A 56891-nucleotide genomic window follows, 5' to 3' on the forward strand; every position below is an offset into this window, starting at 1 on the left:
TCTGCCTCCCCTTCCCCCCCCCCCCCCCGTCCCCCCCCCCCCCCCCCCCCCCCTCCCCCCCCCCCCCCTCCCCCCCCCCCCCCCCCCTCCCCGCCCCCCCCCCCCCCCCCCCCCCCCCCGCCGTCGCGTCACGGACGGAACCGCAGCACCTGCGGGTCGTGGTCGCTGATCTGGTCGTGGAACTCCGAGTTGATGTGCACGCTGTCGTACGCGACGTCACAGCCGCGGCGGATCGCCGGGCTCACCAGGATCTGGTCCAGGACCTGCTGGTTGCCCTGGTAGTCGTAGGTGTAGCGCTCGTTCTTCGGCAGCGACTTGATCGCCGACCACAGCTCGCCGTCGCCCTCCAGGATCTTCGTGGTCCCGGAGAACTCGAAGTCGTTCATGTCGCCGAGCGCGACGACCTCCGCGTTCTTCTGCACGGACAGGATGTCCTTGACGAACGCGTTCACCGCGGTCGCCTGGGCGTGCCGCTGGATCTCCGAGCTGCGTACCGGCGGCTGGTACTGCGAGGTCAGACCCTGGTCGCCGCCCTTGGAGTTGAGGTGGTTGGCGATCACGAACACGGTCTTGCCGCGGAAGACGAACTCGCCCGCGAGCGGCTTGCGGCTCTTGCTCCAGGCCGCGTTCGCCGGGTCGATGCGGCCGGGGGAGACCGTCAGGCGGGCCTTGCCCTGCACCTTGGCGACACCGACCGCGGTGGTCGAGTCGCCGCCCGCGCGGTCCGTGAAGGACACCCGCTCGGGGTTGAACAGGAACACCTGGCGGATGTTGCCGCCGGGCTCGCCGCCGTCCTGGTCGTTGACCGGGTTGATCGAGCGCCAGTCGTACGTCGGGCCGCCCGCCGCGGCGATCGCGTCGATCAGCTTGGTCACGGTCTGGTCCGCGTCGACCGTGCCGTCGTCCTTGGCGCCGTTGTTGTCCTGGATCTCCTCCAGGGACACGATGTCCGGCGACTGGAGGTTGTGCACGATCGCGGAGGCGTGCTTGTCGAAGGTGGCGTCCGACGGGTCGAGGTTCTCGACGTTGTACGTCGCCACCGCCAGCTCGCGGCCCGACTGCTTCTGCGTCGTCTCGCGCTCCAGGCCGCCGCTGTCCAGGGTGCCGAGCTTGCTCGCGACGAGGGTGTAGCCGCCGTACTGGTTGAAGTCCAGCGGGCCGGTGGTGGTGCCCTCCAGGGTGTCGCCGACGTCCGCCTTCGGGAAGTCGGCGGTCGCGCCCAGCGACTGGATCTGGAGCCGGCCGGTGTTCTGCGCGTCGTAGGAGCCGTAGACCGTGCCGCCGCGGCTGCTGCGGTGCTCCCACGGCTTCACGGTGACCCACAGCTCGCTGTACGGGTCGGTCGCGGTGACCACGCGGGCGTCGGCGACCTGGACGTTCATGCCCTCCAGGGACTCGTAGTAGTCCAGGGCGTACGCCGACGGGTCCAGCGCGAGACCGTTGATCGAGCCCGCCGCGGCGCTGTCGCCCGCCGGGGCGTACGCGTCCGGCACCGCGTCCTCGTCCACGACGACCGGCGCCGGGACCGCGTTGCCGGTGGAGACCGTGGTGACCGTCGGCTTGGTGATCTCCGTCACCGACTGGTTGCCGGACGAGGTGCCGCCCGGGACGTACTCGGAGACCGTGCCGGTCACCGTCACCGCGTCACCGGCCGCGACCTTCGGCGTCGAGCTGGTGAAGACGAACACGCCCTCGCTGGTGGCCGGGTCGGCGTCCGGCGTCGGGTCCTGGAGCCAGAAGCCCTTGGAGGAGCCGTACGTGCGCGTGGCCGTGACGATGCCGGGCACGTCCGTCACCTTCTGCCCCGCGAACGGGGATATCCGGGTCGTGCCCTGGATGTCGTGGACGCGCACCGAGTCGGCGTGCGCGGGCGAGGTGAGGACGACGGTGGACGCCGCGCTGCAGACGGCGGCGACGGTGAGCGCGGCGAGGCGCGCGGAAGACCTGCTCGGCAAGGGATCCCTCCGGGGACGTGACGATGCGCCGGGACGAGGGTGGAACGGGAGCGTGTGGGGCTCGTGGCCCTCAGTGACACGCATAGAGCCGAGTGAACAGTTGTCCCCCCAACTTCTACGCGCGTCAATCTCCTGCCTGGCCCGGGGAGTTGTCAAGGTTTCGGCCATGTACGGCTGCTTACGGGGAGATGAACCGGGCGGCATGGGTGGAAATCCGTCTAGGCTGAGCGGCTGAGCCCGTTCACGGTCCGAGGAGAACCAGCCGATGTCAGACAGCTCCCCCCTGCCGCCCGTACGGCTGCACCCCGAAGCGGAGCTGGCGCGCGCCGCGCTGTCCACGCCGGTGCTCTCCCGGGCCGCCCGCCTCGCCCGCTGGGCCGGGCCCGACACCCGCGTGGACGCTGGTGGCGGACTGGCCGAGGAACAGCTGCCGGCCGCCGCCGAGCTGCTCGGACTCACCGGTGACGACGCCGCCGCGTACGCCGGCGAGGCCTGGCGGGTCGCCGTGGACACCGGCCTGGTGGAGATCGTGGACGAGGAGACCGGGACCGTCCGGGCCGGCGAGGAGCTGAAGCTGCTCACCGGCGGCTCCCCGCGCGACGTGCTCACCGTGTGGCTCGCCGCCCTGGAGACCGTCATCGCCGACGCGGCCGTACCCGACCTGGACGACCTGGTCGACGCGCTGGACGACGGCGGCGAGGTCGATTTCTCGTCACTCGACTGGGACCCCGAGGCCGAGGCTGATTTCCTCGACGGCGTCCTCGGCAACCTCTACCTGCTGACCGTCAGTGAGGACGGCCCCGGCGACGCCCCCGTCCCGCTGCCCGCCCTCGCCGCCTCCATGATCGTCCCCGACGGCATGGGCGAGCCCACCAACGACGTCCTGGAGCAGGTCTCCGACGCCATGATGCGGCTGGACGACCAGTTCCGGGCGCTGGAGCCGGTCGGGCTCGTCGCCTACCAGCCGGTGGACGAGGCGCTGATGGCCGACGCCGACGAGGAACCCGCCGCGCTGGACGACACCGACGTCACCCGCTACGGCATGGTCCGGCTCACCCCGCTCGGCCTGTACGGGCTGCGCGCCCGGCTGCTGGAGGCCGGGTTCGCGGCCCCGGTCGTCGGGGAGCTGGCCGACAAGGGCGCGGACGCGCTGCTCGACGGCACCGCCCGGTTCGGCCGGTCCGCCGCCCGCGCCGAGACCGAGCAGTGGCTCGCCCGCCGTGAACCGCTCGGCGCGGCCCGGGAGTTGCTCGCCGCGGCCCGTGGCGCGGACGCCGGCGCCCCGCTGCGCAGGCTGCGCTGCCAGCAGGCGCTGTCGCTGCTGGGCATGGAGGCCGAACCCGCGCTGCGCGAGGTGCTGGACGACCCCGAGCTGGGCGGACTCGCCCGGGTGTGGCTCAGCGAGCGGGGCGCCGCCGGGGTGCCGGCGCCGCCCGAGGACATGGTGTTCTGGCTGACCGTCGACACGCTGGCCGCACAGCTGGCGGCCGAGGGCAACTCGGAGGAGCTGCGGGCACTGGTGGAGGGGCTCGCCGCGCAGCACAGCGGGTTCTTCGCGGCGGCCTGGCGGGTGGAGCACCCCGCCACCGCCGAGGTGCTGGACGCGATGGGCCGGCTCCATCCCGACAAGAAGGTGGCCAAGGAGGCCCGCAAGGCCGCGTTCAAGGCGCGCTCCCAGCAAGGAAGCTGACGTCACGGCCGGTGGCGGATCCGGCCGGGTGCTTTTCCCGGCGATGGTCCGGGTGCTTTTCCCGCGATGGTCCGGGTGCTCTTCCCGGCGACGGTGCGGGTGCTCTTCCCGGCGACGGTGCGGTGCGGACGGATTCACGGAACGGGCGCCCTGGTGGTAGCCCGGCGTTCAACTCCCGTTCACAGGTGGGCGGGAGCGTGTGCGCCGAGCCGAGGCCCCCCACCCTCCACGGCACTACCACCGTCGTCACAGGAGACACCATGTCGCTCACCCGCAGGGACTTCGCCAGAAAATCCGCGATCACCGGTGCCGGGGTCGCCCTGGCGGGCAGCGTCGGCGCCCTCGCCACCGCGCCGAACGCCCTCGCCGCCACGGACAACGAGAGCGCCGAGACCGAGTCCGCGCACGGGGGCCACCACCACGGCGTCGGCTACGGCCCGCTGATCGCCGACCCGAACGGCATCCTCGCCCTGCCCGCCGGCTTCACGTACCGGGTCATCACCTACAGCGGCAGGACCAAGCTGGAGTCCGGCGAGTTCACCCCGTCCAACCACGACGGCACGGCCACCTTCGAGGGCCCCCGGGGCACCACCCTGCTCGTCAACAACCACGAGCTGGCCGGTGCCCGCGCCAACTGGCCGCACCCGGTGCCGCTGACCGAGGGCCTGGTCTACGACCCGGCGGCGGCCGGCGGCTGCACCGTCGTCGAGGTCCGGCGCGGCGGGGAGGTCGCCGAGTGGGTGGGCATCGCCGGCACCGCCACCAACTGCGCGGGCGGCAGCACCCCGTGGGGCACCTGGCTGACCTGCGAGGAGACCGAGGACAAGGCCGGCAAGAACGGCTTCACCAAGGACCACGGCTACGTCTTCGAGGTCGACCCCGAGGACCGCCGCGCCAACCGCGACCCGAAGCCCGTCAAGGCCCTGGGCCGCTACGCCCACGAGGCCGTCGTGGTCGACCCCCGGCGCGGCCACCTCTACCTCACCGAGGACGCCTCCGGCCCCAACGGCCTGTTCTACCGCTGGACCCCGCCGGAGGGCTTCCGCCACGGCCGCGGCAAGCTGCGCACCCTCGCCGACGACGCGGGCGTGCTCCAGGCCTTCAAGTGCTTCGACTCCGGCGGCAAGTTCGTGGACGACCTGTCCCGCGCCACGAAGACCGGCACCGTGTACGGCGTCGACTGGGTGGACGTCCCCGACCGTGACGCCAAGACCGTCTCGGTGCGCAAGCAGTTCACCGACGGCCAGGTCACCCGCGCCCGCAAGCTGGAGGGCATGTGGTGGGGCGACGGCGGCGTCTACGTCGTCTCCTCCTACGCCCGCCAGGAGAGCCCGGTCCAGCACGACGGCCAGGTCTGGTTCTACGACCCCAAGCGCCGCACGCTGACACTGAAGGTGCTGCTCGGCGTGAACCCGGACCCGGCCGAGGACGGCGCCTTCGACGGCCCCGACAACATCACCGTCTCCCCGTACGGCGGCCTGGTCATCGCCGAGGACGGTGAGGGCGTCCAGCACCTGTTCGGCGCCACCGAGAGCGGCCGGACCTACCCGATCGCCCGCAACGAGCTGAACATCGGCACCGCGGAGGCGCCGGAGTACAGCGAGTTCACCGGGGTCACCTTCTCGCCCGACGGCAGGACCCTGTTCGCCAACATCCAGACGCCCGGCATCATGCTCGCCATCACCGGCCCCTGGAAGCGGCAGAAGCGGTAACGGCGCGTGTGGCGGCGCAAAGCGCTAGCGGGTGGAAGCGCTCGTTAATTCGCTCGCACGCCCGATGCTGCGCCTCCTACAGTGAGATCACGACGTCACGCACCTCCCGGTGCGAGGGCAGCGGTTACTTCCCTTTCCTGGAACGACGCAACCGCAGCCGACATGATCTCGGGAGGCGCAGCTCATGGTGGGTGTCCGGTGCGCAGGCAGCGGTTACTTCATTGGATCGGACGGTTGCGGGTTCGAGTCCCGTCATCGACTTCGGGTCGGTGTAGCTCAATCGGCAGAGCATCTGGCTAAAGTCCGTCGCCGACTTCCGACCTCGGACACCCTCCATTTGTTGCGCCTCCCTCCGGAACGGAAACGAATTCGGGGGAATTCACCATGGCGCGATTCAACACGCGTGCCACGAAGGCGCGGCCGACGTCGGCCGTGACGTCCACGGGCCGCACCCTGCGCACCCACGAGGGCGGCCGGGGCCACGAGCGCGATCCGCGCTCGGAGCTGTTCCTGCTGGCCGTGTCCCACTTCCTCGCGGACACCTTCTACGAGAGCGCCCAGGACCGCGACGCCCGCTTCACCCGCCTCGTCCGCGACCTCGCCGTCAGCGACCCGGAGTGGACGGCCGGCCTGCTCGGCTGGCTGCGCGGCGACGGCAACATGCGCACCGCGTCCCTCGTCGGCGCCGCCGAGTACGTGCACGCACGGCTCGCGGCCGGGGCGACCGACGGCCCGTCGAACCGGCAGGTCGTCGCGTCCGTGCTGCAGCGTCCCGACGAGCCCGGCGAACTGCTCGCGTACTGGACGTCGACGTACGGCCGTGCCGTCCCCAAGCCCGTCAAGCGCGGCATCGCCGACGCTGTACGACGGCTCTACCACGCCAGGTCGCTGCTCAAGTACGACACCGCGTCCAAGGGCTACCGCTTCGGCGACGTCCTCAACCTGGTGCACGCCGCGCCGGACCCCGACAAGCCGTGGCAGGGCGACCTGTTCCGGTACGCACTCGACCGGCGCCACCACCCGGACACCGCCGTGCCGCCCGCGTCGCTTCCGGCGCTCACCCTGCACCGCGAGCTGATGGCGCTGCCCGTCGAGCGGCGGCGTGAGGTCGTCACCTCGCCCGACGGCGCCGAGCGGCTGGCGGCGGCCGGCCTCACCTGGGAGGCGCTGGCCGGCTGGCTCCAGGGGCCGATGGACCAGGCGGCCTGGGAGGCCGTGATCCCGTCCATGGGCGCGATGGCCCTCGTCCGCAACCTGCGCAACTTCGACGAGGCCGGGGTCTCGGACGAGGTCGCCGCCCGGGTCGCCGCGCGGATCAGCGATCCGCAGGAGGTGCGCCGCTCGCGGCAGTTCCCCTTCCGCTACCTGGCCGCGTACCAGCACGCCCCCTCGCTGCGCTGGTCCTACCCGCTGGAGCAGGCGCTCGGCCACTCGCTGGCCAACGTGCCCGCGCTGCCGGGCCGCACGCTCGTCCTGGTCGACCGCTCCGGCTCGATGTTCTGGTCGCGGGTCTCCGAGCGCTCCCAGCTCAGCCGGGCCGACGCGGCGGCGGTCTTCGGCACCGCCCTCGCCCTGCGGGCGGCGGACGCCGACCTCGTGCAGTTCGGCTCGACCAGCGGGAAGGTGCCGTTCCGCACGGGCGAGTCGGTGCTGAAGGTCCTGGAGCGCTTCGGCGACCTCGGCGGCACCGACACCACCGAGGCGGTACGCCGGCACTACCGGGGCCACGACCGGGTGCTGATCGTCACCGACGAGCAGTACGCCCCGCACCGGCACGGCGACCCCGCCTCCCAGATCCCGGACCACGTCCCGGTCTACACCTGGAACCTGGAGGGATACCGCGCCGGCCACGGCCCCTCGGGCACGGGCAACCGGCACACCTTCGGCGGGCTCTCCGACGCCGCGTTCCGCATCGTCCCGCTGCTGGAGAGCGGACGGGACGGACGCTGGCCGTGGCAGGCCTGAGCGGCCGTCTTCGCCGGGGAGCCTCTCCGCATACCTGCTCGGTAAGATACGGAGAGGGTCCCCGGTCTGCAAGGAGTGAGTCGATGACGCAGGGCAGGACCATGCGCGCGGACGCTCGGCGCAACTACGAGCGGTTGCTGAAGGTGGCGGCGGAGGCCTTCGCCGAGCACGGGGAGAACGCGTCACTCGACGACATCGCCAAGCGGGCGGGCGTCGGCTCGGGCACGCTCTACCGGCACTTCCCGACCCGCCGGACGCTGCTGGAGGCGGCGTACGTCGACCGGATCGAGGCGCTCGGCGCGCGCGCCGACGAACTGGCGAGGGAACTGCCGCCGGGCGAGGCACTCATGGAGTGGCTGTACGAGCTGGCGATCGCCACCCTTCAGGTGCGGGGGATGAAAGCCCTGCTCAGCTCGGCGGTGACGGACGAGACCGGCACGGCGGCGCCGCCGGCCTGCGGCACCGTCGTGAAGGGCGCGGCGGCCCGGCTGGTGGAGGCCGCGCAGACGGAGGGCACGCTGCGGGCCGATGTGCAGCCGATCGAGGTCCTGCGCCTGGCGCACGGCGTGGCCATGGCGGCGGAGCTGGCGCAGGGGGAGTCGGAGGAGATCCGCCGGTATCTGCGCCTGCTGACGGAGGGGCTGCGGGTCGGCTGAGGGCTGGTCGGCCGGGGGCTGCCCGCGCCCGAAGGGGCGCGGGCGGTCCTGGCACGTCGTGACACCTCGGGCTACAGAGCGCGAGCCCCCGGCTCCACCATGTTCCGCACGGTGCGGGCCTTCACGAAGTCGCCCATCGCCGTCATGTCCCACTCCCCGGAGAACTGGCGGATCAGCTTGGCCATCATCACGCCCGTCTGCGGCTCCGCACCGGTGAGGTCGAAGCGGACCAGCTCCTCGCCCGTGGCCGCGTCGACCAGACGGCAGTAGGCCTTGGCGACCTCCGTGAACTTCTGCCCGGAGAAGGAGTTGACCGTGAACACCAGCCCGGTGACCTCCTGGGGCAGCCGGCCGAGATCCACGGTGATGACCTCGTCGTCGCCCCCGCCCTCACCGGTCAGGTTGTCCCCGGAGTGCCGGACCGCGCCGTTCAGGATCGTCAGCTTGCCGAAGTAGCAGCTCTCGAGGTGGTTGCGCTGCGGGCCGTAGGCGATGACCGAGGCGTCCAGGTCGATGTCCTTGCCCCGGAACGCCGGCTCCCAGCCGAGACCCATCCGCACCTGCGAGAGCAGCGGCCGGCCGCCCTTGACGAGCGACACGGTCTGGTTCTTCTGCAGACTGACCCGGCCCTTGTCCAGGTTGATCTTCCCGGCACCCGGCGCGGGCGCGGCCGGGGCCGCGGGCATCGGCGGCGCGGGCGGGGCGACCGGCGGCTGCATGGCGGCCGGGGGCGGGGCGACCGGCTGCGGAGGGGCGGCGGGGGCGGCGGCCGGCTGCGGCGGTGCGGCGGCCGGCTCCTCCACCGTCACGCCGAAGTCGGTCGCGATGCCCGCGAGCCCGTTGGCGTACCCCTGTCCGACGGCCCGCGCCTTCCACTGGCCGCCCCGGCGGTAGATCTCCACGACCACCAGCGCGGTCTCGGTGCCGAGCTGCGGCGGCGTGAACGTCGCCAGCACGGCACCCCCGTCCGCGTCCCGGATCGTGGCCGTCGGCTCGATGCCCTGGAACGTCTGCCCGGCCGCGTCGGGACTGGCCGTGACGACGATCTTCTCGATCTCCGGCGGCACGGCGGCGGTGTCGACCGTCACCGCGTCAGGCGCCGTGCCACCACCCGACCGGTACGTCACGCCCGGCCCCGTGGGCTGGTTGTAGAAGATGAAATCGTCGTCGGAACGCACCTTGCCGTCGCCGGTGAGCAGCAGGCCCGACACGTCGAGCCGCACCGGAGCGGAGACGTCCACCGTCACGCGCCCGGCCGAGAGAGGGATGTTCGAGCCAGGGGTCATAGCTGTCATGCCCGGTGAACGAACGACACCGCTTTACCGTTCCCTTACCGGCCGGAACCCGCCGAACGGCCTACGGCACCACCACGATCTTCCGCCCCACCCCCGCCGCGAACTGCTCCAGGGCCTGCGGGTACCGCTCCAGCGGGATCCGGTCGCTGATGAAGACGGCCGGGTCCAGCACCCCGTTCGCGAACAGCTCGGCCGCCCGCTCGAAGCTGTGCAGCACCGCCATGGAACCGGTGATGGTGATCTCCTGGTTGTAGATCCGGTACGGGTCGATCGTCACCCGCGTCGCGTAGTCCGCCACCCCGAACTGCAGGAACGTACCCGCCTTCGCCACCCGGTCCAGGCCGTCCTGGATGGCCGCCGCGTTGCCGGTGGCGTCGACCACCACGTCCCAGCCCTGGGGCCGGTCCAGTTCGTCGGCGTTCGCCGCGGCGGCCGAGACGCCGAGCAGGCGGGCCGTCTCCAGGCGGGCCGGGTTGACGTCGACCACGTCCACGCTCGCCGCGCCGGTCCGCTTGGCCAGCTCCAGCATCATCAGGCCCATCGTGCCGGAGCCGTAGACCAGCACGTGGGCGCCGAGGCGGGAGCGGAGGACGTCGTAGCCGCGGACCGCGCAGGACAGGGGCTCCACCAGGGCCGCGTCCTCGGTGCGCACGTGCTCGGGCAGCTTCACGCAGTTGGCGACCGGAGCCCGCGCGTACTGTGCCGCGCCGCCCGCCGTCGTCACGCCGATCGCGGCCCACCGCTCGCACAGGTTGTTGTGGCCGGTACGGCAGTACCGGCACTCGGAGCAGTACAGGGACGGGTCCACCGCGACCCGGTCGCCCACGGACACCTCCGTGACCTGGGTGCCGACGCCGACGACCTCGCCCGCGAACTCGTGTCCGGGGACGATCGGCAGCTCGGGCGCGAACTCGCCCTGGAGGATGTGCAGGTCCGTGCCGCACAGGCCGCAGGCCGCGACCTCGACGACCACCTCGCGGGGGCCGGGCGTCGGGTCGGGTACCTCGGTGACCACGGCGCGGCCCACGGACTCGATGACGGCGGCCTTCATTTCACGGCTCCCAACGACAGGCCCTGGACCAGCTTGTCCTGGGCGGCGAACCCCGCGGCGAGCACCGGCAGGGAGATGACGAGCGACGCGGCGCACACCTTGGCCAGGAACAGGCCCTGGCTGGTGATGAAGCCGGTCAGGAAGACGGGGGCGGTCTCGGCGACCACGCCCGTGAGGACTCGGGCGAAGAGCAGCTCGTTCCAGCTGAAGATGAAGCAGATCAGGGCGGTGGCGGCGATGCCGGGCAGGGCGATGGGGGCCACCACGCGCGTGAGGACCGTCGGCAGCCGGGCGCCGTCCACCCGCGCCGCCTCGATGACCGCGACCGGCACCTCGGCGAGGAAGGACTGCATCATCCACACCGCGATCGGCAGGTTCATGGAGGTGTAGAGGACGACCAGGAGCCAGATGTTGTCGAGCATCCCGGCGTTCCTGGCGAACAGGTAGACGGGGAGGAGGCCCGCCACCGCCGGCAGCATCTTCGTGGAGAGGAAGAAGAACAGGACGTCCGTCCACTTCTTCACCGGCCGGATCGACAGCGCGTAGGCCGCCGGGAGGGCCAGCAGGAGGACGAGCAGCGTGGAGGCGACCGAGGCCACCGTGGAGTTGACCAGCGCGGGCCACGGGCTGGCCCCGCCGCCGCTGCCGAAGAACTCGCGGTAGCCGTCGAGGGTCAGGGAGGCGGCGAAGGACGGCGGGTTCGTCGCCGCGTCCGCCTCGGAGTGGAAGGACGTCAGGGCCATCCACGCGATCGGCAGGAAGAACACGATCCCCACGAGCCAGGCCAGCAGGCCCAGGCCGTGACGGCGCAGTACGGCGTTCATGCGCGGGACACCTCCTCGCGGAACAGGGACGACACCACGCGCAGGGCGAAGGTCGCGATGACGATCGAGCCGATGACCACCAGGACGCCGGCGGCCGAGGCCAGGCCGTTCTCGTGGGCCTGGTAGAAGCTCTGGTAGACGGTGTAGGGCAGGTTGGCGGTGCCGAGGCCGCCGGACGTGATCGTGAAGACCGCGTCGAAGTTCTGGACGATGTAGATCGAGCCCAGCAGGGCGCCGAGTTCGAGGTAGCGGCGCAGGTGCGGGAGGGTCAGGTGGCGGAAGATCTGCCAGTCGCTCGCGCCGTCGACCCGGGCGGCCTCGATCTGCTGCTGGTCCCGGCTCTGCAGCCCGGCCAGCAGGATCAGCATCATGAACGGCGTCCACTGCCACACCAGGGATGCCTCGACCGCGAGCAGCGGGGTACGGGATACCCAGTCCGGCTGTGGGCCGCCCACATAGTGCAGCAAGCCATTGAACAAGCCGTATTCGGGGTTGTACAGCACGTGTTTCCAGAGGAGGGCCGCGGCCACCGGCACCACCAGGAAGGGCGCGATGAGCAGGGTGCGGACGACGCCCCGGCCGCGGAACCGCCGGTCCAGCAGCAGGGCCAGCGCCAGCCCGAGGACCAGGCTGGCCAGCACCACCGCCGCGGTGAGCAGCACCGTCGTCCACACCGAGTGGCGCAGGCCGGCGTCGGTCAGCACCTCGCGGTAGTTGTCCAGGCCGGTGAAGTGGCGGGCTTTGGGGTAGAGGGCGTTCCAGTCGAAGAAGGAGATCACCAGTGTGGCCACGAACGGCAGCTGGGTGACCGCGATCATGAAGACGAGGGCGGGCAGCAGCGGGGCGCGGGTCGCCCAGGCGCGCAGCCGGGCCGAGGGCTGCCTGACCGTTCTCCCGGGTGCGGCCGCGAGGGGGGCCGTGGTTGTCGCTGTCATCGTCCCTCGTACTCCTTCGAGATCTTCTCGGCGAGCGCCTGCGATTTCTTCAAGGCGGCGTCCACGGACTGGCGTCCGGCGATGGCCGCGCTGATCTCCTGGGAGACCTTGGTGCCGAGGTCGGTGAACTCGGGGATGCCGACGAACTGGATGCCGGGCGCGGGCCGCGGCTGCACGCCGGGGTCGTTCGGGCGGGCGCTCTCGATGGCCTCCCTGGTCATCTCCTGGAACGCGGCCGCCGACTTCCGGTACTCGGCGTTGGTGTAGGTCGAGGCCCGTTTGCCCGCGGGGACGTCGGACCAGCCGCTGGTCTCGCCGACCAGCTGCTCGTAGCCCTTGCTCGACGCCCAGGAGACGAACTTCCAGGCCTTGTCGGGGTTGCGGGAGGCCCGCTGGATGCCCCAGGCCCAGGTGTAGAGCCAGCCGGAGGACCCGGTCCGTTCGACGGGGGCGGGCGCGTAGCCGAGCTTGCCCTTGACCGGGGAGCCGGACGCCTCCAGCAGTCCGGCCGCGGAGGTGGCGTCGTACCACATGGCGACCTTGCCCTGGGTCATGTTGTTCAGGCACTCGGCGAAGCCGGACTGGGCGGCGCCGGACTCGCCGTGCGCGCGGACGAGGTCGACATAGAACGTCGTCGCCTTCTCGAAGGCCGGGGAGTCGAGCCGGGCCTTCCAGTCCTTGTCGAACCAGGTGCCGCCGAAGGTGTTCACGACCGTGGTGAGCGGTGCCATCACCTCGCCCCAGCCGGGCAGTCCGCGCAGGCAGATGCCCCGCATGCCGGGCCGGGCGCCGTCCGCCTTCGCGGCCAGGTCGGCGACCTGCTGCCAGGTGGGGTGGGCGGGCATCGTCAGGCCCTTCGACGCGAACACGTCCTTGCGGTACATGAGGAAGGACGACTCGCCGTAGAAGGGCTGTCCGTAGAGCTTGCCGTCGTCGCCGGTGAGGGACTGGCGCATCGGTTTCAGCACGTCCTGCTCGTCGTACGACGGGTCCTTCGCGACGTACGAGTCCATCGCGCGCAGCCAGCCGTTGCGGGCGTAGATCGGTATCTCGTAGTTGGACAGGGTGGCCACGTCGTACTGGCCGGCCTGGTTGGCGAAGTCCTGGCTGATCTTGTCGCGGACGTCGTTCTCGGGCAGGACCGTGAAGTTGACCTTGATGCCGGTGTCCTTGGTGAAGTGGGCGGCGGTCAGCTTCTGCAGCTCGGTCATCTGGGGGTTGTTGACCATCAGGACGTTGATGGCGTCGCCGCCGGAACCGGTCCCGCCGGCGCCGGCCCAGCAGCCGGAGAGCAGCGGGGCGAGCAGCGTCCCTGCGGCGGCCAGGGCGAGCGTGGCTCGCGGCCTCCGTCGGCTCGGGGTGCGCATGGATCGCTCCTGGAGGTATGGGGAGTACGGGGACATAAGGGGCGTTCGGAGGTGTGGAACGCCCCGTGGAGGTGGGCGGTCTGGCGGATCAGACCCGGATGACCTGCGGGCCCAGCAGGGAGTAGCGGTGGGCCTCGGCGGCCGGGAGGAGGGTGCTGGTCACGATCGCCTCCAGCGCGCCGATCTCCGCGAACCGGCAGAAGCTGACCGCGCCGAACTTGGTGTGCACGCCCGCGAAGACCGTCCGGCGGGCGGCCCGGACGGCCTGCGCCTTGACCTCGCTGACCGCGGGGTCGGGGGTGGTCAGGCCGTGCTCGCGGGAGACGCCGTTGGCCCCGATGTAGGCCAGGTCGAGCACGAAGCCGGCCAGCATCTTCGTCGTCCAGTGGTCGACGGTGGCCAGCGTGCCCGGGCGGACCCGGCCGCCGAGCAACAGGACGGAGACGTGGTCCGCCTCCGCGAGGGCGCCCGCGACCGGCAGGGACGCGGTGACCACGGTCAGCGGCCGGTCCCTGGGCAGTGCCTCGGCGATGAGCTGCGGGGTGAAGCCCTCGTCGACGAAGACCGTCTCGGCGTCCCCGAGCAGCTCGGCCGCCGCGGCGGCGATCCGGCGCTTCTCGGGCACATGGCTGGTGGCGCGGAAGGCGAGCGTCGTCTCGAAGCCGGCGCTCTCCACCGGGTAGGCGCCGCCGTGGGTGCGGCGGACCAGGCCGTGGTCCTCCAGGGCGCGCAGATCGCGCCGGATGGTCTCCTTGGCCACACCCAGGGCGGCGGCGAGCGCGGTGACGTCTACCGAGCCGGTGGCGCGGGCGGCCCGCACGATCTCGCGCTGGCGTTCTTCCGCCGTCCTGGTGGTCATGTCGTCACCCACTTCCCTGTGGAACTGCCCGTTCGGGCCCTGGGGGAAGTTCTACCGCCGGTGCGCGCCGCTGACCAGGTCTGTTGCGGGCCCGATGGTGCCCGCTTGCGCCCGCTTCGCGCGGGCCGTGCCCGCCGCGGACCTGCGCGGCTGTCCGGGGCCGGGTGGGATCGGGCACGGCGGATGCCCGGACACGGCGGCGGGCGGGCCCGTTCGGTGCCCGCCCGCGCGCGTGGACGATCGTTTCCGGCCGCCGGGAGCCACCCGGGGACCCTTCGCCAGGCTCAGTACGGCCAGATCGGCGGGTCGTTCACGAAGTGGCCGCCCAGGTGGCTGTGGGCCGGGTTCTCCGGATCCAGCTCGCCCTGCTCGGCGATGAGCTTCTCGGCGTACGGCTCGGAGTCGTCCCGCGGCTCGTAGCCGAGCGAGCGCGCGGTGGTCAGGTCCCACCACAGGCGGGTGTTGGCGGAGGAGCCGTAGACCACCGTGTGGCCGACCTCCTCGGCGGTCAGGGCCGCGTGGAAGAGGCGGGCGCCGTCGGCCGGGCTCATCCACACCGAGAGCATGCGCACGCTGGTCGGCTCGGGGAAGCAGGAGCCGATGCGCACGGAGACGGTCTCCAGGCCGTGCTTGTCCCAGTAGAGCTGGGCCAGGTCCTCGCCGAAGGACTTCGACAGGCCGTAGAAGGTGTCGGGGCGGCGCGGGGTGTCGACCGGGATCAGCGGTTCGCCCGCGCGCGGGGCCGGGGTGAAGCCGACGGCGTGGTTGGAGGAGGCGAAGACGATCCGCGGCACGCCCTCCTGGCGGGCGGCCTCGTACAGGTTGTAGGTGCCCTCGATGTTGGCCTTCAGGATCTTCTCGAAGGGCGCCTCCAGGGAGATCCCCGCGAGGTGCAGGATCGCGTCCACGCCCCGCACCGCCTCGCGCAGCGCCTCCTTGTCGGTGAGGTCCGCGGTGATCGCGTCCGGCTCGCCCTCGATGGTCCGCACGTCCAGCAGGCGCAGCGTGTAGCCGTACTCCGGCAGCAGGGACCGCATCAGGGTGCCGAGCCCGCCGGCGGCGCCGGTGAGCAGGATCGTGCGGGGAGCGGGCATCCTTGGTTCTCCTTGTGGCCAGCATTCACATACGTGGACACGCTAGAGAGTTCGCCGGGCACCGTCAAGTGTCGCGTGTCTTCGGCCATTTCGCCCCCGGTCGTGGGAGTCTGCCTGCTTGACCTGCCGCAAGAGGGCCCTCTAGCGTGGTCGCGTTCAGAAATATGGACGTGGATCAGAAACATGCACCGGCGTGCCTCAAGGGAGAGCCCGTGACGCCAGCCCCTCTGACCGAACGGCTCCGCGACCCGAGCGGGCCGCTCTTCTTCCCCGTCACGGCCTACGGCCCCGGCGGCTCACTCGACCTGGACGTCTACCGCACCCATGTGCGCCGGGGCGTGGCGGCCGGTGCCGGCGCCGTCTTCGCCGCGTGCGGCACCGGGGAGTTCCACGCGCTGCTGCCGGAGGAGTTCGAGGCCTGCGTCCGGGCGGCCGTCGAGGCGGCCGAGGGGCGCGTCCCGGTCGTCGCGGGCGCCGGCTACGGGACCGCGCTCGCCGTCCGCTACGCGCGCCTCGCCGCCGACGCGGGCGCCGACGGCATCCTCGCCATGCCGCCGTACCTCGTCCTCGCCGGCCAGGAGGGCCTGCTGCGGCACTACCGTGAGATCGCCGCGGCCACCGAGCTGCCCGTCATCGTCTACCAGCGTGACAACGCCGTCCTCACCCCGTCCACCGTGGTCGCACTGGCCCGCACCGACGGCGTCATCGGCCTCAAGGACGGCCTCGGCGACCTCGACCTCATGCAGCGCGTCGTCAGCGCCGTCCGCACCGAGGTCCCCGGCGACTTCCTGTACTTCAACGGCCTGCCCACCGCCGAGCTGACCCAGCTCGCCTACCGCGCCCTCGGCATCACCCTCTACTCCTCGGCGGTGTTCTGTTTCGTACCGGAGATCGCCCTCGCCTTCCACCGCGCCCTCCAGGCCGGCGACCTGCCCACCGCGCACCGCCTCCTCGACGGTTTCTACCGCCCGTTCGTGGAACTGCGCGCCCAGGGCCGCGGCTACGCCGTCTCCCTCGTCAAGGCCGGGGTACGGCTGCGCGGCCTGGACGTCGGCGAGGTCCGGCCCCCGCTGCACGAACCGGCCGAGGACCATGTCAAACAGCTCGCCCAGCTGATCGAACGCGGCTACGAGCTGCTGGAGGAGGACGCGTGAGCGAGTACGGCCACGCCTCGCCGGAGGAGGACGCGTGAAGGCATCGGCGTTCGTCTACCCCTGGGACGTCGTCGGCGACCCCGGCGCCCCCGCCCGCATCGCCGGACTCGGCGTCGAGCAGGTCACCCTCGCCGCCGCCTACCACTCCACCCGCGCACTGACCCCGCGCCACCCCCGCCACCGCATCGTCACCGCCGAGTACGCGGCCGTCCTCTACCCGCCGGGCGACCGCTGGGCGGGCCGCGGCCTGCGCCCCCACCCCGCCGGACGCTGGGCCCCGGGCAACACCTACGGCGAGGCCGCCGACGCCCTCGCCGCGGCCGGTCTGGAGGTGCACACCTGGGTCGTCCTCGCCCACAACTCCCGCCTGGGCGCCGAACACCCCGACACCTCCGTCGTCAACGCCTATGGCGACCGCTACCCGTGGGCGCCCTGCGTCGCCCAGCCCGCCACGCGCGCGTACCTGGTCGACCTGGCCGCCGAGGCCGCCGTACGCCCCGGCGCGCACGGCACCGAACTGGAGTCCCTCGGCTGGTACGGGCTGGCGCACCTGCACGCCCACGACAAGACCGCCGGCGTCGGCCTCGGGGACGCCGGGCAGTACCTGATGTCCCTGTGCTTCTGCCCGTCCTGCCGGACCGGCTACGGCGAGCAGGGCCTGGACGCCGACGCGCTCGCCGCGGCCGTCCGCGAGGCGCTGGAACCGCTGTGGCGGTGCACGGCCGACGACGAGGGCTGGCCGACCGTGGAGAAGCTGCTCGGCGAGGACACGGCGACCGCCACGCGCGCGTGGCGCGACACCACCGCCCGCACCCTCCAGGAGGAGGCCGTCGCCGCCGTACGCGCCGCCGCACCCGACGGCTTCCAGATCCTGCTGCACGCCGACCCGGTCTCCTACCACTGCGGCGCCAACGCGGGCGTCGACCCCGCGCACATCCTGTCCGTGACCGACGGCGTCGTGGTGCCCTGCACCGGCGGTACGGCCCTGCTGGCGCCCTTCGCCGGGCAGGCGCGGGCGGGGACGGTGCTGGCCGCCAACCTCACCGTCGTCTCCGGCATGGGCGGCAGCCCCGGCACGCTCGCGGCGGACGCCGCACGCGCGCGTGCCGACGGCGCGACGGAACTGCGGCTGTATCACGCCGGGTTGGCGTCGGACGGGGACCTCGCGGCGGTCCGGGAGGCACTCTCCACGCGCTGAGCCAGCGGCAGCGCCGTCAGCAGCAGCGCCAGGCCGTACAGCGGCAACAGCAGTGCGGGGCCGGCCAGTTCGACCAGGCCGGCCCCGAGGGCCAGGCCGAGCACGTTCGGCGTGAAGACCAGCGTGTGGGCGGTGGCCGTCACCCGGCCGAGCAGCGGGCCGGGGGTCTCCCGCTGGACCGCGGTGAGCGCGGCGATCAGCACACAGGGCAGGCCCAGGCCGCTCGCCGCGCCGGAGGCCCACGCCACCGGGTCCCACGGCACCGCCCGCGCCGCCACCGCGGCCCCCGTCAGCGCGATCCCGGCCGCCGCGAGGCGCCGCGCGCCCAGCCGCCGCAGCGCCGGACCGGCGAGCAGCCCGGCGGCCACCGAGCCGGCGCCCTGGACGGCGTACAGCACACCCGTGTAGGCGGGGGAGTGGCCGAGGCGGTCGACCACGGCGTACAGCGTCGTGCTGCACAGCGCCGTCAGCAGCATGGTCGTACCGCCCGCCCGGACCAGCGGGCGCAGCAGCGGATGGCCCCACAGGTGCCGGACGCCCTGCGCGGTCTGCCTGCGCCAGCCGTCGCCGGAGCGGGCGGGCGGTTCCTCGCGCACCCGCAGCAGGCCGCACAGCCCGGCGGCGAGCACGAAGGTCGCGGCGTCCAGGCAGGCCACGGCCGGACCGCCGTACACCGTGTAGAGGCCGGCCCCGGTCAGCGGGGCGACGAGCTTCATGCCCTCCGTGACGGCCATCCGCAGCCCGTTGAAATCACCGAGGAGCTCCGGGCCGACCACGGCGGTCACCAGCACCGACTCGGCGGCGTCGTGGACGACCCCGGCGGTGCCGTACAGGAACAGGACGGTGAACAGCAGCCACAGGCGGCCGGCGGAGTCGACGGCGAAGAGAGTGAGCAGCAGGGCCGCGAGGCCCAGGTTCAGGGCGATCAGCAGGGGCCTGCGCGGGAGGCGGTCGGCGAGCGTGCCCAGGGCCGGGCCCGCCAGGGTGGGCGCCCACATCGCGAGCATGCACAGGGCGGCCAGGCCGTCGGACCCGGTCAGCTCCTTCACCCACACGCCCGACGCCAGCCACAGCGAGGAGGTGCCGAAGCCGGACACCACCAGGCCCGTGAGGTACAGCCCCGCGTCGCGGTCCCGCAGCACGCGCAGCAGGGTCAGGGAAGTAGTCATGCCCGGTCATCGTGCGGCTGAGGAGGGGGGCCGCGGATCGGGAAGACGCCCAGGTTCCCGGCCGGGTGTAGCGGCGACAATCCGTCGGAACCTGGCACTCATGCCCCTGGGGCGCCCGGGCCCGGAAACCTACCGTCGACCGCATGCGCTATCTCGCCCCCCTTCTCATCGGTCTGCTCTACGTCACCCTCATGTCCCTCGTCCCCGAACCCCACCGGCGCCGCCTCAACGCGGTCATGGTCGCCGGTGCCGGGGCCGCCTACCTCAGCGGCGGCGGACTCGGCGGCTGGGAGTTCGCGTTCACGGCGGTCGCCACCTACATCGCCTACAAGGGCCTGGACTCCTGGGCGTTCATCGGCGTCGGCTGGCTGCTGCACACCGCGTGGGACGTCGTCCACCACCTCAAGGGCCACCCGATCGTCCCCTTCGCCCACGACTCGTCGTTCGGCTGCGCGCTGTGCGACCCGGTGATCGCCGTCTGGTGCCTCGGCGGCGGCCGTGCGCCGTGGGAGTGGGCGCGCCGCACCGATGAGTTTCCGGGGGCCCGCCGGTCAGCCCTTCGTACGGAGAGCGCGACCCTGAAGGAGTGAGCATGACCATGGTGGACCTCGGCCCGCAGACCAGGATCGTGGCCCGGCTCGCGGAGTCGGTGACCGACGAGCAGCTGACCGCCGCGACACCGTGCCCGGACCACGCCGTGCGCAACCTGCTGGGCCATCTGCTGATGCTGTCCGTGGCCTTCCGGGACGCCGCCCGCAAGGACCTCGGCACGACGACCGACACCGACCCGGACACCGCCGCCTGGGACATCGGCCCCGGCTGGCGCGAGGAGCTGCCGAAAGCACTGGACGAGCTGGCCGACGCCTGGCGCGACCCGGCCGCCTGGACCGGCGGCACCCGCGCCGGCGGAGTGGACCTGCCGGGCGCGGTCGCGGGCGCCGTCGTCGCCGACGAGCTGGTGATCCACGGCTGGGACCTGGCCCGCGCCACCGGCCAGGACTACGCCCCCGACCCCGCCGCCCTCGACTCGGCCCTCACCTTCCTGCGAGCCGCAGCCGACGACCCGGACCGCGCCAACGGCCCGTTCGGCCCGATCGTCCCGGTCCCCCCGGAGGCACCCCCACTGGACCGGGCGGTGGGACTGAGCGGCCGAGACCCGGGATGGCGGCCACCGCGACGGGTCTGAGGGGACAGGCTGGGGGCGTCGCGGGCGTGGGCCAGGGGGCCGCGCGCCGGACGACGTTCACAGGTGCCTGAGGGAGGAGGTGGGGCGGGCGTCCGGGTGTGTCTGGGGGGCGAGGTGGGGCGGTGTCCGGGTGTGCCTGAGGAGGGAGGTGGGGCGGGCGTCCGGGTGTGCCTGAGGGGCGAGGTGCGGTGGGCGTCCGGGTGTGCCTGAGGGCGAGGGTGTGGGCGCGCCGGGTACGGCTCAGGGGGGCGGGGCTCGGGTGGGGCCCGCGGGCGCGTGCGAGCGGCCGAGGGGGGGGTGGTGCGCGCAGGGCTGCCTGAGTGGCGGGGCGTGGGGGCCTGCCGGTGTGTGCCTGGGTGGACGGTGCTTGGCGGTGCTCGGCGGCGTTGTCGCAGCGGTCGGGAGCCGGCGTGGTGCCCGCAGGGGCTGGCTGAGTGGCGGGGGCCTGGGGTGCCTGCCGGTGTGCCTGAGTGGCCGGGGCCTGGGTGGTGCGCGCGGGGGGGCCTGAGTGGCCGGGGCCTGGGTGGCGCCTGCCGGTTTCGTGTCTGAGTGTCCGGAAGCCGGGACGGAGTCCGCCGGTGTGTGGCTGAGTGGTCGGAAGCCGGGATGGAGTCCGGCCGGTGTGCCTGAGTGGCCGGGGCCTGGGTGGTGCGCGCGGGTGGGTGCCTGAGTGGCCGGGGCCTGGGTGGTGCGCGCGGGTGGGTGCCTGAGTGGCCGAGGCCTGGGTGGAGCCTGCCGGTGCGTGCCTGAGTGGCCGGAAGCCGGGATGGAGCCTGCCAGTGTGTGTCTGGGTGGCCGGAAACCGGGACGGAGTCCGCAGGGGTGTGTCTGAGTGGCCGGGGCCGTTGGCGGGGCTGGGACTGAGTAGTCGAGCGGGACCCGTATGAGTAGGTCGGCCGGTGTGCCGGGCCGGGCGGCGCCGGTTCACTGGTCGCATGACGACATCGCAGATCGCGCCGGTTCCGTCCCCGTCCGGCAAGGGCGAGCGGGACCCCCGGGGCTGGGTGGCCCCGGCGGTCGCCACGGCCCTGATGGTCCCGCTCGGCCCGCTCGCCCTCCTCTTCGGGGGACTGTCCGCCATGGCCACGGACAGCTGCGGCCCCGACGACTGCTCGGCCGCCCTCGACACGGCCCTGGCCTGGATCTACGGCATGCTCCAGATCGGCGGCCCGCTCTCCGGCGCGGCCCTGCTCACCGCCTGGCTGCTGCCCTGGACGCGCCGCTGGTCGGTGACGCGCGTCTGGTTCGCCCTCGGTGCGCTGGTCCCGCCGCTGGCCGTGCTGTTCCTGGTGTTCACGCTCCCCGCGCCCTGACCCCCCTCCGCCGAGTGCCCCTGACAATCACCGTCCTCGGTGCCCTCTCGCCCCCCGGCCCCGACCCCATATGGCCGGACCCTGGGCCGACCGGCGGTCGCCGGGCGGCGGAAGTGGCGCATCCGGCCTACGGTGCCCCTGAGAGGGGCCAATCCGATCGGGTACGGAGGAGACCACCATGCAGGAGCACTACGTGTGGGTGACGACGCGCCGCCTTCAGCCGGGCACGCTGGAGGACTTCGAGAGGGCGTGGCGCCCGGAGCCCGCACCGCAGGGCCTGCACCGGGCCTACGCCTACTGGTCCGAGGACGGACAGGAGGTCACCGGAGTGTCCTTCTGGGACTCCCGGGAGGCGTGTGACGCCTGGCGGGGCTCCGAGTCGGAGGCGCGGCGGCGGGCGGCCATGGCCCCGTACGTCGCCGAGGAGCGCGAAGGCTTCTACCGCGGCCGCGAACTCGCCCTGCCCAGCACCACCCGCGGGTGAACGCGGCGCCCCGGGTCACCGCGCCCACGGTGGAGACATGAGCGGGATCGTCGTCGTGTACGAGCTCGAACAGCCCGTGACCGCACGCACCCCTGCGGACGGACCGCCCGACGCGGAACGGCTCCCCCGCAGGGTGCACGCGGCGCCCGCCGCCCCCGGCCGGCCCGACGCCGCCGGCCCGCGGACCCTGTGCGGCAAGGACACCTTCGCCATGACGAAAGCTCCTCGGCCGCCTTCTCCGCGCCCCGGCGAGCCGTGGTACCCCGGCGCGTACGCGTCCGTGGTCTGCCCGGAGTGCGACGCGGTGATGGAGATCTGACCTGACCCGGGCCCGTCGCGTCGTACGCTCCTTCCCATGCCGCTCACCCTCACCGTCCTCGGCACCGCCTCGCCCCACCCGGGCCCCGACCGGCCCTGCTCCGGGTACCTGCTGTCCGGCGGGGGCGCCGAGGTGTGGGTGGACGCGGGGCCCGGGACGTTCGCCGCGTTGCAGCGGCACATGGATCCGGCGCGGCTCACCGCGATCTGGATCTCGCATCTGCACGCCGATCACAGCGCGGATCTGCTGGCCGCCGCCTACGCGTTCGCCTTCGGCGGGATGACCCCGCCCGCGCCCGTCCCGGTGTACGCGCCGGAGGGCTGCGCACGCCGGCTGGCCGGCTTCTTCGGGCGGCCGGACGTCGGCTTCCTGAAGGGCGTCTTCGACTTCCGGGACCTGTACGACGGCCACGACGTCCGGCACTGGAACCTCCGGCTGACCGCCCGCGCCGTCGCCCACGACACCGAGGCGTACGGGCTGCGCGCCGAATGCCAGGGCAGTGTGTTCGCGTACTCCGGGGACAGCGGACCCTGCCCCGCGCTCATCGAACTCGCCGCCCGCGCCGACCTGTTCCTGTGCGAGGCCGACATCGACGTGCATCGCGATGGCGAACAGGTCCACATGACACCGGAGGACGCCGGCCGCATCGCCGGCGAGGCCCGGGTGCGGGAACTGCTCGTCACCCATGTCGGCCCCACGCTCAGCCGCGAGTCGGCCACCGCCCGGGCCGCCACCGCCTCCGGCCGGCCCACGTTCACCGCCGTCGAGGGCCACATCCACAGCGTCTGAGCGCGCCCCGACTTCCTTTGTCAGAAGCATTGACGAAACCCTGGCCCCCTCCTACCTTCAACGCGTCGTACTTCGTACGTCATATATGAGACGCGATATGTGAGATCCGAGAGGGCCGCATGACCTCTGTGCCCACCCCGATCCCGTCCCGCACGCAGTACGTGCTGGACGCGATCAAACACCGCATCCTCACCGGACAGCTGGCCCCCGGTCAGCCCCTGGTCGAGGCGGAGCTGGCCGCGCAGTTCGGGGTGTCCAAGACCCCGGTGCGGGAGGCGCTGAAGACCCTCGCCGGGACCGGACTGGTCGTGATGAGCCAGTACAAGGGCGTCACGGTGCGCATGGTGGACGCGGACATGGCGCGCGAGGTCTACGACGTACGGCTGCTGCTCGAACCCGAGGCCCTGCGCCGGGCCGTCGCGCGAGGCGCCTCCCTCGACGCCGCCCGGTCCGCGCTGACCCGCGCCGACACCGCCACCGACACCGCCGAACGCTCCCTCGCCAACCGGGACTTCCACCGCGCCCTCTACCTGCCGTGCGGTAACCCGCTGCTCGGCAGGATGCTGGACGAGGTCCGTGACCAGGCCGCCCTCGTCTCCGCCGTCGCCTGGTCCGCCGACCCCTCCTGGGAGCGGGAGGCCGAGGAACACCGGCAGATATTGCGGCTCGCGCTGGACGGCGACGCGGACGGTGCCGCCGGCGCCCTGCACGCCCACATCGCGTCCTTCGTACGCCGTGCGTTCCCCGAGCCCCTCCCCGAGGAAGGTCAGAAATGAGCAGCGTGACGTTCGAGACCCAACGGGCGGCCCTGGCCGACGTGGTGGCCATCCCGGTGACTCCCTTCGCCGCGGACGGCTCCGTCGACACCGGCACCCACCGGGCCCTGCTGCGTCGCCTGCTCGACGGCGGGATCAGGACGCTCACCCCGAACGGCAACACCGGCGAGTTCTACGCCCTCACCCCCGAGGAGCGCCGCCTGGTCACCGAGCTGACCGTCGAGGAGGCCGGCGACCGCGCCACCCTGCTGGTGGGCGTCGGGCACGACCTGCCCACCGCGATCGCCTCCGCCCGGCACGCCCGCGACGCCGGCGCCGCCATGGTCATGGTCCACCAGCCGGTGCACCCCTACGTCTCGGCGGCCGGCTGGGTCGACTACCACCGGGCCATCGCCGAGGCCGTGCCGGAGCTGGGTGTGGTGCCGTACCTGCGCAACCCCCAGCTCCCCGGCGCCCGGCTCGCCGAACTCGCCGACCACTGCCCGAACGTCATCGGCGTCAAGTACGCCGTCCCGGACGCCGCCCGGTTCGCCGCCTTCGCCCGGGACGCGGGTCTGGACCGCTTCGTGTGGGTCGCCGGCCTCGCCGAACCGTACGCGCCCTCCTACTTCTCCGCCGGCGCCACCGGCTTCACCTCCGGACTGGTGAACGTCGCCCCGGCCGTCTCGCTGAACATGATCGAAGCGCTTCGATCCGGTGACTACCCGGCCGCCATGAAGGTCTGGGAGCAGATCCGCCGCTTCGAGGAGCTGCGCGCCGCGCACGGCAACGCCAACAACGTCACCGTCGTCAAGGAGGCCCTCGCCGCGCTCGGCCTGTGCCGCCGGGACGTCCGCCCGCCGAGCAGGCCGCTGCCGGAGGACGAGCGCGCCGAGGTCGCCGCCATCGCCGCCGGGTGGTCGATATGACCGGCAGGAAGCGTCCCGAGGAACTCCGAAGCCACCAGTGGTACGGCACCGACGGGCTGCGCTCCTTCAGCCACCGGGCCCGCACCCGCCAGCTCGGCTACCTGCCCGAGGAGCACCTCGGCAAGCCGGTCATCGCGATCCTCAACACCTGGTCCGACATCAACCCCTGCCATGTGCACCTCCGGGACCGCGCTCAGGCCGTGAAGCGCGGTGTGTGGCAGGCGGGCGGCTTCCCGCTGGAGTTCCCGGTCTCCACCCTCTCCGAGACCTTCCAGAAGCCGACCCCCATGCTCTACCGCAACCTGCTCGCCATGGAGACCGAGGAGCTGCTGCGCTCCTACCCGGTCGACGGCGCGGTGCTCATGGGCGGGTGCGACAAGTCCACGCCCGCGCTGCTGATGGGCGCCGCCTCGGTGGACCTGCCCGCCGTCTTCGTACCGGCCGGGCCCATGCTGCCGGGCCACTGGCGCGGAGAGGTCCTCGGCTCCGGCACCGACATGTGGAAGTACTGGGACGACAAGCGCGCCGGCCTCATCGGCGACTGCGAGATGGCCGAACTGGAGAGCGGCCTGGCCCGCTCTCCCGGCCACTGCATGACCATGGGGACGGCGTCCACGCTCACCGCCGCGGCCGAAGCCCTCGGCGTGACGGTCCCGGGTGCCTCCAGCATCCCGGCGGTGGACTCCGGACACGACCGGATGGCCGCCAAGGCCGGTCTGGTGGCCGTCGAACTGGTCCACCGGGACCGGAAGCTGAGTCAGATCCTCACCCGCGAGGCCTTCGAGGACGCCGTCACCACCGTGCTCGGCCTCGGCGGCTCCACCAACGCCGTCATCCATCTGATCGCCATGGCGGGGCGGGCCGGGGTCAGGCTCACGCTCGACGACTTCGACCGGATCGCTCGGACGGTCCCGGTGCTGGCCAACGTACGGCCGGGCGGACAGACGTACCTCATGGAGGACTTCCACTTCGCGGGCGGCCTGCCCGGGTTCCTCTCCCGGATCCCGGACCTGCTCCACCTGGAGCGGCCGACCGTCTCGTACGACACGATGCGCGAGCAGATCACCGGCGCGCAGGTGCACGACGACGACGTCATCCGGCCCCGCGACAAACCGGTCGCGAACGAGGGCGGGGTCGCCGTGCTGCGCGGCAACCTCTGCCCGGACGGCGCCGTCATCAAGCACATCGCCGCCGAGCCGCACCTGCTCGAGCACACCGGTCCGGCCGTCGTCTTCGACGACTACAGGACGATGCAGCGCACCATCAACGACCCCTCGCTCGGCATCACCGCCGACAGCGTGCTGGTGCTGCGCAACGCCGGTCCCAAGGGCGGCCCGGGCATGCCCGAGTACGGCATGCTGCCCATCCCCGACCACCTGCTGAAGCAGGGTGTGCGGGACATGGTCCGGATCTCCGACGCCCGGATGAGCGGCACGAGTTACGGCGCCTGCGTCCTGCACGTCGCCCCGGAGTCGTACATCGGCGGCCCCCTGGCGCTCGTCCGCAGCGGGGACCTCATCACCCTGGACGTCGAGGCCCGCAGCCTCCACCTCCACGTGGACGACGCGGAGCTGGACCGGAGGCGGGCCGAGTGGACCCCGCCGCCCGCCCGGTACGAGCGCGGCTACGGCGCCCTCTACAACGAGCAGATCACCCAGGCCGACACCGGCTGCGACTTCGAGTTCCTGGCCCGCCCGGGCACCGTGCCGGACCCGTACGCCGGCTGAACCCCGCACACCGGCCGTCGAAGCGCTTCCGTCACGTGTACGGAGCAAGCGCTTCCCACACCCGCTGTATTTGCCCCACTGCGAACGGAGAACAGTCATGGCCCAAGCCGCAGCCGTGGCGAAACCGCCCGCGCCACCCCGGCGGCGCCGTGCCTCCGCGACCCCGCGCAGGCTGCCGTACCTGCTGATCGCCCCGGCGGGCCTGCTGATGCTGGGCTTCATCGCCTACCCGGTGCTCAGCGTCTTCTACTACAGCCTGCAGGACTACAACCCCACCAAGCCATGGCGGAACGGCTTCGCGGGCCTCGACAACTTCACCCGGGCCTTCGCCCACGACCCGCAGTTCTGGGACACGCTGACCTTCAGCGCCAAGTGGGTCGTGGTCGAGGTCGGGCTGCAACTGCTCTTCGGCCTGGCGCTGGCGCTCATCGTCAACCAGACCTTCGTCGGGCGGGCGCTGGGCCGTGCGCTGGTCTTCTCGCCCTGGGCCGTCTCCGGTGTGCTGACCTCCGCGATCTGGGTGCTGCTCTACAACTCCCAGACGGGCATCACCCGTTACCTGGCGGACGCGGGGCTGGGCTCCTACGGCACCAGCTGGCTGTCCGACACCTCCACGGTGTTCCCGGCCGCCGTGGTCGCCGACCTCTGGCGAGGCGTCCCCTTCTTCGCGATCCTCATCCTCGCCGACCTCCAGTCCGTCTCCAAGGACCTCTACGAGGCCGCCGAGGTCGACGGGGCCGGCCGGCTCAAGCAGTTCTGGCACATCACCCTGCCCCACCTGAAGGACGCCATCGTGCTCTCCACGCTGCTGCGCGCGGTGTGGGAGTTCAACAACGTCGACCTGCTCTACACGCTGACCGGCGGCGGCCCGGCGGGGGAGACCACGACCCTTCCCCTCTACATCGCCAACACCAGCGTCGACGCCCACAACTTCGGCTACGCCTCCGCCCTGACCACGGTGGCGTTCGTGATCCTGCTCTTCTGCTCGATCGTCTATCTGCGGCTGAGCAAGTTCGGAGGTGACTCCAAGTGATCACCGAGATCGCTCCCGCACCCGAGAAGGTGGCGGCCGAGCCCGCCCGGACCGGCCGCAAGCGCCGCTCCTGGGACGAGGTCCCGCGCTGGCAGATCTACGTCCCCCTGGGGGTCTATCTGCTCTTCACCCTGATCCCGTTCTACTGGATCCTGCTCTTCGCGCTCCGCCCGGCCGGCTCCACCTCGCTGGTCCCGTGGCCCATGACCTTCGAGCACTTCGAGAAGGTGTGGACCGAACGCAGCTTCGGCACCTACTTCGCCAACAGCGTCTACGTCGGCCTCGCCACCCTGGTGCTGACCACCGTGGTCGCCCTGGCCGGCGGGTACGCGCTCGCCCGCTTCGACTTCCGGCTCAAGCGCGGCTTCATGCTGGCCCTGCTGTGCTCCCAGTTCGTGCCGGGCGCGCTGCTGCTGGTGCCGCTGTTCCAGATCTTCGCCAAGCTGTCGATGATCAACTCCCTGGGCAGTGTCGTCATCGCCGAGACCGTCTTCCAGCTGCCGCTGTCGATGATCCTGATCAGCGGGTTCATCCGGAACGTGCCGTACTCCCTGGAGGAGGCCGCCTGGGTGGACGGCTGCAACCGGCTCACCGCCTTCCGGATCGTGGTCCTGCCGCTGCTGCGGCCCGGGCTGATCGCCGTCGGCTCCTTCGCCTTCGTGCACGCCTGGAACCACTTCCTGTTCGCCCTGATGTTCCTCTCCGACCAGAGCAAGCAGACCATCCCGGTCGGCCTCAACACCCTGATGAGCGCGGACAGCGTCGACCTGGGCGCCCTGGCGGCGGGCGGCATCATCGCGGCCGTGCCCGTGGTGATCGTGTTCGCCTTCATCCAGAAGTGGCTGATCACCGGCTTCAGCGCGGGGGCGGTGAAGGGATGAGCGTCGACGTCGTCCTCGCCGGCGCGCGCGGCCACGGCCGCTGGCACCTGGAGAACATCCGCCGGCTCCAGAGCGCGGGCCTGGTCCGGCTGGCCGGGATCTGCGAGCTGACCCCGCTGACCGAGGAGGAGATCCCGGACGGACTCGGCACGCCCGAGCAGTCCGCCGACCTCGGTGCGCTCCTGGACTCCACCGGCGCGAGGATCGCCGTGATCTGCACGCCCATCCCCACCCACACCGACCTGGCCCTCACCGCCGCCGCGCGCGGGGTGCACCTGCTGCTGGAGAAGCCGCCCGCGCCCTCGTACGCCGAGTTCCGCCGTATGGCCGACGGGGTCGGAAAGGCCGGGGTGGCCTGCCAGATCGGCTTCCAGTCGCTCGGCTCGCACGCGGTCCCCGCGATCCGGCGCCTCATCGCCGAGGGCGCGATCGGCGAGGTCACCGGGGTCGGCGGCGCCGGGGCCTGGGCCCGGGACGAGGCCTACTACCGGCGGGCGCCCTGGGCGGGCCGGCGGCGGCTGAACGGGGCCGACGTGGTCGACGGGGTCCTCACCAACCCCCTCGCGCACGCCGTCGCCACCGGCCTCGCCCTGCTCGGCACGGTCCGCGCCGAGGACGTCACCGGCATCGAGACCGAACTGCTGCGCGCCAACCCCATCCAGTCCGACGACACCTCCTGCGTCCGCGTCCACACCCCGCGCGGCCCGGTCACGGTCGCGGCGACCCTGTGCGCCGAACACCCCGGGGAGCCGTACGTGCTGGTGCACGGCAGCAGCGGCCGGATCACCTTCTGGTACAAGCAGGACCGGGTGCTGCTCCAGCGCACCGGCCACGGCCCGGAGGAGACCGAGTACGGCCGCACCGACCTGCTGGAGAACCTCGTCGGGCACCTGGAGCACGGCACGGAGCTGCTCGTCCCGCCGGACGACACCGGCGCCTTCATGCGGGTCGTCGAGGCCGTCCGCACGGCCCCCGACCCGGCGCCGCTGCCCGAGCACGCCTGGCGGCTGCTGCCCGCCGAACACCGCCGGATCGTGCCCGGCATCGACGGCCTGGTCGCCGCGGCCGCCGCCACCCTCGCCCTCTACTCCGAACTGGGCGTCCCCTGGACCCTGCCCAGCCCCCTGGCCGACGACCTGCCGAACGAGGTGAGCACCTGATGACGTCCCCCGACAGCCTGGTCCTGCGGGTCGCGGGCCGCCCGGTCGGCCGCTACGTCACCCGGCCCGAGCTGCCCGCCCGGCTCTCCCCGCGCCCCTATCTGCACCCCGTCACCACCCTGGCCGGCACGGCGGTCACCGAGGTGAGTCCCGCCGACCACGCACACCACCTCGGCGTCGGTGTCGCCGTTCCCGACGTCGAGGGGCACAACTTCTGGGGCGGCCGGACCTTCGTCCGCGACCAGGGCCCGACCGAACGCGACAACCACGGCGCCCAGCGGCACACCGGCTTCCAGCTCCGCGACCCCGACGGCTTCGTGGAGGAGCTGCGCTGGGTCGCCGCCGGAACCGAGCTGCTGCGCGAGCGCCGTACGGTCGCGGCCACCGGACTCACCGACACCGCCTGGGCGCTGGACTTCACCTTCTCCCTCACCAACGTCACCACCGAGCCCCTGTCGATCGGCAGCCCCGCCACCAACGGCCGGCACGGCGCGGCCTACGGCGGTTTCTTCTGGCGGGCCCGCAAGGAACCCCGCGCCCCGGAGGTCTTCACCGCCGACCGGGAGGGCGAGGCGGCGACGCACGGCACCCGCGCCGACTGGCTCGCCCTGACGGGCGAGGGCTGGACGCTGGTCTTCGCCGGGGCCACCGCGGACACCCGCCGGGACCCGTGGTTCGTCCGGGCCGCCGAGTACCCCGGCGTGGGCTCCTCCCTGGCGCACACCGAGCGGCTGGCCGTGCCGCCCGGCGAAACCGTCGTACGCCGGGTGGTCACGGTCGTCGCCGACGGCACCCTGACCCGGGGCGAGGCGGCGGCCCTGGCCCGCAAGGCGGTGAGCCAGTGAGCACCACCGGCACCTACACCAACCCGGTGCTGAACGCCGACTGGTCCGATCCGGACGTGGTCCGCGTCGGCGACGACTTCTACCTCACCGCCTCCAGCTTCGGCCGCGCCCCCGGCCTGCCCCTGCTGCACTCCCGCGACCTCGTCCACTGGACCCTCGTCGGCCACGCCCTCGAACGTCTCGAACCCGAGGAGGAGTTCACGGCACCCCGGCACGACCGCGGGGTCTGGGCACCCTCCATCCGGTACCACGACGACCGCTTCTGGATCTTCTGGGGCGACCCCGACCAGGGCGTCTTCCAGGTCAACGCCCCGGAGATCCGCGGCCCGTGGACCCGCCCCCACCTGGTCAAGGCCGGCAAGGGCCTGATCGACCCCTGCCCGCTGTGGGACGACGAGACCGGCGAGGCCTACCTCGTGCACGCCTGGGCCAGGTCCCGCTCCGGCGTCAAGAACCGGCTCACCGGCCACCGGATGCACCCCGACGGCACCTCGCTGCTCGACGAGGGCAAGGTGATCGTCGACGGGGACCGCATCCCCGGCTGGTTCACCCTGGAAGGGCCCAAGCTCTACCGGCACGACGGCTGGTTCTGGATCCTCGCCCCCGCCGGGGGAGTGGAGACCGGCTGGCAGGGCGCGTTCCGCTCGCGCGGCTTCTTCGGCCCGTACGAGGAACGGATCGTCCTGGAGCAGCGGGACACCGACGTCAACGGCCCGCACCAGGGCGCCTGGGTGCGCACCGCGGCCGGCGAGGACTGGTTCCTGCACTTCCAGCAGCGTGGCCCCTACGGCAGGGTGGTCCACCTCCAGCCGATGCGCTGGGGGGACGACGGATGGCCGGTCCTCGGCGACGAGGGCGCCCCCGTCGCCGTACACCGCCGGCCCGACCTGCCGCCGCAGCCGCCCGCCGCGCCCGCCACCGACGACGACTTCCCCGGCGGACGGTACGGCCGCCAGTGGCAGTGGACCGCCAACCCGGGCGACGGCTGGGCCACCCAGACCTCCGCGGACGGCCTGCGGCTGACCTGCGTCCGCTCGGCCGACGCCCACGATCCGCGCAAGCTGCCGAACGTCCTCACCCAGCGGCTGCCCGGCCTGCCGAGCGCGGTCGAGGTCGAGCTGCGGCTGGACGGCACCGAGCCGGGCGCGCGGGCGGGGCTCGTGGTGCTCGGGGACGCGTTCGCGTGGATCGGCCTGGAGCGCGGGAGCGACGGGACGGTCCGGCTCGTGCACCGGTTCGCGGAGGCGGTGGCCGAGCGTGAACGCGACGCCGGGGTGCCGTGCCTCGCCCCCGAGGGGCGGGCGCGGCTGCGGATCGAGGCCGGGGCCGGGGCGCGCTGCCGGTTCCGGTACGACCTCGGGGACGGCCTCCGCCCGTCCGGGCCCGTCTTCGCGGCCACCCCCTGGCGCTGGGTCGGCGCCCTGCTCGGCCTGTTCGCCGTCGCACCGGAGGGACCGGGGCCCGCGGGGACGGCGACGTTCACCCGGTTCCGGATCACGCCCCTGTAGTCCCCGAGGAAGCCGCGTCGGGAGCGGCCACTGACCCCCACGCCCCATCTCCCGTTGGATCCAGAAGAAGAGAGCCGACCATGACAAGCAGCATCCGTATCCGCAGAAGCAGGCGCGCCGCCCTGGCCGTCGCCCTGGGATCCGTCCTCGCCCTGACCGCCACCGCCTGCGGCGACGACGGCAGCGGCAGCGCGGGGGACAAGGGGAACGAGGGCTCCGGCAAGGGCACGATCACCTTCTGGGACAACAACGGCGGTGTCCGCACCGACGTCTGGAAGCAGATCATCGCCGACTTCCAGAACAAGTACCCCGACATCAAGGTCGACTACGTGGGCGTGCCCGCCGCGAGCGTGCAGTCCAAGTACGACACCGCCATCCAGGGCGGCGGCCTGCCCGACGTCGGCGGTGTCGGTACGGCGATGCTGGCCGAGGTCGCCGCGCAGGGCGCGCTGGAGCCGCTGGACGACCGGATCTCCGGCAGCCCGCTGAACGGCAAGCTCAACACCAAGTTCCTGGAGGGCGTGAAGGCCGCCGGCGGGGACGGCAAGACGTACACCGTGCCGACCTCCGCGAACAACGGCACGCTCTGGTACCGCACCGACCTGTTCGGCGCGGCCGAGCTGGACCCGCCGACCACCTGGACGAACTTCTACAAGGCCGCCGGCAAACTCACCGACAAGGACAAGAACGCGTTCGGGTACACCATCCGCGGTGGCGAGGGCTCCATCGCCCAGGCCCTGGACGCCATGTACGGGCAGAGCGGGATCACGTCCTTCTGGAACGGTGACAAGACCACCGTCAACGACCCGAAGAACGTCGCCGCGCTGGAGAAGTACGTCGGCCTGTACAAGAAGGACACCCCGTCCGCCGACGTGAACAACGACTTCACCAAGATGGTCGCCCAGTGGGATTCCGGCACGATCGGAATGCTCAGCCACAACCTGGGTTCCTACGCCGACCACGAGAAGGCCCTGAAGGGCAAGTTCAGGGGCATTCCCAACCCGACCCTGGACGACGGGACCCGGGTGCAGGTGTCCAACCCGGTCGACGGGCTCGCGTTGTTCAAGTCCAGCAAGAACAAGGCCGCCGCGTGGAAGTTCATCGAGTTCGCCGCCTCGCACGCCTCCAACAGCAAGTGGAACCAGGTCGCGGGGCAGGTGCCGGCGAACACGGAGGCGGCGCAGGACGCGTGGGTGCGGGCGTCGGAGCCCACGAAGCTGGCCGCGGAGGCGTTGAACGGGGCCAGCACGAAGATCGTTCAGTTGCCGTACTACCTGCCTGACTGGAACACCATTTCCAAGGCGGACAACGAGCCGAACTTCCAGAAGGTGCTGCTGGGGAAGTTGAGTGCGAAGGAGTTCCTGGACCTGTTGGCCGATCAGCTCAATGCCGCGCAGGCCGACTGGAAGAAGAACCACTGACGGCTCGGGTGGTCGTGGTTGTGGGGGACTGCGGGTTCCTTGTGGCTGGTCGCGCAGTTCCCCGCGCCCTGGACAGCTCCCTGCATTCGAAAGGTACCCTTCGTGTCCCTCACGCGTAGACAAGTCACCTCCGCCGCGATTGCCGCCGTTCCCGTTGTCGGTCGTTCCCGTCGGGAATCTCGCACCCTCTACATCGCCGGTGATTCGACGGCCGCACAGAAATACGCCGACGCCGCTCCCGAAACCGGGTGGGGCATGGCGCTGCCCTTCTTCCTTCGGAAGGAGGTCAAGGTCGCCAATCACGCCGTGAACGGGCGGAGTTCGAAGAGCTTCGTGGAGGAAGGGCGGCTCGACGCGATCCTCGCCGGGATCCGGCCCGGGGACTTCCTGCTCATCCAGTTCGGGCACAACGACGAGAAGTCCAGCGACCCGTCCCGCTACACCGAGCCGTGGTCGACGTACCAGCAGTACCTGCGGCTCTACGTCGAGGGCGCCCGCGCTCATGGCGCCCGGCCGGTCCTCGCCACCTCCGTCGAGCGCCGCAAGTTCGACGCCGGGGGCAACGCCCTGCCGACCCACGGCGAGTACCCGGCGGCCGTGCGGGCGCTGGCCGGGCAGGAGGGTGTCGCGCTGCTGGACATCGAGGCGCTGTCGCTCGCGCTGTGGCAGCGGCTCGGGGTGGAGGAGACGAAGACCTACTTCAACTGGACCGCCACCGAACAGGACAACACGCACTTCAACCCGCCCGGCGCGATCGCCGTGGCCCGGCTCGTGGCGCAGGAGCTGCTGCGCACCCGGGTGCTGGCCCGGCGCGACGTCGTACGGCTGCACGAGGACGTCCCGGCGTCCTGGATCACCTGGCCGCCCGCACCCGCATCCTGACCTTCGTCATCGAGGAGAGCCGCACAGTGCGTACACAGAGATGTCATGGACGTGTCATAGCTGCCCTGGTGGGCGGCACGGCCCTCGCCCTCGCCGTCACCGGCACCGCGTCCGCGCAGCCGGCCCACCGCGCCGGCCTCGAGCGGCAGGTGCTGCCCGCCAACGACGGCTGGGCGGCGTACGGCACCGGGACCACCGGCGGGGCCGCCGCCGACTCCGCGCACGTGTACACCGTCACCACCTGGGAGCAGTTCAAGGCGGCCCTGGCGGACGGCGGCAGCGCGCCGAAGATCGTCCGGGTGAAGGGCATGATCGACGCCGACGGGCCGAGCTGCGCTGCCTTCGCCGCGCCCGGGTACGACTTCGACGCCTATCTGAAGACCTACGACCCGGCGGTGTGGGGCCGTACCAAGAACCTCGACGCCGAGCCCGACGACAGCCCCGAGGGCCTGCGCCGCGCCTCCGCCGCGAACCAGGACGCCTTCGTCAAGGCCACCGTCCCGGCCGACACGACCATCGTCGGCGTCGGCCGGAACGCCGGCTTCAAGGGTGCCAGCCTGCATATCAAGGGCGTCGACAACGTCATCGTCCGCAACCTGACCTTCGAGAGCCCCCTCGACTGCTTCCCGCAGTGGGACCCGACCGACACCGCCGACGGCAACTGGAACTCCGAGTACGACAGCGCCGTCGTCCACGGGTCGACCCATGTGTGGATGGATCACAACACCTTCACCGACGGCGACCACCCGGACAGCACCCTGCCCTCGTACTACGGCCGGATCTACCAGCAGCACGACGGCGAGCTGGACATCGTCAAGGGCGCCGACCACGTCACCGCCTCCTGGAACGTCTTCGAGGACCACGACAAGACGATCCTCATCGGCAACAGCGACAGCGCGTCCACGGCCGCCGTCGACCGCGGGCACCTGAAGGTCACCTTCCACCACAACCTGTTCCGGAACCTGGTCGAGCGCGCCCCGCGGGTCCGCTTCGGGCAGGTGGACTCGTACAACAACCACTTCGTCGCCGGCGACGGCTACTCCTACAGCTACGGCATCGGCATGGAGTCCCAGCTGGTCGCCGAGCACAACGCGTTCACCCTGCCGGCGGGCGTGAAGGCCGGTTCGGTCCTGAAGAAGTGGAAGGAGGCGCCGGTCACCGCCGGCGACAACCACGTCAACGGCGAGCCGACCGACCTCATCGCCGTCCACAACACGCAAGTGCCCGGCGAGATCCTCCGGTCCGGGGCCGGCTGGACACCGGTCCTGCGCACCAGGGTGGACCGGCCGCAGGCCGTCCCCGGCATCGTCGACCACCGCGCGGGCGCCGGCCACCTGCGCTGACCCGAGGGGGCCGGGCCGCCGGCCCCCTCTTCACCTGAAGGAGTACAGCCGTGCCCCTCTCCAGACGGGGTCTGCTCACCGCGAGCACCGCGGCCACCGCCGCGCTCGCCCTGACGTCCGCCCCCGCACACGCCCTCGCGCGCCCGTTCGGCCGCTACGGCTCCCCGGCCCGCCGCCTCACCCCCGGCACCCTCTACGTCGACCCGCACGGCCGGGGCGACTTCACCACCGTCCAGGCCGCGGTGACCGCCGCCACCGGCAGCGGCCGGACCCTCGTGATCGCCCCCGGCCGCTACCGGGAGACGGTCGCCGTCGACGCCGGCCGTACGGAGATGACCTGGATCGGCGCCTCCGAGAACCCCCGGGACGCCGTCATCGTCTACGACAACGCGGCCGGCACCCCCAAGCCCGGCGGCGGCACCCACGGCACCAGCGGCTCGGCGACCACCACCGTCCAGGCCGACGGGTTCACCGCCCGCTGGATCACCTTCGCCAACGACTGGCTGCGCGCCGGCCACCCGGAGACCAGCGGCACCCAGGCCGTCGCCCTCAAGGTGCAGGGCGACCGCAGCGCCTTCCTGCACTGCCGCTTCCTCGGCCACCAGGACACCCTGTACGCCGACTCGACGGCCCTCGGTGTCCTCGCCCGCCAGTACTACGCCCACTGCTACGCCGAGGGAGACGTCGACTTCGTCTTCGGCCGGGCGACCGCGGTCTACGAGCACTGCCACTTCCGCACCCTGAACCGGACGGACCTGGCCGCGCCACCCTACGGCTTCGTCTTCGCGCCCTCCACGGCCGTCGCCAACCCGCGCGGCTACCTCGTCACCCACAGCCGCGTCACCAGCGAGGCCCCGGACGCCTGCTACAAGCTGGCCCGCCCCTGGGTGCCCAGCTCCGACCCCACCGCCCGCCCGATGCTCACCGTCCGCGACACCCGGCTCGGCCCCGGCATCGACGCGGTCGCCCCCTACACCAACATGTCGGCGGCCCACCCCTGGCAGAACCAGCGCTTCGCCGAGTACCGCAACACCGGCCCCGGCGCGGTCGTCACCGTCCCGGGGAACCGGCCCCAGCTGACCGACGAACAGGCCGCGTCGGCGACCAGGACGGCCTGGCTCGGGGACTGGACGCCGTGGGAGGAGTGCTGATGCTCCGCAGACGCACCCTCCTCGGGGGACTCGTCGGCGGCGCGTCGGCGCTCGGCACGCCCCACGCCTTCGCCCGTGACCACCGCCGGGTCCTCCACATCCGCCCCGGCGACTTGGTGCAGGCCGCCGTGGACGCCGTCACCGGCCCCGGCTGGACGCTCCTGCTGCACCCGGGGACGTACCGCGAGGTCGTGCACGTCCCCGCCGAGGCGGCCGGCCTGACCCTGCGCGGGGCCACCGGCGACCCCCGTGACGTGGTCATCGTGTACGACAACGCCAACGGCACGCGGAAACCGGACGGCTCGGGCACGTACGGCACCGCCGGCTCGGCCACCTTCAGCTCGGCGGCCCCCGGACTGACCCTCCTCGACCTGACCCTCGCCAACGACTGGCTGCGCGCCGACCACCCCGGCATCACCGGCACCCAGGCCGTCGCCGCCTACCTCACCGGCGACCGCACCCGCGCCCGGAACGTCCGGTTCCTCGCCCACCAGGACACCCTGTTCACGGACACGAGCGCACTGGAGTCCTTCGACCGGCAGTACTTCCACCACTGCCACATCGAGGGAGACGTCGACTTCGTCTTCGGCCGGGCGACGGCGGTGTTCGACCACTGCCGCTTCCACACCCTTCCGAGAGACGTGGACTTCACTCCCCAGGGCATGGTGTTCGCGCCCTCCACCGCCCGGGCCAACCCGCACGGCATCCTCGCCGTCCGCTGCCGCTTCACCTCCGGCGCGGAGGACGGGGCGTACAAGCTGGCCCGGCCGTGGGTGCCGTCGTACGAGACCACCGCCTGGCCCGCCCTGGTCGTCCGGGACAGCGTGATCGGCCCCGGCATCGACGCGGTGGCCCCCTACACCAACATGCGGGACGCCTACCCCTGGCAGTCCATGCGCTTTTGGGAGTACCGCAACACCGGCCCGGGCGCCGTGATCACCGACCCCGCAGGCCGCCCCCAGCTCACCCCGGCCGAGGCCGCGCTGCACACCCCGGCGGCGTACCTGGGCGACTGGAACCCTCGCTGACCCTTTGACGGCGTTGGCCAGTGCGGTGGAGTTGCCGACGACCACCGTGGCCTCGTGCGCAGAGACGCCACGGTACTGAGCTGTCAGTTCATCGTCGCTCCGATGGAGATGAAGGGCGGGGTGGCGATGCCGGAGAACAGTCCTCCCGCCTTCTCATGCGCCCGGTCGGCTCGATCTCCTCGCGGCGGAACGTGTACAACTCTTCCTCTCCGTCGAGCAGCACGGCGTAGGCCAGGGACGTCGTCTGGTCGGGCGGCTCGGCGACACCGAGAACACCCCCGAGCTCGCCCGCCAGCCGGGGCGTGCCAGGGGCGCGGAGCACACGCACTTCCGAGTGGAAAGGCGGTTTCTCCATCAGCACCTGTCGCTCCATACGGCTTCCAGATCCCGGCAGCGGACCGTGATGCGCGCGTCGGTCAGTGCGATCTCGTGCACGCAGCCGCCGTCCTCATCCGGAAGGATCTCATCGAGGAGCACCGTGTCGACCGCCATCCAGTCGATGGAGTGCTCGTAGTCGATGGAGAAGTGCCGCACACCCGTGTAGCTGATACGCAGCCCCGATTCGTGCTTGAACCGGTTCGGCGCGAACTCCAGCACCAGCCGACCGCTCTTGTCGGTCGCCGGCCGGATCCCGGCCAGCTCCAGGTCCTTGACGCATCGGTCGGCGCGAGGGATGTCGTAGTGCCCCGGCTCGGAGACGAAGGCCCAGGCACCCGGCGGGAGTACGCCGCGCAGACGAGGCAGCTCGGCCAGGTAGGCGGACGGGTCGAGGAAGAAGCCGGAGCCGTCCCAGTAGGTGTCGACAAATCTTATGGCCGCGATCCTCCCCGCCTCACCGGACCGTCACCGAACGACGTGTCGGCACTGGTGAAGCCGAGCACACGAGCGCCGCTCCGAAGAAAGTCACCCATGCTGTCCAGCAACTGGACGACCGAAAGGTGGATCACAGTGATCACGGCCGCCTTCCTTGGGCCGTCCGACTGTTCACCATTGTGCAAAGGGTTCCCGTGCGGCGATGTCCGGGCAGGCACGGTCGAGTGCGCGACGGAAATCGTGGGCCAGTGCCGCCAGCATGTCCTCGACATCCGGAAGAGAGGCTGTCTCGGTCGCCGGGTCGGGGATCCAGTCGGTCCGCGTCGTGCAGGTCATGGTGACCTGTTCGCCGACCGGGTCGAAGCTGATGACACGTTCGACCCCCTGACCGTAGAAGTCGATCTGTGCTCGGTCCTTCCGGCGGAGGGCCGCCCGTGCGTGCGGGAGTTGCTCGATGACCGAGGAGAGGTCGTAGGAGATGTCCACGGGCCATGCGTCCTGGCCGAATCCCGACACGTGGAAGCGGCAGTCCGTCTCGGCCAGAAGCTCACAGGCATCCATGACCAGCGATTCATAGTCCTCGGCAAGAACGAGGTCGTGTGTCACCGGACTCTTGGAAGTGGGGGGAGACACGGTCATGCGGAATGGCACGGGGCTGCTCACTTCTTCAGGATCGGAAAAGCCGTTTTGTAGGAACCATCGGGTTTGGGGACCAGCCTGGCGTAGTTGGCCTCGACTATGGTGCCGTCTGGCATGATGACCTGCCCCATCCCCGGCGGAAGTTCCACCTCGCGTACCCCGCCGTTGGGGTCATGATGTGTCTTCAGGAATTCCAGGGCCTTGTCGTTGTCCAGCCATTGTCCCTGCTGATTGCCCGTGCTGCGTGCACGGTCGGTCAGGCTTTTCGTGTTCTTCGCACCGGCTCCGTGCTCGCTAAAGGTGTGGCCGAAAGTCGGCCGACTGCGCGTGTTCCAGTTGAGTTCGTCGGTGGGGATCTTCTTGCACGCCAGCCCCAGGGGATCGAGCCACGTGAACGGGTTCGGGCCGTATGCGTACGGGTTCGGGTACGGATCGAGACCGAGTGGGTCGGCTGAGACGAAGCCTCCGGTCTCCGGGTCGAAATACCGGAAGACGTTGTAGTGGAGGCCGGTTTCGGGGTCCGCGTACTGGCCGGGAAAACGCAGCGGACAATCCACGGACGCCTCGTCGTCCGGCGGTGCGGGGAACGGCGTACCCCACACCGCGGTCCGGCGCTGCCATGCCAGGCGACCGTCCGGTGTGACCAGTTCGGTGGGCGTCCCCACGACGTCGGTCACGACTGTGTGGAACCGAGTCCGCTGTCCGGCCGTGGTCTCCTCGGCCAGCCGGGCGAGGAACGAACTGTCCGCCTCGCGCACTGTCGGTTCGTGGTCGGTCTGAGCCACAGGGCGGTCGGTGTCCGGAGCGAACTCCCAGGTGGTCACCGTGCCGCTGGGAGCGGTCTGCTCCGCCAGCCGGGTGTCGTCCCAGGAGAAGTCGGTCCGGTCCCGCGCGGACCCGTCCTCGGCCACACGATGCTTGGAGACTCGGCGTCCGAACGGGTCATAGACGTAGCACCATCGGTCGCCCTCGGGGCTGACCGCCTCGGTCAGTCGGTCCTCCGCGTTCCATGTGTAGGACCAGACGCGCTGCTGACCGTTGAGCAGGTTTCGCTTCTTGCGGACAAGGCGGCCCTGGGCGTCGTGCTCGTAGACGGTGTGGCCGGCTCGGCGGATCAGGGTGCCGTCGAACTCACGTTCACCGCGGACACCGAGTCCGGGTGAGTCTGCCCGGACCGGATTGCCCGCCGCGTCGTACGCGTAGGTTTCCGCCCAACCATGGGCACGCACACCCGTGACCCGGCCCACGGCGTCGAGATCGAAGCGGCGGGTGCCCGACGTCAACTCGCGGATCTCAGTGATGTGGCCGTCGGCCCGGTAGGCATAACCACGGTGCTGGAGCAGACGATTCGCTCCCACGGTGCCGGCGAGCACGGTCAGCGACTGCTCGGTCAGCCGGCCGGCCGCACTCCACCGCTGGAGAAGGGCGACATCGTCCCCGAGCCGTCGCTCGGTCTCGCGGCCCGCCGTGTCGTACGAGAAGGTGAGGGTGTGGTCCGCCGTGCGGAGCGCGGTGGCGTGTCCCGCGGCGTCGTACGACCACTCAGAGACCAGCCCGGACGGGGTCGTACGCCGGATACGACGTCCGAGGGCGTCGTATCCGTAGCTGATCCTGCGGCCGTTGACGGTCTCCGCCACGACCCGGCCCAGCGGGTCCCGTTCCAACGACACCTCGGTGCCGGCGTTGGCAGCGTGCGCCAGCCTGCGATCGGGCCCATAGCTGTAGGTGGTAATGCCACCGCCGGCCTCGTCGTGCTGTTCCACCACGCGGCCCGCTGCGTCTCGCGTGAAACGAAGGCTCTCCCCGGCCCCGTTCGTACGGGAGGCGAGCCGGCCAGCCGCGTCGTGGGTGTACGTGAGCGTGCGGCCGTTGAAGTCCGACTCGGCCGTCAGACGGCCCGCCTCGTCGTAGGTGTAGGTCCATGTACGGCCCTGCGGGTTGGTAACTCCTGTCAGACGCAGTTCCGTGTCGTAGGTGAACGCGTAGTGTGCGCCGTCCGGATCCGTTCGTGTGGCGGGTACGTCGAAGTGCGTCACCGTGTGGTGGGTGGTGTTCCCGGCGGGGTCCGTGTGGGCGAGCAGATTGCCCTCGGCGTCCCAGGTCCAGGACTCGCGTGTGCCGTCGGCCGATTCGCGCCAGGCGGGTCTGCCGTCCGTCGTCCAGCCCAGGCGGGTGGTGTGACCGAGAGGATCGGTCACCTCGGTCACGCGGCCGAAGGCGTCCCGGCGGATCGTCGTCGTGTGGCCCAGTTCGTTCGTGAGAGCGAGGGGCAGTCCTGCGTCGTTGTAGACGACCGTGCGGGTGTGGCCGAGGGCGTCGGTGATCGTGGTCGGCCGGCCCGCCTCGTCCTGTGTGTACCGGGTCTCGGCCCCCGTGGGATCGACGGTCGTGAGGAGGTTGCCCCGCTCGTCATAGGTGTGCCGCCAGAGTGCGCCGCCCGGCTCGACCACCTCGGTCGGCAGGCCAAGCGCGTTGTACGCGGCCCGGGCCTCGGAGCCGTCCGGCAGGGTGAGGCCGACCAGGTTGCCGGCGTCGTCGTAAGCGCATCGGGTGGTGTGCCCCAGCGGATCGGTCACCGCGACCGGGTGGGTGCCGTACTCGTCCCACTCCGTGCGGGTGACGTGCCCGAGCGGGTCCGTCTCCTCCACCACCAGGCCCTCGGTGTTGTACCGGTGGACCGAGGTGTGGCCCTGGGAGTCGGTGTACGTCGTCGTGCGGGTGTCGTCGTCGTAGGTGAGGGTGCCGGAGAGGATGCCGTCGACGCCCTCGGTACGGGTCACCCGGCCCCGCTCGTCGTAGACGTAACCGAACCAGGTGCCGTTGCGGTCGGTCCAGCGGGTGACGCGGCCCTCGGTGTCGTAGGTGAAGCGCAGGGGCTCGCCGCTGGAGTTGATGACCTCGGTGAGGTTGCCGGCGGTGTCGTAGGCGTAACGCATGACGACCGTACCCTCGTCGGGCGCGGCGGACGGGCGGTAGCGGGAGGGCGGCTCGTCCAGCAGGCGCAGGGCCGTGATGCGCGGGCCCTCGGTGTCGACGGCGACGTAGTAGCCGCCGGAGTGGCGGATGGCGAAGGGGATGCCCTCGTCGTCGCGTTCGACGTCGATGCGGTTGCCGTTGCGGTCGGACCAGGAGTCCAGCGCCAGGTGGAAGACGCCGAAGGAGGGGGAGGGGACGGGGGCGGCGAAGGTCCGGGTCACACCGGTCGCCGGGTCGGTGACCGTCATCGCGCCGTCCGGCTTGCCGTCCCACTCCAGGGGCCAGCGCGGGCCCTTGACCGGCATCGTGGACACGCCCGGCTCCGGTACCGGGTAGACCAGGCGCATGCCGTCGGCCGTGGCGAGGACGACGCCCTCGCCGTCGATCTGGAGGCACTCGTCCAGGGTGGAGATCCAGGTGGGGCCGAAGCAGACGCCACCCCGGTAGGAGGAGAGGTGGGTGCGCGTGAACTCCAGGGGGAGGCTGCCCGGCAGGGTCAGGTCCGTCTGGGTCATCAGCATGGCGCCGGTCGCCACGTCGATCGGCTCGCCGACACAGGGGGTGCGTTCGGCGTTGCGGGCGGCCGGGCCCAGCTCCACCAGGTCGGGGCGGAGGGACGGCGGACGCAGCAGCAGCGGGGTGGTGCTGCTGAACCCGCCCTCCATGCCCGCCTTGAGTACGCCGCCGCCCGCGCCGAGGGCGCCGCCGAAGATCATGCCGTCCTTGGCGGCCTGGTTGATCTCGTCCAGGCTGAAGCCCTGCTGGAGACCGGTGGCGATCTTCAGCGGCTGGGCCACCGCGAGGTCGACCGTGACGGACTCGACACCGCCGAACGCGGCGGCGACCAGCGTGCCCGCGGCGATCTCGGCGACGGTCGTGGTCACCGCGACGCCCATCGTGGCGCCGAACTCGATGATCGCCTCGGCCGCCACCGCGGCGGCACCGGAGGCCAGGCCCGCGGTGAAGAAGGCCAGCGCCACCCCGCCCGCGATCACGGCCGCGTCGATGCCGATCTGCGTCCAGAGCTTGTTGATCGCGTCGTCGATGGCGTCGGCGAACTTCTCCAGCGCCTTGGCCATCTCCCGCGAGGACTTGGCCAGGTCGCTCAGCCAGCCGCCGTCCTGGTCCTTGGCGTAACGGTCCCAGAACTTCTCGAACGCCTCGATCGATTCACCGGTGTTGTTGTGGATGATCGAGGACGCGCTGCGGTGCACGGGGGCGCGGACGTCGTCCACCGAGTCGGCGAAGGCACGCCAGGCCTTCGCCGCGTCCCGCAGCTTGTCGGAGTCGGCCTCGGGCCACCACAGACCCATCTTGAGAAGGATGTGGCGGGCTGTGTCCTCAACGCTCACCGGCACCGTCGCTCTGCTGGGGGGTCTTCACTTCCGTGAACATGCCGGCGATGAGCTTGTCGTTGTCCACGTGCCCGTCCGAGAGGTCCACCATGGCCTCGTGAATGCTCGTCAGACCGAGCACCAGCACACCCGCCGCGCTCTCGATCTTCTTCTGCTGCGGCTTGTAGGCGTTGCCGAACTTGTCACCCTGTTCGTCGTGGCCCCAGGGTTCGCCGAGGCCGTCGAGGGTCTTGATGAGCGTGGTCAGCGCCTTGCTCAGATCGATGGCCCCCTGGTGGAAGGCCGGTGCCGCCGCCTTGATGTCGGCGGTCTTGATGTCCAGGACCTTGCCGGGCACCTTGCCGTCGCCCACCGATGAACCCCCGTTCGCAGTCGCGGTAACCGACCATAGGGCCATCGGGTCAAGGGAAGCCCAGATCAAGGCAATCGGAAGGTAATGCTCCAGGTGGGAGCGCGACAAGGAGTGCGTATCGATCGGATAACGGGCCTCGCCCTGCCTGCGTGATGCGCGTAGACAGTCTCTGACCTGGTACATCACTCTCATCCACCAGATCCGGAGAATCCATGCGGAAGTCCCTCAAGGCGGTCGCGGCCGGTGCCGCCTGCCTCGTCGCCGGTGCGGCGCTGTACGGCGCGGGCGCGGCCACCGCCGGTCAGTCGACGGCGAACTCCACCCACGAGCCGTACAACATAGGCGTCCTGGTGAAGGACATCGACACCTACTACGGCACCACCGCCGACAGCAGCGGTGTCTACCAGGCGTCGCCGGACAGCCCGTACGCCGAGGACCTGGCGCGCATCGACGCCGACGCCAAGCGCTACATCGACAAGGCTGCCCGCAAGGCGCACCGGCACGGCGAGAAGCCGGCCGTCGTCTTCGACATCGACGACACGCTGCTGCTCAGCCTCGACTACGAGAAGCGCACCAACTACACGTACAACTCCACCACGTGGAACGACTACGTGAACAAGGCGGACCGCCCGGCCGTCTTCGGCAGCCCGGAGCTGGTCCGGTACGCCGAGTCCAAGGGCGTCGAGGTCTTCTACAACTCCGGTCTGAGCGAGGCCCAGCGTGCCGCCGCCGTGGAGAACCTGAAGAAGGTCGGCGCCGATGTGAACCTCGACGCCGACCACATGTTCCTCAAGGACAAGGCCAACCCGCCGGCCTACCTGAAGGAGTGCGCCACCGCGGGCGCCTGGAACTGCACGACGGTGCAGTACAAATCCGGGACGCGCAAGCACATCGAGGACGACCTGGGCTACGAGATCATCGCCAACTTCGGCGACCAGTACTCGGACCTGGAGGGCGGTCACGCGGACCGCACGTACAAGCTGCCGAACCCGACGTACTTCGTCAGCTGAGTCCTATCCGTACGTCCTGAGCAGCCGCTCGTACTCGGCCCCCGTCACCGGCAGCACCGTGCCGTGGCGGGGGCTCGCCGGCAGCGCGTGGTCCGAGGACGGCGTCCATGTGCCGGAGGCGAGGTCCGTGGTCTCGAACGGCACGTACCCGCGCAGGCCGTACTCGTCGATGAACAGGTACCACTTCTTCTCGGTGTTGGACTTGAAGACCGTCGGGCCCTCGCCCCGCGCGAGGGCGTTGCCGCCGACGCAGTCGGCGACGAAGTCGTACGACGTGTCGGTCAGGTTCCGCGACTTCTCCGCGGTGATGAACTTCGAGCACGGCGAGCTGGAGGACGGATCCCGCTCGTCCTTGGTGAAGCGGTAGTACGTCCCCTTGTCCTTGATGACCGTCGAGTCGATGACCGAGTAGCCGGGGTCGTCCCACACCTCGGGCGCGCTGAAGGTGCGGAAGTCCTTGGTCGTCGCGTAGAGCATGCGGTTGTACGTGGAGCCGGTGTGCTCCGGGTCGTCGTCGGCGTACAGCTTCGACGCCCAGAAGACCACGTACGCGTGCAGCCGGCTGTCCCAGTAGGCCTCCGGCGCCCAGGTGTTGCCCGCGTTGTCGGGCGCCACCCGCACCAGCCGCTGGTCGGTCCAGTGGACCAGGTCGGTGGACTCCCACACCATGACGGACTTGCTGCCGTGCCGCTGGACGTGGTCCCAGCTTCCGCTGCTGTTCCGGTACATCCGCAGGTCGGTGGCGATGAGGTAGAACCTGTCGCCCTTCGGGGAGCGGATCACGAACGGGTCGCGCAGGCCCTTCTCCCCGATGGTGGAGGTCAGCACCGGCTGTCCGCCGTTCAACTCCCGCCAGTGCAGCGGGTCGTTGCCCTGGCTGAGCGCGTAGCGGATCTGTTCGCCGTCGGCCGTGCCCTCGCCGGTGAAGTAGGCGAACAGATAGCCCGCGTACTTCGACCGCGCGGTGTCCGCGGAGCCGGGCGGGGCGGCCGCCAGGGTGAGGAGCAGGGCGAGGAGCGGGACCAGCAGTGTTCTGAGACGCATGACCGTCCTGTGTGAGCGTGAGGGTTTCTGTTGGGTGGTGTGCGTTCTCGCGAGTGTCACCAGCGGGGCGCAGCGCGTCAATCGGTGTGCGCCGGAGCGGGCCGGCCGAAAGTTTCGGTTGTTCTCGCGCGGACGCGGCAACCCGTTCCGGCCACGGCGGCGACCGGGACGCGTCACACCCGCTACGGAAGGAACCCCCAGTGCGGCAGAGCACCGGACGCCACCGCAGGACACGCACCCTCTCGATCGCCGCCGCGGTGGCCGTAGCCGCGGGGGCCGGCGGCGTCCACCTCGGCCTGTCCGACGGCGGCGCCCAGGCCGCCACGGCCACGGTCACCGTGTCCACCACCGCCCAGCTGGAGTCCGCGGTCAGGAACGCCGCCGCCGGCACCGTGATCCAGGTGCGGGGCGGCACCTACTACCCGACCTTCACCCTCAAGTCCACGGCGAGCGGCACCCGTTCGAACCGGATCACGCTGAAGGCCCACGGCAGCGAGAAGGTGAGGATCGACGGCTCCAAGCTGCCCGCCGGCTCCTGGCTCGCCGGCATCTACGGCAGCTACTGGACCGTGCAGAACCTCACCTTCCAGAAGTCCCCGGCCCAGGGCCTCGTCGTCACCTCCTCCACCGGCGGCATCTTCAAGAACCTCGTCACCGCGGACAACGGCGACTCCGGCTTCACCCTGCGCGGCGACGGCACGGTCGGCAACCTCGTGCAGAACCTGGACAGTCACGGCAACTACGACGCCTCGGGCCACGGCCAGAACGCCGACGGCATCGCCATCAAGTTCGGCTCCGGCACCGGCAACAAGGTCACCGGCGCCCGCCTCTTCGACAACTCGGACGACGGTCTCGACCTCTGGCAGTTCTCCTCACCCGTCACCATCGAGCACTCCTGGGCCTTCGGCAACGGCAGGAACCGCTGGAACGACTCCGCCTTCGAGGGCAACGGCAACGGCTTCAAGCTGGGCGGCGGCGGGGCCTCGGCCGCCCACGCCGTCAACGGCAACGCCGCCTGGGGCAACACCCTGAACGGGTTCACCGAGAACTCCAACACCGGCGCGATCGTGCTCAACCGCAACACCGCCTACGCCAACGCCGAGTCCGGCTTCTTCTTCGGGACGGGCAAGGCCCGCCTGGCCCGGAACCTGGCCGTGGGCAACAAGGGCGGCCCGGCGAAACTGGGTTCCCGCACCGTCTCCGCCGCCGACAACTGGGACAGCGGGGTGAGCACGCCCGCTTTCAGGTCGACGGACGCGACGGGTGCGTACGGGGCGCGGGGCGCCGACGGGGCGTTGCCGGCCACCTCGTTCCTGACCACGGGGTCGGGCGCCATCGGGGCGACCATGAAGTGAGGCTGCGGGTTCGTCGTGGCCGAGCGCCGGTTCCCCGCGCCCCTTCGGGGCGCGGGACACCCGCGGAACTACGAGTCACCACCCGAGCTGTCCCGCGCATGCGCGGCGAAGTCCCCGGTCACCGCATACGTACGCCCCCCGGCCACACCGGTCATGACATAGCGGTCGCGCCCCGCGTCCCGCCCCCCACGCTCATGGTCGTACTGCCCCGCGAAGACCCACTGGCCCGCCGGCACCGTACGCCCCTGTTTCAGCGTCCACGTGTAGACGACGAACCCGTCCTCCTCCGTGACGCTCTGGCTGAAGTCCCCCTCCGGCAGCGAACGCCAGGCACCCGTCGACGTGACCCCGCCGGTCTGGGCGATCCTCAACTCGACGGTGAGAGACGTCAGTTCCCCGGAGGTCTTCAGGGTCAGATTGCTCTGCGCCCAGAACTCGTTGCTGTGCGGGTCCACCGAGCCGTCCGACCACAGGGGACCGTCCTGTTCGGCGCGCGCCACCGGCGGCTCGGCCGTGGCGGTGGCCTGCGGGGTGCGGGACGGGGAGGAGCCGGGCGTGCGGGACGGCCGGCCGGCACCCCCCTTGCCGGGCGCCGGGTCCGCCGGGGGAAGGGGGGTACGGGTCGTCGGCGCGGGGGACTCGGAGGGCGTCGGCGACACCGCCACCGTCTGCCGGGCCGGCGGGTCGTCCTTCACCGCGGACGCCACCGCGTAGCCCCCGACCGCGAGCACACCGGCCACCGCGGCCGTCGCGGTGACCACCCTGATCCAGCCGGACACCGGTGGCCGCCCGGCCCGGTGGTCGGTGCGGGACCGCGCGGCCATGCCGCGCTCCACCCGGGCCAGGATGCGTGCGCGGTCGGGTTCGTGGGCCTCGGCCGCCTCGTGCAGCCGGGCGCGCAGCTCGTCGTGCACGTCCTGCTGCCTCATCGGTTCCTTCCTCCGCTCTCGCCGGCCCCGGCCGCCATCGCCGCGTGCACCCGCCGCGGGTCGCCCTGCGGGCCGAGCAGCCGCTGCAGTTCGGCCATGCCCTTGGACGTCTGGCTCTTTACCGTACCCACCGAGACTCCGAGCGCGAGCGCGGTGTCCTTCTCCGACAGGTCGAACGCGTGCCGGAGCACCACACACGCCCGTTTGCGGAAGGGCAGTCTGCGCAGCGCCTCCTGGACGTCCACCACACCGGCGACGTCCGGGTTCTCGGTCCGCTCCTCGCCCCGCGGCCAGAACAGCGCGATCCGCCGCCGCTCGCGCACCGCGCTGCGGATCCGGGTGCGGGCCAGGTTGGCGACCACGCCCCGCGCGTACGCCACCGGGTGGTCGGCCGCGCGCACCCGGTCCCAGCGGTGCCACAGCGCCAGCAGGGCGTCCGCCGCGAGGTCGTCGGCGGCGTCCGCCTCCCCGGTCAACAGGTGGGCGAGACGGGCGAGTTCGGCGTAGTGCCGCTCGAAGAAGGCATGGAACTCCACGGAGGCTGCGTCGTCGACGACTGTGCCCACGGGTGACCTCTTCTCGATACGCGCTCTGTGAGTGTCATGTGAATGACATGCGAGGGTCCGGGGAGGGCCCGGACGGAGATCCGGAAGCGTAACAGTGATCGTTTCGTGTCCTCGTACGGGGGGTCGGACATCGTATGGCCGACCGAACTCGCATACGTAACACGGAGAAAACCTGAAACGGGTTCGACGCGGGAACAATCCAGCCAGCATCCGCACACTGATCATCAGGTGACGAGGAGTGGGACCATGTCCGTGGACCGGTACTTCAGGATCTCCGAGCGGGGATCCACGCTCGGGCGCGAGATACGCGGCGGCTTCGCCACGTTCTTCACGATGGCCTACATCCTTGTCCTGAATCCGATCATCCTGGGCAGCGCGAAGGACAAGTACGGCCACGCGCTGGACACCGGCCAGCTCGTCACCGCCACCGCGCTGGTGGCCTGTGTGATGACGGTCGTCATGGGTGTCGGCGGGAACCTGCCGCTCGCCGTCGCCGCCGGCCTCGGCCTCAACGCCGTCGTCGCCTTCCAGCTCGCCCCGCTGATGAGCTGGGCGGACGCGATGGGCCTGGTCGTCCTCGAAGGCCTCGTCATCTGCCTGCTGGTCCTCACCGGACTCCGCAGGGCCATCATGAACGCGATCCCGCAGCAGCTGAAGCAGGCCATCGGCGTCGGCATCGGCCTGTTCATCGCCTTCATCGGCTTCGTGGACGCCGGGTTCGTCAGCCGCATCCCGGATGCCGCCCACACCACCGTGCCGGTCCAGCTCGGCGCCGTCGGCCGGCTCACCGGCTGGCCGGTGCTGGTCTTCTGCCTGGGTGTGCTGCTCACCATCGCGCTGCTCGCCCGCAAGGTGAAGGGCGCGATCCTCATCAGCATCGTGACGATGACCGTCGTCGCGATCGTCATCGACGCCGTCGCCGACATCAAGAGCTGGGGCCTGACCACACCCGAGGTCCCCGACAAGGTGGTCGCCGCCCCGGACTTCGGGCTGGTCGGTCACTTCAGCCTGTTCGGCGGCTTCGCCGAGGCCGGTGTCCTCACCGCCGTCCTGCTGGTCTTCACCCTCATCCTGTCGGACTTCTTCGACGCCATGGGCACGATCGTCGGCATCACCGCGGAGGCCGGCCTGCTGGACGAGCAGGGGCAGGTGCCCGGCATCGGCCGCGTGCTGTTCATCGACGGTGCCGCGGCCGTCGCCGGCGGGGTCGGCTCGGCCTCCTCCAACACCGCCTACATCGAGTCCGCGGCCGGCGTCGGCGAGGGCGCCCGCACCGGCTTCGCCAACCTGGTCACCGGCGGCCTCTTCGGACTCGCCCTCTTCCTCACCCCGCTGCTCACCATCGTCCCGCTCCAGGCGGCGGCGCCCGCGCTGATCGCCGTCGGCTTCCTGATGATGACCCACGTCAAGCACATCGACTGGGACCGCTACGAGATCGCCATCCCGGCGTTCCTGACCATCGCCGCGATGCCGTTCACGTACTCCATCACCGACGGCATCGGGGCGGGGTTCCTGTCCTACGTCGTCATCCAGACGGTGCTGGGGAAGGCCCGGGAGGTCAACTGGCTGCTGTGGGGCGTCTCGGCGCTGTTCCTGGTGTACTTCGCGATCGACCCGGTGGAGCAGGTGCTGGGCGTGAAGTGAGGCGGGACCTCACCTGAGCGCCGCCTGCATCATGGCCTTGGCCACCGGCGCCGCCAGGCCGTTGCCGCTCACCTCCGAGCGGGCCGCGTCGGACTGCTCCACCATCACGGCGACAGCCACCTCCTTGCCGTTGCTGTCGGACTTGGCGTAGGAGGTGAACCAGGCGTACGGCGTCTTGCTGTTCTTCTCGCCGTGCTGGGCGGTACCGGTCTTGCCGCCGACGGTCGCCCCGTCGATCAGCGCGTTCGTACCGGTGCCGTCCTTCACCACCGTCTCCATCGCCGACCGGAGCTGCTCGGCGGTGGTGGAGCTGATGATCTCCTCGGTGTCCGCGCTGTCGTCGTAGTCCTTCAGCACATCACCGCCGCTGTCGGTGATCTGCGAGACCATGTGCGGCGATGCCTGCTTGCCGCCGTTGGCGATGGTCGCGGACACCATGGCCATCTGGAGCGGCGTGGCCGTGACGTCGAACTGGCCGATGCCGCTCAGGGCGGTCTGCGCCTTGTCCATGCCGGACGGGTACACGCTGGGATAGGCCCGCACCGGCACGTCCTGCGCCTGGTTGTTGAAGCCGAACTTCTCGGCCATCGCCTTCACCTTGTCCTGGCCGAGGTCGACGGCCATCTTGCCGAAGACGTTGTTGCAGGAGTACTGCAGGGCCACGCGGATGGAGGCGTTCTTGCAGGGCGCGGACTTGTTCTCGTTGGACAGGGGGCGCACCGTGCCCGGCAGGGTGTAGGGGTCGGGGCTGACGGTGCGTTCGTCGACGTTGTCGTACAGCCCGTCCTCCAGCGCGGCGGCCGCGACGACCAGTTTGAACGTCGAGCCCGGCGGCAGCGGCTGGCGCAGCGCACGGTTGGTGAGCGGCTTGTCCTTGTCCGCGTTGAGCGACTTCCAGGCCTTGCCTGCCGTGCCCGCGTCGGTGAGCGAGGACGGGTCGTACGACGGCGTCGACACGGCCGCGAGGATCCTGCCCGTCCTGGGGTCGATCGCGACGGCGCCGCCCTTCTTGTCGCCCAGCGCGCGGTAGGCCGCCTTCTGCACGGCCGGGTCGATCGTGGTGAGCACGTCGCCCGGTTCGGCGCGCTCCCCGGTGACGGTGTCCATCACGGTCTTCAGCCGGTTGTCCGTGCCGTTCAGCAGGTCCTTGTAGATACCCTCCAGCTGGGTGGGGGCGTAGGCCTGCGAGGCGTAGCCCGTCACCGCGGCGTACAGCTCGCCGTCGGTGTACGTCCGCTTGTACGCGAGGTCGCTTCCCTTCGTCCGGGCGGAGCCGGTGATGGCGTCTCCGGCCACGATGATGTTCCCGAGGGGCCGCGAGTAGGTCGCGATCGCGTTCCGCCGGTTGTCGTTGTCGTCCGCGAGGGCCTTGCCGTCGTAGAACTGCAGCCACGTCGCCCTGACCAGCAGGGAGAGCACCAGCAGCAGCGCGAAGACGGACGCCCGCCTGATCGTCTTGTTCATCCCGCTGGGAAGACGAGCGGGACCGGGGCAATCGTTCCCGTACGACCGTTTTTCTCATCCGGGGTTCATCTCGTCCGGCGTTCCCGAAGCGTCCAGGATCAGCACGACCTCCTCGATCTCCCGGCCCCGCGCACCGGCGTACCCCCGCGCCCGGGCCGTCTCGCGGAAGCCGCACTTCTCCAGCACGCGCAGCGAGCTGGCGTTGTCGGCCGCCGCCCTCGCGTACAGCGGCCGTTCGGGGACCTCGGTGAGCAGGGCGCGCAGCGCGGCCGTCGCCACGCCACGGCCCCAGTACGCGCGGTCGATCCAGTACGTCACCTCGCGCTCGCCGGCCACGCCGTAGACGGCCGCGTTGCCGACCACCTCTCCGTCGGCCAGCACCGTGCGCAGCACCTTGGAGCAGTTCCGCAGGCGCCGCCAGTGGATCGCGAAGGCCTCCGCGTCGTACGGGTCCTCGGGGCCGAACGCGGCCATCCGCGCGGCCTCCGGGTCGGTCATCAGCCGGTGGAACACCGGCAGGTCACTGTCCCGCACGGCCCGCAGCGCGATCTCCATGGGGCCGAGCCTACGGCCCCGGGGCTCAGAGCCTGCGGGTCGCGAGCGTCAGCCGGTCCCGCGCGTCGAACAGCGCGTCCTTGATCATCTGCTCGTGGGCGGGGGTCAGCCGGGCCACCGGCACCGAGCAGCTGATGGCGTCGCGCGCGGGCGTGCGGTACGGGATCGCCACGCCGAAGCAGCGCAGGCCCAGGGTGTTCTCCTCACGGTCGACCGCGAAGCCCTGCTCCCGGATCTGGTGCAGCTCCTCGATGAGCCGCTCCCGGTCGGTGAGGGTGTTCTCGGTGAGCGCGGGCAGGGTCTCCGGCAGGAGTTTGCGGACCTGCTCGTCGGTGTAGGTGGCGAGGATCGCCTTGCCGAGGGAGGTGGAGTGGGCCGGGAGCCGGCGGCCGACGCGGGTGAAGGGGCGCAGGTAGTGCTGGGACTGGCGGGTGGCCAGGTAGACCACGTTGGTGCCGTCGAGCCGGGCCAGGTGGATGGTCTCCGTGGTGTCGTCGGAGAGCCGGTCCAGGGTCGGGCGGGCGGCGGCCACCACCTCGTCGCCGTCGATGTAGGAGGTGCCGACCAGCAGCGCCCGCACCCCGATGCCGTACCGCGTGCCCGTCGCGTCCGTCTCCACCCAGCCCAGCTCCACGAGCGTGCGCAGCAACATGTACAGGCTGGACTTGGGATATCCCACGGCCTCCTGGACGGCCGCGAGGGAGTGCATACCGGGCCGGCCGGCGAAGTATTCCAGCAGCTCAACGGTCCGTACCGCGGACTTGACCTGCGCCCCGCCCCCTGTGTCGCCTGCCGTCATCGCCCTTGACCCCTTCGTTCGACGAGGACCTGAGTTATATAGTCTCCGAACAGCGAATTCATCATCAGAGACAGTGTTCAGTATATCGAACGCGGCTGATGGGTGAGCCTGGATCGTCGTAGTTGATGCGGCCTTTACTGGGAGGGACCCGCGGTGGCAGCAGCACCAGTCTGGAGTGTCGACCCGCGCACCGGGAAGCAGCGTGAACAGGTTGCGGTGGAGGCCACAGCCCAGGAGGTGGACGCGGCCGTCCGGGCGGCCCACGCCGCGCGCGGCGCCCTCGCCGACCGCACGGTCCGCGCGGCCTTCCTGCGCTCCGCCGCCGCGGGCCTGGACGCGGCCAAGGACGGCCTGGTCGAGACCGCCGACGCGGAGACCGCGCTCGGCCCGGCCCGGCTGACCGGCGAACTCGCCCGCACCTGCTACCAGTTGCGGGCCTTCGCCGACATCGTCGACGAGGGCGCCTTCCTCGACGTCATCATCAACCACCCCGACGACACCGCCACCCCGCCCATCCCGGACCTGCGCCGCTACAAGGTGCCGCTCGGTGTCGTCGCCGTCTACTCCGCCTCCAACTTCCCCTTCGCCTTCTCCGTCGCCGGCGGCGACACCGCGAGCGCGCTGGCCGCGGGCTGCCCGGTCGTCGTCAAGTCCCACCCCGACCACCCGGCCCTGTCCGAACTGGTCGCCAAGGTGCTGCGCCGGGCCGCCGCCGAACACGGCATCCCCGAGGGCGTGGTAGGCCTCGTGCACGGCTTCGAGGCGGGCGTCGAGCTGATCAAGCACCCGCTGGTCACCGCGGCCGGCTTCACCGGCTCGGTACGGGGCGGACGGGCGCTCTTCGACGCCGCCGCCGCGCGTCCGGTGCCCATCCCGTTCCACGGCGAGCTGGGTTCGCTCAACCCGGTCCTGGTCACCGAGGCCGCCGCGGCCGAGCGCGCCGAGGAGATCGGCGGCGGGCTCGCCGGGTCGATGACCCTCGGCGTGGGCCAGTTCTGCGTCAAGCCCGGACTGGTTCTGGTGCCCTCCGGCGCGGCCGGCGACCGGCTGGTGAAGTCCCTGACCGACGCCGTCAGCGACACCGACGCCGGAGTGCTGCTCGACCACCGCATGCGGGACAACTTCATCGCCGGAGTGGCCGAGCGCGCCCAGCTCCCGGACGTGGACTCGCCGGTCACCCCCGGCGCGGGCGGCGAACACTCGGTCAGCGCCGGGTTCCTCACCGTGCCGGCGGAGAAGCTGGCCGAGGAGGGGGCGTACGACCTGCTGTTGGAGGAGTGCTTCGGACCGGTCACCGTGGTGGCCCGCTATGCCTCCGAGGCCGAGGCCACGGCCGTGCTGTCGCGGCTGCCGGGCAACCTCACGGCGACCGTTCAGGTGTCCTCCGAGGAGGCCGCGGGGCAGGGGCGGGGGCCGGAGCTGCTCGCCGAGCTGACGCCGCTGGCCGGGCGGGTGCTGGTCAACGGCTGGCCGACGGGGGTCGCGGTGGCGCCCGCGCAGCATCACGGGGGGCCTTACCCCGCGACCACCTCCACCTCCACTTCGGTGGGCGGTACGGCGATCGAGCGGTGGCTGCGGCCGGTCGTCTACCAGAACGCGCCCGAGGCGCTGCTGCCGGACGAGCTGAAGGACGACAACCCGCTCGGTCTTCCCCGGCGGTTCAACGGGGTTCTGGAGCGGTAGCGCGTTGGAACTTCCCGGATTTCCCTTTCGGCTGAAGGCTCTCGGGCCGGACGGCAGCTGGTCGTACGAGGACGGTGTGCTCACCGGGCGGGCCGGGCCCCGGCAGGACCGGTTCGTGCCGCCCACCGGGGAAGCGCTGGAGCCGGCCTCCGACGCTCCCCGGCTGCTCGGCGCGCCGCCCGAAGGGGACTTCCAGCTGACCGCGCGGGTCGGCGTGGGCTTCCGTGACGCCTTCGACGCCGGGGTGCTGTACGTCCACGTGGGCGAGCGGGCCTGGGCCAAGCTCTGTCTGGAGTACTCCCCGGACGTGCCCACCGTCTGCACGGTGGTCACCCGGGGCCACTCCGACGACGCCAACTCCTTCACGGTGGACGGGGAGTCGGTGTGGCTGCGGGTCAGCCGGACCGGGCGGGCCTTCGCCTTCCACGCCTCCCTGGACGGTGAGCGGTGGACCTTCGTGCGGTTCTTCACCCTGGGCGGGGAGCAGGAGACCGGGGCCGCGCTGGTCGGGTTCATGGTCCAGTCGCCGGTGGGGGAGGGGTGCGCGGTGACGTACGACCACATCGGGTTCCGGGCCGGTGCGCCGAGCGACCTGCGAGACGGCAGCTGAGGGCGAGGGCCGGCCCGAACAGGGCGGCGCCGAGCGGCGGACCGGGCCCGCAGGCCGGTGGTGAAGCCGCCGGCCACCGGCGCGCCGCACACCGCGGTGCCGAGTCCGCCCGACACCGGCCGGGCCGCGTCGGGCACACCGGCGGCCGGCCGCCGGCATCAGGGCGCTCAGCGGGGCCGGACGAGCCGCACGCCCCGGCTCCGGTCCCCAAGGAGCTGCCGGAGGGCGCCCGGAACCGCTCCGCGGACGGCCGCGTCCTCCGGTGCATGATCAGTGACCGCGTGAACGGCGCCCTCGTGATCCGGACCGCCCTGCCCTCCGAGGCCCAGACCATCGCCGACCTGCACTTCCGGGCCCGGTCCACGTACTACCCGGACGGGGTCCCCCAGACCGGCGTCGACTGGACCGAGGCCTGGCGCGGCTCCATCGAGCGCCCGGACGGCCAGGTGCTGTGCGCCGTGGCGCAGGGCCGGATCGTCGGCATCGCCTCCTTCCGCACCCCGGACGGCGCCCCCACGGGAACGGTCAAGCTCTTCCAGTTCCACGTCGACCCCGACCGCTGGCGCTCCGGCATCGGTACGGCCCTGCACGCCGCGTGCGTGGAGCAGTGGCGCGCCGACGGCGGGCACTCCGCCGTCCTGGACGTCCACGTGGACAACCGGCGCGCCCAGGCCTTCTACGCCCGCCGGGGCTGGGTGCCGGACCCCGGGAACCCGCCCGCGGAGGGCGACCACCACCTCTTCCTGCGCTTCTCCGTGCCGGCCGGGGAATGAACCCGGCTGTTTGAATGTTCACGTACCGGGCGGGGAGAGTCCCCGTGCCCGTACGACCCGGAGAGAGCCGAAGACATGCGCGTCGAGATCTGGAGCGACATCGCCTGCCCCTGGTGCTATGTGGGCAAGGCCCGCTTCGAGAAGGCGCTGGCTGCCTTCCCGCACCGCGACCAGGTCGAGGTGGTGCACCGCTCCTTCGAGCTGGACCCGGGCCGCGCCAAGGGCGATGTGCAGCCGGTCATCACCATGCTGACCAGGAAGTACGGCATGAGCGAGGCGCAGGCCCAGGCCGGCGAGGACAACCTGGGCGCCCAGGCCGCCGCCGAGGGCCTGGACTACCGCACCCGGGACCGCGACCACGGCAACACCTTCGACATGCACCGCCTGCTGCACTTCGCCAAGGAGCACGGCAGGCAGGACCAGCTGATCCAGATCCTGTACCGGGCGAACTTCGCCGAGGAGCGGTCCGTCTTCACCGAGGGCGACGAGCGGCTGGTGGAGCTGGCCGCCGAGGCCGGACTGGACGCCGAGGCCGCCCGCACGGTGCTCTCCGACCCGTCCGCCTACGCCGACGAGGTCCGCGCCGACGAGCGCGAGGCCGCCCAGCTCGGCGCCACCGGTGTGCCGTTCTTCGTCCTCGACCGCA

50 protein-coding genes and 1 pseudogene (1 of these 51 running past the window's edge) are annotated in these 56891 nt (G+C 71.6%); 32 read left to right on the forward strand and 19 right to left on the reverse strand.

Annotated elements, in window-relative coordinates; genetic code table 11:
- Positions 1-128: 128 nt before the first annotated feature.
- A complete protein-coding gene (locus ACZ4U1_RS29930) occupies positions 129-1955 on the reverse strand; it encodes an endonuclease/exonuclease/phosphatase family protein (protein ID WP_467907266.1) in 1827 nt (608 codons plus the stop codon).
- A 265-nt stretch (positions 1956-2220) separates the two neighbouring features.
- Between ACZ4U1_RS29930 and ACZ4U1_RS29935 the strand changes: the two genes are divergently transcribed.
- The 4 genes from ACZ4U1_RS29935 (at position 2221) to ACZ4U1_RS29950 (ending at position 7978) form a co-directional block, all read left to right on the forward strand.
- Positions 2221-3645, forward strand: coding sequence for a hypothetical protein (locus tag ACZ4U1_RS29935; RefSeq protein WP_467907267.1), 1425 nt, complete (start codon positions 2221-2223; stop codon positions 3643-3645).
- 260 nt (positions 3646-3905) lie between these two features.
- Positions 3906-5357, forward strand: coding sequence for an alkaline phosphatase PhoX (locus ACZ4U1_RS29940; protein WP_467907268.1), 1452 nt, complete (start codon positions 3906-3908; stop codon positions 5355-5357).
- A 384-nt stretch (positions 5358-5741) separates the two neighbouring features.
- Entirely contained in the window at positions 5742-7322 is a 1581-nt protein-coding gene (locus ACZ4U1_RS29945; RefSeq protein WP_467907269.1) for a TROVE domain-containing protein, read from the forward strand.
- 83 nt (positions 7323-7405) lie between these two features.
- Positions 7406-7978 carry a TetR/AcrR family transcriptional regulator gene (locus tag ACZ4U1_RS29950; RefSeq protein WP_467907270.1) on the forward strand — a complete coding sequence of 191 codons (573 nt, stop codon included), beginning with the start codon at positions 7406-7408 and terminating at the stop codon, positions 7976-7978.
- Between the two features lie 71 nt (positions 7979-8049).
- Here the strand turns inward: ACZ4U1_RS29950 and ACZ4U1_RS29955 are convergent, their stop codons facing one another.
- From ACZ4U1_RS29955 to ACZ4U1_RS29985, 7 genes are all read right to left on the reverse strand, one after another.
- Positions 8050-9264, reverse strand: coding sequence for a TerD family protein (locus ACZ4U1_RS29955; RefSeq protein ID WP_467907271.1), 1215 nt, complete (start codon positions 9262-9264; stop codon positions 8050-8052).
- 70 nt (positions 9265-9334) lie between these two features.
- The gene (locus ACZ4U1_RS29960; protein WP_467907272.1) at positions 9335-10324 is read right to left on the reverse strand and encodes a zinc-dependent alcohol dehydrogenase family protein; all 990 of its coding nucleotides are present in this window, start codon (positions 10322-10324) and stop codon (positions 9335-9337) included.
- Positions 10321-11148, reverse strand: a complete 828-nt coding sequence (locus ACZ4U1_RS29965; RefSeq protein ID WP_467907273.1) for a carbohydrate ABC transporter permease — start codon at positions 11146-11148, stop codon at positions 10321-10323. Before ACZ4U1_RS29965 ends, ACZ4U1_RS29960 begins: the two co-directional genes overlap by 4 nt.
- Positions 11145-12083 carry a carbohydrate ABC transporter permease gene (locus tag ACZ4U1_RS29970; protein ID WP_467907274.1) on the reverse strand — a complete coding sequence of 313 codons (939 nt, stop codon included), beginning with the start codon at positions 12081-12083 and terminating at the stop codon, positions 11145-11147. Before ACZ4U1_RS29970 ends, ACZ4U1_RS29965 begins: the two co-directional genes overlap by 4 nt.
- Positions 12080-13450 carry an ABC transporter substrate-binding protein gene (locus ACZ4U1_RS29975; RefSeq protein ID WP_467907275.1) on the reverse strand — a complete coding sequence of 457 codons (1371 nt, stop codon included), beginning with the start codon at positions 13448-13450 and terminating at the stop codon, positions 12080-12082. Before ACZ4U1_RS29975 ends, ACZ4U1_RS29970 begins: the two co-directional genes overlap by 4 nt.
- A gap of 88 nt (positions 13451-13538) precedes the next feature.
- Positions 13539-14309: a DeoR/GlpR family DNA-binding transcription regulator gene (locus ACZ4U1_RS29980; RefSeq protein ID WP_467907276.1), complete on the reverse strand. Its 771-nt coding sequence runs from the start codon at positions 14307-14309 to the stop codon at positions 13539-13541.
- Between the two features lie 284 nt (positions 14310-14593).
- The gene (locus ACZ4U1_RS29985; RefSeq protein ID WP_467907277.1) at positions 14594-15403 is read right to left on the reverse strand and encodes an NAD-dependent epimerase/dehydratase family protein; all 810 of its coding nucleotides are present in this window, start codon (positions 15401-15403) and stop codon (positions 14594-14596) included.
- Between the two features lie 212 nt (positions 15404-15615).
- Between ACZ4U1_RS29985 and ACZ4U1_RS29990 the strand changes: the two genes are divergently transcribed.
- Positions 15616-16557, forward strand: a complete 942-nt coding sequence (locus ACZ4U1_RS29990) for a 5-dehydro-4-deoxyglucarate dehydratase (protein WP_467907278.1) — start codon at positions 15616-15618, stop codon at positions 16555-16557.
- Between the two features lie 34 nt (positions 16558-16591).
- A complete protein-coding gene (locus ACZ4U1_RS29995) occupies positions 16592-17755 on the forward strand; it encodes a hypothetical protein (protein WP_467907279.1) in 1164 nt (387 codons plus the stop codon).
- Here ACZ4U1_RS29995 and ACZ4U1_RS30000 read toward each other — a convergent pair.
- Positions 17692-18924: an MFS transporter gene (locus ACZ4U1_RS30000; RefSeq protein ID WP_467907280.1), complete on the reverse strand. Its 1233-nt coding sequence runs from the start codon at positions 18922-18924 to the stop codon at positions 17692-17694. The genes ACZ4U1_RS29995 and ACZ4U1_RS30000 overlap by 64 nt on opposite strands.
- A 143-nt stretch (positions 18925-19067) precedes the next feature.
- On the opposite strand from ACZ4U1_RS30000, the gene ACZ4U1_RS30005 reads away from it, so the two are divergent.
- From ACZ4U1_RS30005 to ACZ4U1_RS30095, 19 genes are all read left to right on the forward strand, one after another.
- The gene (locus ACZ4U1_RS30005) at positions 19068-19514 is read left to right on the forward strand and encodes a DUF6010 family protein (protein WP_467907281.1); all 447 of its coding nucleotides are present in this window, start codon (positions 19068-19070) and stop codon (positions 19512-19514) included.
- A 2-nt stretch (positions 19515-19516) separates the two neighbouring features.
- Entirely contained in the window at positions 19517-20110 is a 594-nt protein-coding gene (locus tag ACZ4U1_RS30010; RefSeq protein WP_467907282.1) for a TIGR03086 family metal-binding protein, read from the forward strand.
- A 935-nt stretch (positions 20111-21045) separates the two neighbouring features.
- Positions 21046-21423, forward strand: a complete 378-nt coding sequence (locus tag ACZ4U1_RS30015) for a hypothetical protein (RefSeq protein WP_467907283.1) — start codon at positions 21046-21048, stop codon at positions 21421-21423.
- Positions 21424-21601: 178 nt separating this feature from the next.
- On the forward strand, positions 21602-21907 hold the full coding sequence (locus ACZ4U1_RS30020; RefSeq protein WP_467907284.1) for a hypothetical protein: 306 nt from the start codon (positions 21602-21604) through the stop codon (positions 21905-21907).
- Positions 21908-21944: 37 nt separating this feature from the next.
- Complete coding sequence (locus ACZ4U1_RS30025; protein ID WP_467907285.1) at positions 21945-22226, forward strand: hypothetical protein; 282 nt, start codon at positions 21945-21947, stop codon at positions 22224-22226.
- Positions 22227-22262: 36 nt separating this feature from the next.
- Positions 22263-23015 carry an MBL fold metallo-hydrolase gene (locus ACZ4U1_RS30030; protein ID WP_467907286.1) on the forward strand — a complete coding sequence of 251 codons (753 nt, stop codon included), beginning with the start codon at positions 22263-22265 and terminating at the stop codon, positions 23013-23015.
- Between the two features lie 119 nt (positions 23016-23134).
- On the forward strand, positions 23135-23791 hold the full coding sequence (locus ACZ4U1_RS30035) for a GntR family transcriptional regulator (RefSeq protein WP_467907287.1): 657 nt from the start codon (positions 23135-23137) through the stop codon (positions 23789-23791).
- Positions 23788-24699: a dihydrodipicolinate synthase family protein gene (locus ACZ4U1_RS30040; RefSeq protein WP_467907288.1), complete on the forward strand. Its 912-nt coding sequence runs from the start codon at positions 23788-23790 to the stop codon at positions 24697-24699. The genes ACZ4U1_RS30035 and ACZ4U1_RS30040 overlap by 4 nt, the downstream gene beginning before the upstream one ends.
- Positions 24696-26426: an L-arabinonate dehydratase gene (gene araD / locus ACZ4U1_RS30045; protein ID WP_467907289.1), complete on the forward strand. Its 1731-nt coding sequence runs from the start codon at positions 24696-24698 to the stop codon at positions 26424-26426. The genes ACZ4U1_RS30040 and araD overlap by 4 nt, the downstream gene beginning before the upstream one ends.
- A gap of 97 nt (positions 26427-26523) precedes the next feature.
- Complete coding sequence (locus ACZ4U1_RS30050) at positions 26524-27459, forward strand: carbohydrate ABC transporter permease (RefSeq protein ID WP_467907290.1); 936 nt, start codon at positions 26524-26526, stop codon at positions 27457-27459.
- Entirely contained in the window at positions 27456-28340 is an 885-nt protein-coding gene (locus ACZ4U1_RS30055; RefSeq protein WP_467907291.1) for a carbohydrate ABC transporter permease, read from the forward strand. The genes ACZ4U1_RS30050 and ACZ4U1_RS30055 overlap by 4 nt, the downstream gene beginning before the upstream one ends.
- The gene (locus ACZ4U1_RS30060) at positions 28337-29500 is read left to right on the forward strand and encodes a Gfo/Idh/MocA family protein (protein ID WP_467907292.1); all 1164 of its coding nucleotides are present in this window, start codon (positions 28337-28339) and stop codon (positions 29498-29500) included. Before ACZ4U1_RS30055 ends, ACZ4U1_RS30060 begins: the two co-directional genes overlap by 4 nt.
- Positions 29500-30345 (forward strand): DUF6807 domain-containing protein, encoded by an 846-nt coding sequence (locus ACZ4U1_RS30065; RefSeq protein WP_467907293.1) that lies wholly within the window; start codon positions 29500-29502, stop codon positions 30343-30345. Before ACZ4U1_RS30060 ends, ACZ4U1_RS30065 begins: the two co-directional genes overlap by 1 nt.
- Positions 30342-31853 carry a glycoside hydrolase family 43 protein gene (locus ACZ4U1_RS30070; RefSeq protein WP_467907294.1) on the forward strand — a complete coding sequence of 504 codons (1512 nt, stop codon included), beginning with the start codon at positions 30342-30344 and terminating at the stop codon, positions 31851-31853. The genes ACZ4U1_RS30065 and ACZ4U1_RS30070 overlap by 4 nt, the downstream gene beginning before the upstream one ends.
- Before the next feature lie 80 nt (positions 31854-31933).
- Positions 31934-33274, forward strand: coding sequence for an ABC transporter substrate-binding protein (locus ACZ4U1_RS30075; protein ID WP_467907295.1), 1341 nt, complete (start codon positions 31934-31936; stop codon positions 33272-33274).
- A 102-nt stretch (positions 33275-33376) separates the two neighbouring features.
- Positions 33377-34156, forward strand: a complete 780-nt coding sequence (locus ACZ4U1_RS30080) for a rhamnogalacturonan acetylesterase (RefSeq protein WP_467907296.1) — start codon at positions 33377-33379, stop codon at positions 34154-34156.
- 26 nt (positions 34157-34182) lie between these two features.
- Entirely contained in the window at positions 34183-35499 is a 1317-nt protein-coding gene (locus tag ACZ4U1_RS30085) for a pectate lyase family protein (protein WP_467907297.1), read from the forward strand.
- A gap of 50 nt (positions 35500-35549) precedes the next feature.
- A complete protein-coding gene (locus ACZ4U1_RS30090; protein WP_467907298.1) occupies positions 35550-36650 on the forward strand; it encodes a pectinesterase family protein in 1101 nt (366 codons plus the stop codon).
- Positions 36650-37678 carry a pectinesterase family protein gene (locus ACZ4U1_RS30095; RefSeq protein WP_467907299.1) on the forward strand — a complete coding sequence of 343 codons (1029 nt, stop codon included), beginning with the start codon at positions 36650-36652 and terminating at the stop codon, positions 37676-37678. The genes ACZ4U1_RS30090 and ACZ4U1_RS30095 overlap by 1 nt, the downstream gene beginning before the upstream one ends.
- A 354-nt stretch (positions 37679-38032) precedes the next feature.
- Here the strand turns inward: ACZ4U1_RS30095 and ACZ4U1_RS30100 are convergent, their stop codons facing one another.
- The 4 genes from ACZ4U1_RS30100 to ACZ4U1_RS30115 form a co-directional block, all read right to left on the reverse strand.
- Positions 38033-38275: a hypothetical protein gene (locus ACZ4U1_RS30100; protein ID WP_467907300.1), complete on the reverse strand. Its 243-nt coding sequence runs from the start codon at positions 38273-38275 to the stop codon at positions 38033-38035.
- Positions 38276-38662: 387 nt separating this feature from the next.
- Positions 38663-39097 carry a hypothetical protein gene (locus ACZ4U1_RS30105; RefSeq protein WP_467907301.1) on the reverse strand — a complete coding sequence of 145 codons (435 nt, stop codon included), beginning with the start codon at positions 39095-39097 and terminating at the stop codon, positions 38663-38665.
- A gap of 53 nt (positions 39098-39150) precedes the next feature.
- The gene (locus ACZ4U1_RS30110; protein ID WP_467907302.1) at positions 39151-43419 is read right to left on the reverse strand and encodes a DUF6531 domain-containing protein; all 4269 of its coding nucleotides are present in this window, start codon (positions 43417-43419) and stop codon (positions 39151-39153) included.
- 28 nt (positions 43420-43447) lie between these two features.
- Entirely contained in the window at positions 43448-43813 is a 366-nt protein-coding gene (locus ACZ4U1_RS30115) for a hypothetical protein (RefSeq protein ID WP_467907303.1), read from the reverse strand.
- Between the two features lie 212 nt (positions 43814-44025).
- Between ACZ4U1_RS30115 and ACZ4U1_RS30120 the strand changes: the two genes are divergently transcribed.
- Positions 44026-44823 carry an HAD family acid phosphatase gene (locus ACZ4U1_RS30120; protein ID WP_467907304.1) on the forward strand — a complete coding sequence of 266 codons (798 nt, stop codon included), beginning with the start codon at positions 44026-44028 and terminating at the stop codon, positions 44821-44823.
- A 9-nt stretch (positions 44824-44832) separates the two neighbouring features.
- Here the strand turns inward: ACZ4U1_RS30120 and ACZ4U1_RS30125 are convergent.
- A pseudogene (locus tag ACZ4U1_RS30125) lies at positions 44833-45867 on the reverse strand (glycoside hydrolase family 43 protein); the annotation flags it as partial.
- 200 nt (positions 45868-46067) lie between these two features.
- Here ACZ4U1_RS30125 and ACZ4U1_RS30130 point away from each other — a divergent pair.
- Complete coding sequence (locus tag ACZ4U1_RS30130) at positions 46068-47222, forward strand: right-handed parallel beta-helix repeat-containing protein (protein ID WP_467907305.1); 1155 nt, start codon at positions 46068-46070, stop codon at positions 47220-47222.
- Positions 47223-47290: 68 nt separating this feature from the next.
- On the opposite strand, the gene ACZ4U1_RS30135 is transcribed toward ACZ4U1_RS30130, so the two are convergent.
- Positions 47291-48151: a hypothetical protein gene (locus ACZ4U1_RS30135; RefSeq protein WP_467907306.1), complete on the reverse strand. Its 861-nt coding sequence runs from the start codon at positions 48149-48151 to the stop codon at positions 47291-47293.
- On the reverse strand, positions 48148-48717 hold the full coding sequence (locus tag ACZ4U1_RS30140; protein WP_467907307.1) for a SigE family RNA polymerase sigma factor: 570 nt from the start codon (positions 48715-48717) through the stop codon (positions 48148-48150). The genes ACZ4U1_RS30135 and ACZ4U1_RS30140 overlap by 4 nt, the downstream gene beginning before the upstream one ends.
- 246 nt (positions 48718-48963) lie before the next feature.
- On the opposite strand from ACZ4U1_RS30140, the gene ACZ4U1_RS30145 reads away from it, so the two are divergent.
- Positions 48964-50361: an NCS2 family permease gene (locus ACZ4U1_RS30145; protein WP_467907308.1), complete on the forward strand. Its 1398-nt coding sequence runs from the start codon at positions 48964-48966 to the stop codon at positions 50359-50361.
- 9 nt (positions 50362-50370) lie between these two features.
- Here the strand turns inward: ACZ4U1_RS30145 and ACZ4U1_RS30150 are convergent, their stop codons facing one another.
- Genes ACZ4U1_RS30150 through ACZ4U1_RS30160 form a run of 3 tightly spaced genes read right to left on the reverse strand, consistent with a single transcriptional unit; the run spans position 50371 to position 53179 of the window.
- Entirely contained in the window at positions 50371-51825 is a 1455-nt protein-coding gene (locus tag ACZ4U1_RS30150) for a peptidoglycan D,D-transpeptidase FtsI family protein (RefSeq protein WP_467907309.1), read from the reverse strand.
- A gap of 54 nt (positions 51826-51879) precedes the next feature.
- Positions 51880-52380: a GNAT family N-acetyltransferase gene (locus ACZ4U1_RS30155; protein ID WP_467907310.1), complete on the reverse strand. Its 501-nt coding sequence runs from the start codon at positions 52378-52380 to the stop codon at positions 51880-51882.
- A 25-nt stretch (positions 52381-52405) separates the two neighbouring features.
- Positions 52406-53179: an IclR family transcriptional regulator gene (locus tag ACZ4U1_RS30160; RefSeq protein WP_059248622.1), complete on the reverse strand. Its 774-nt coding sequence runs from the start codon at positions 53177-53179 to the stop codon at positions 52406-52408.
- Between the two features lie 153 nt (positions 53180-53332).
- On the opposite strand from ACZ4U1_RS30160, the gene ACZ4U1_RS30165 reads away from it, so the two are divergent.
- The 4 genes from ACZ4U1_RS30165 to ACZ4U1_RS30180 form a co-directional block, all read left to right on the forward strand.
- Entirely contained in the window at positions 53333-54862 is a 1530-nt protein-coding gene (locus ACZ4U1_RS30165; protein WP_467907311.1) for an aldehyde dehydrogenase (NADP(+)), read from the forward strand.
- A gap of 4 nt (positions 54863-54866) precedes the next feature.
- A complete protein-coding gene (locus tag ACZ4U1_RS30170; protein WP_467907312.1) occupies positions 54867-55472 on the forward strand; it encodes a DUF1349 domain-containing protein in 606 nt (201 codons plus the stop codon).
- 266 nt (positions 55473-55738) lie between these two features.
- Complete coding sequence (locus tag ACZ4U1_RS30175) at positions 55739-56245, forward strand: GNAT family N-acetyltransferase (protein WP_467907313.1); 507 nt, start codon at positions 55739-55741, stop codon at positions 56243-56245.
- A 75-nt stretch (positions 56246-56320) separates the two neighbouring features.
- Positions 56321-56891, forward strand: partial view of a DsbA family oxidoreductase gene (locus tag ACZ4U1_RS30180; RefSeq protein WP_467907314.1) — the 5' portion only. Its footprint extends 155 nt past the window's final position; 571 of the gene's 726 nt are visible here — the first part of the coding sequence; it begins with the start codon at positions 56321-56323; its stop codon lies beyond the right edge, outside the window.

The sequence above is a fragment of the Streptomyces sp. NPDC028928 genome (assembly GCF_055564915.1).

Excerpts from the sequence above, each read along its gene's own strand:
- ACZ4U1_RS29975 (WP_467907275.1), bottom strand. The coding sequence starts at position 13,450 with ATGCGCACCCCGAGCCGACGGAGGCCGCGAGCCACGCTCGCCCTGGCC.
- ACZ4U1_RS30155 (WP_467907310.1), bottom strand. The coding sequence starts at position 52,380 with ATGGAGATCGCGCTGCGGGCCGTGCGGGACAGTGACCTGCCGGTGTTC.
- ACZ4U1_RS30040 (WP_467907288.1), top strand. The coding sequence starts at position 23,788 with ATGAGCAGCGTGACGTTCGAGACCCAACGGGCGGCCCTGGCCGACGTG.
- ACZ4U1_RS30015 (WP_467907283.1), top strand. The coding sequence starts at position 21,046 with ATGACGACATCGCAGATCGCGCCGGTTCCGTCCCCGTCCGGCAAGGGC.
- ACZ4U1_RS30065 (WP_467907293.1), top strand. The coding sequence starts at position 29,500 with ATGACGTCCCCCGACAGCCTGGTCCTGCGGGTCGCGGGCCGCCCGGTC.
- ACZ4U1_RS29940 (WP_467907268.1), top strand. The coding sequence starts at position 3,906 with ATGTCGCTCACCCGCAGGGACTTCGCCAGAAAATCCGCGATCACCGGT.
- ACZ4U1_RS30025 (WP_467907285.1), top strand. The coding sequence starts at position 21,945 with ATGAGCGGGATCGTCGTCGTGTACGAGCTCGAACAGCCCGTGACCGCA.
- ACZ4U1_RS29965 (WP_467907273.1), bottom strand. The coding sequence starts at position 11,148 with ATGAACGCCGTACTGCGCCGTCACGGCCTGGGCCTGCTGGCCTGGCTC.
- ACZ4U1_RS30160 (WP_059248622.1), bottom strand. The coding sequence starts at position 53,179 with ATGACGGCAGGCGACACAGGGGGCGGGGCGCAGGTCAAGTCCGCGGTA.
- araD (WP_467907289.1), top strand. The coding sequence starts at position 24,696 with ATGACCGGCAGGAAGCGTCCCGAGGAACTCCGAAGCCACCAGTGGTAC.
- ACZ4U1_RS30035 (WP_467907287.1), top strand. The coding sequence starts at position 23,135 with ATGACCTCTGTGCCCACCCCGATCCCGTCCCGCACGCAGTACGTGCTG.
- ACZ4U1_RS29950 (WP_467907270.1), top strand. The coding sequence starts at position 7,406 with ATGACGCAGGGCAGGACCATGCGCGCGGACGCTCGGCGCAACTACGAG.
- ACZ4U1_RS30010 (WP_467907282.1), top strand. The coding sequence starts at position 19,517 with ATGACCATGGTGGACCTCGGCCCGCAGACCAGGATCGTGGCCCGGCTC.
- ACZ4U1_RS30150 (WP_467907309.1), bottom strand. The coding sequence starts at position 51,825 with ATGAACAAGACGATCAGGCGGGCGTCCGTCTTCGCGCTGCTGCTGGTG.
- ACZ4U1_RS30135 (WP_467907306.1), bottom strand. The coding sequence starts at position 48,151 with ATGAGGCAGCAGGACGTGCACGACGAGCTGCGCGCCCGGCTGCACGAG.
- ACZ4U1_RS30110 (WP_467907302.1), bottom strand. The coding sequence starts at position 43,419 with ATGGGTCTGTGGTGGCCCGAGGCCGACTCCGACAAGCTGCGGGACGCG.
- ACZ4U1_RS29935 (WP_467907267.1), top strand. The coding sequence starts at position 2,221 with ATGTCAGACAGCTCCCCCCTGCCGCCCGTACGGCTGCACCCCGAAGCG.
- ACZ4U1_RS29970 (WP_467907274.1), bottom strand. The coding sequence starts at position 12,083 with ATGACAGCGACAACCACGGCCCCCCTCGCGGCCGCACCCGGGAGAACG.
- ACZ4U1_RS29960 (WP_467907272.1), bottom strand. The coding sequence starts at position 10,324 with ATGAAGGCCGCCGTCATCGAGTCCGTGGGCCGCGCCGTGGTCACCGAG.
- ACZ4U1_RS29985 (WP_467907277.1), bottom strand. The coding sequence starts at position 15,403 with ATGCCCGCTCCCCGCACGATCCTGCTCACCGGCGCCGCCGGCGGGCTC.
- ACZ4U1_RS30000 (WP_467907280.1), bottom strand. The coding sequence starts at position 18,924 with ATGACTACTTCCCTGACCCTGCTGCGCGTGCTGCGGGACCGCGACGCG.
- ACZ4U1_RS30145 (WP_467907308.1), top strand. The coding sequence starts at position 48,964 with ATGTCCGTGGACCGGTACTTCAGGATCTCCGAGCGGGGATCCACGCTC.
- ACZ4U1_RS30050 (WP_467907290.1), top strand. The coding sequence starts at position 26,524 with ATGGCCCAAGCCGCAGCCGTGGCGAAACCGCCCGCGCCACCCCGGCGG.
- ACZ4U1_RS30020 (WP_467907284.1), top strand. The coding sequence starts at position 21,602 with ATGCAGGAGCACTACGTGTGGGTGACGACGCGCCGCCTTCAGCCGGGC.
- ACZ4U1_RS30075 (WP_467907295.1), top strand. The coding sequence starts at position 31,934 with ATGACAAGCAGCATCCGTATCCGCAGAAGCAGGCGCGCCGCCCTGGCC.
- ACZ4U1_RS30095 (WP_467907299.1), top strand. The coding sequence starts at position 36,650 with ATGCTCCGCAGACGCACCCTCCTCGGGGGACTCGTCGGCGGCGCGTCG.
- ACZ4U1_RS29955 (WP_467907271.1), bottom strand. The coding sequence starts at position 9,264 with ATGACCCCTGGCTCGAACATCCCTCTCTCGGCCGGGCGCGTGACGGTG.
- ACZ4U1_RS29980 (WP_467907276.1), bottom strand. The coding sequence starts at position 14,309 with ATGACCACCAGGACGGCGGAAGAACGCCAGCGCGAGATCGTGCGGGCC.
- ACZ4U1_RS30060 (WP_467907292.1), top strand. The coding sequence starts at position 28,337 with ATGAGCGTCGACGTCGTCCTCGCCGGCGCGCGCGGCCACGGCCGCTGG.
- ACZ4U1_RS30120 (WP_467907304.1), top strand. The coding sequence starts at position 44,026 with ATGCGGAAGTCCCTCAAGGCGGTCGCGGCCGGTGCCGCCTGCCTCGTC.
- ACZ4U1_RS30030 (WP_467907286.1), top strand. The coding sequence starts at position 22,263 with ATGCCGCTCACCCTCACCGTCCTCGGCACCGCCTCGCCCCACCCGGGC.
- ACZ4U1_RS30175 (WP_467907313.1), top strand. The coding sequence starts at position 55,739 with ATGATCAGTGACCGCGTGAACGGCGCCCTCGTGATCCGGACCGCCCTG.
- ACZ4U1_RS29945 (WP_467907269.1), top strand. The coding sequence starts at position 5,742 with ATGGCGCGATTCAACACGCGTGCCACGAAGGCGCGGCCGACGTCGGCC.
- ACZ4U1_RS30005 (WP_467907281.1), top strand. The coding sequence starts at position 19,068 with ATGCGCTATCTCGCCCCCCTTCTCATCGGTCTGCTCTACGTCACCCTC.